The sequence below is a fragment of the Clostridium sp. AF28-12 genome, assembly GCF_003435225.1.
Classification (GTDB): domain Bacteria; phylum Bacillota; class Clostridia; order Lachnospirales; family Lachnospiraceae; genus Pilosibacter; species Pilosibacter fragilis.
Window position 1 is genome coordinate 1 of record NZ_QWGJ01000013.1, and the last position, 57671, is coordinate 57671.

The 57671-nt window shown below is 48.7% G+C and carries 54 protein-coding genes and 1 pseudogene (1 of these 55 running past the window's edge); 26 read left to right on the plus strand and 29 right to left on the minus strand.

All coding sequences use genetic code 11. The features are described 5' to 3' along the window. Together DWY93_RS17300 and DWY93_RS11345 are read right to left on the minus strand one after the other, a co-directional pair. Positions 1-239: hypothetical protein (locus DWY93_RS17300; protein WP_117472306.1), on the minus strand; the 239-nt coding region annotated here is incomplete at its 3' end. 76 nt (positions 240-315) lie between these two features. Beyond that, on the minus strand, positions 316-750 hold the full coding sequence (locus tag DWY93_RS11345) for an NUDIX domain-containing protein (RefSeq protein ID WP_008402203.1): 435 nt from the start codon (positions 748-750) through the stop codon (positions 316-318). A 314-nt stretch (positions 751-1064) separates the two neighbouring features. Between DWY93_RS11345 and DWY93_RS11350 the strand changes: the two genes are divergently transcribed. Further along, on the plus strand, positions 1065-1301 hold the full coding sequence (locus DWY93_RS11350) for a DUF6061 family protein (protein WP_002578301.1): 237 nt from the start codon (positions 1065-1067) through the stop codon (positions 1299-1301). Between the two features lie 133 nt (positions 1302-1434). Here DWY93_RS11350 and DWY93_RS11355 read toward each other — a convergent pair whose 3' ends face one another. From DWY93_RS11355 to DWY93_RS11385, 7 genes are all read right to left on the minus strand, one after another. Then, positions 1435-2754, minus strand: coding sequence for an MATE family efflux transporter (locus DWY93_RS11355; protein WP_002595210.1), 1320 nt, complete (start codon positions 2752-2754; stop codon positions 1435-1437). Next, a complete protein-coding gene (locus DWY93_RS11360) occupies positions 2744-3202 on the minus strand; it encodes a MarR family transcriptional regulator (RefSeq protein WP_117471157.1) in 459 nt (152 codons plus the stop codon). Before DWY93_RS11360 ends, DWY93_RS11355 begins: the two co-directional genes overlap by 11 nt. 155 nt (positions 3203-3357) lie before the next feature. Next, a complete protein-coding gene (locus DWY93_RS11365) occupies positions 3358-4107 on the minus strand; it encodes a DUF6040 family protein (protein WP_009243742.1) in 750 nt (249 codons plus the stop codon). Further along, entirely contained in the window at positions 4046-5767 is a 1722-nt protein-coding gene (locus DWY93_RS11370) for a MobA/MobL family protein (RefSeq protein WP_109214826.1), read from the minus strand. The genes DWY93_RS11365 and DWY93_RS11370 overlap by 62 nt, the downstream gene beginning before the upstream one ends. Continuing rightward, positions 5743-6096 (minus strand): hypothetical protein, encoded by a 354-nt coding sequence (locus DWY93_RS17870; RefSeq protein WP_058692446.1) that lies wholly within the window; start codon positions 6094-6096, stop codon positions 5743-5745. Before DWY93_RS17870 ends, DWY93_RS11370 begins: the two co-directional genes overlap by 25 nt. Then, positions 6096-6410, minus strand: coding sequence for a DUF3847 domain-containing protein (locus tag DWY93_RS11380; protein ID WP_002578306.1), 315 nt, complete (start codon positions 6408-6410; stop codon positions 6096-6098). The genes DWY93_RS17870 and DWY93_RS11380 overlap by 1 nt, the downstream gene beginning before the upstream one ends. A 144-nt stretch (positions 6411-6554) precedes the next feature. Continuing rightward, on the minus strand, positions 6555-6785 hold the full coding sequence (locus DWY93_RS11385) for a helix-turn-helix domain-containing protein (protein ID WP_002578307.1): 231 nt from the start codon (positions 6783-6785) through the stop codon (positions 6555-6557). A 175-nt stretch (positions 6786-6960) separates the two neighbouring features. Here DWY93_RS11385 and DWY93_RS11390 point away from each other — a divergent pair, with 175 nt between their 5' ends. Continuing rightward, complete coding sequence (locus DWY93_RS11390) at positions 6961-7590, plus strand: helix-turn-helix transcriptional regulator (protein WP_009243739.1); 630 nt, start codon at positions 6961-6963, stop codon at positions 7588-7590. Between the two features lie 160 nt (positions 7591-7750). Beyond that, positions 7751-9046, plus strand: a complete 1296-nt coding sequence (locus DWY93_RS11395; RefSeq protein WP_009321335.1) for a tyrosine-type recombinase/integrase — start codon at positions 7751-7753, stop codon at positions 9044-9046. A gap of 188 nt (positions 9047-9234) precedes the next feature. Here DWY93_RS11395 and DWY93_RS11400 read toward each other — a convergent pair whose 3' ends face one another. The 4 genes from DWY93_RS11400 to DWY93_RS11415 form a co-directional block, all read right to left on the minus strand. Further along, the gene (locus DWY93_RS11400) at positions 9235-9411 is read right to left on the minus strand and encodes a hypothetical protein (RefSeq protein ID WP_347466068.1); all 177 of its coding nucleotides are present in this window, start codon (positions 9409-9411) and stop codon (positions 9235-9237) included. A 379-nt stretch (positions 9412-9790) separates the two neighbouring features. Further along, positions 9791-11695: an ABC transporter ATP-binding protein gene (locus tag DWY93_RS11405; RefSeq protein WP_117469317.1), complete on the minus strand. Its 1905-nt coding sequence runs from the start codon at positions 11693-11695 to the stop codon at positions 9791-9793. Then, positions 11692-13425, minus strand: a complete 1734-nt coding sequence (locus DWY93_RS11410) for an ABC transporter ATP-binding protein (RefSeq protein ID WP_117469318.1) — start codon at positions 13423-13425, stop codon at positions 11692-11694. The genes DWY93_RS11405 and DWY93_RS11410 overlap by 4 nt, the downstream gene beginning before the upstream one ends. Positions 13426-13522: 97 nt before the next feature. Then, positions 13523-13945 carry a MarR family winged helix-turn-helix transcriptional regulator gene (locus DWY93_RS11415; protein WP_117469319.1) on the minus strand — a complete coding sequence of 141 codons (423 nt, stop codon included), beginning with the start codon at positions 13943-13945 and terminating at the stop codon, positions 13523-13525. Positions 13946-14454: 509 nt separating this feature from the next. On the opposite strand from DWY93_RS11415, the gene DWY93_RS11420 reads away from it, so the two are divergent. Beyond that, positions 14455-14937: a DUF2798 domain-containing protein gene (locus DWY93_RS11420; RefSeq protein ID WP_117469320.1), complete on the plus strand. Its 483-nt coding sequence runs from the start codon at positions 14455-14457 to the stop codon at positions 14935-14937. 310 nt (positions 14938-15247) lie between these two features. On the opposite strand, the gene DWY93_RS11425 is transcribed toward DWY93_RS11420, so the two are convergent. After that, on the minus strand, positions 15248-15934 hold the full coding sequence (locus DWY93_RS11425; RefSeq protein ID WP_117469321.1) for a DUF6198 family protein: 687 nt from the start codon (positions 15932-15934) through the stop codon (positions 15248-15250). Positions 15935-16414: 480 nt separating this feature from the next. Then, entirely contained in the window at positions 16415-16984 is a 570-nt protein-coding gene (locus tag DWY93_RS11435) for a GNAT family N-acetyltransferase (RefSeq protein ID WP_117469323.1), read from the minus strand. Between the two features lie 323 nt (positions 16985-17307). On the opposite strand from DWY93_RS11435, the gene DWY93_RS11440 reads away from it, so the two are divergent. Continuing rightward, positions 17308-18222, plus strand: a complete 915-nt coding sequence (locus DWY93_RS11440) for an AEC family transporter (protein WP_117469324.1) — start codon at positions 17308-17310, stop codon at positions 18220-18222. Here DWY93_RS11440 and DWY93_RS11445 read toward each other — a convergent pair. Then, on the minus strand, positions 18212-18886 hold the full coding sequence (locus DWY93_RS11445) for a TetR/AcrR family transcriptional regulator (protein ID WP_117469325.1): 675 nt from the start codon (positions 18884-18886) through the stop codon (positions 18212-18214). The two genes, DWY93_RS11440 and DWY93_RS11445, sit on opposite strands and share 11 nt — an antisense overlap. A gap of 321 nt (positions 18887-19207) precedes the next feature. Here DWY93_RS11445 and DWY93_RS11450 point away from each other — a divergent pair, with 321 nt between their 5' ends. Both DWY93_RS11450 and DWY93_RS11455 read left to right on the plus strand, forming a co-directional pair. Next, positions 19208-20317, plus strand: a complete 1110-nt coding sequence (locus DWY93_RS11450) for an aldo/keto reductase (protein ID WP_117469599.1) — start codon at positions 19208-19210, stop codon at positions 20315-20317. Between the two features lie 21 nt (positions 20318-20338). Continuing rightward, positions 20339-20869 carry a DUF3877 family protein gene (locus DWY93_RS11455; RefSeq protein ID WP_117469326.1) on the plus strand — a complete coding sequence of 177 codons (531 nt, stop codon included), beginning with the start codon at positions 20339-20341 and terminating at the stop codon, positions 20867-20869. 152 nt (positions 20870-21021) lie between these two features. On the opposite strand, the gene DWY93_RS11460 is transcribed toward DWY93_RS11455, so the two are convergent. The 3 genes from DWY93_RS11460 to DWY93_RS11470 all read right to left on the minus strand — a co-directional run bounded on the left by DWY93_RS11460 (position 21022) and on the right by DWY93_RS11470 (position 24621). After that, positions 21022-21990, minus strand: a complete 969-nt coding sequence (locus tag DWY93_RS11460) for an L-lactate dehydrogenase (RefSeq protein WP_117469327.1) — start codon at positions 21988-21990, stop codon at positions 21022-21024. A 286-nt stretch (positions 21991-22276) separates the two neighbouring features. After that, complete coding sequence (locus DWY93_RS11465) at positions 22277-23782, minus strand: hypothetical protein (protein ID WP_117469328.1); 1506 nt, start codon at positions 23780-23782, stop codon at positions 22277-22279. Next, positions 23779-24621: an RNA methyltransferase gene (locus tag DWY93_RS11470; RefSeq protein WP_117469329.1), complete on the minus strand. Its 843-nt coding sequence runs from the start codon at positions 24619-24621 to the stop codon at positions 23779-23781. Before DWY93_RS11470 ends, DWY93_RS11465 begins: the two co-directional genes overlap by 4 nt. A 182-nt stretch (positions 24622-24803) precedes the next feature. Between DWY93_RS11470 and DWY93_RS11475 the strand changes: the two genes are divergently transcribed. Then, entirely contained in the window at positions 24804-26174 is a 1371-nt protein-coding gene (locus DWY93_RS11475) for an MATE family efflux transporter (RefSeq protein WP_015554093.1), read from the plus strand. On the opposite strand, the gene DWY93_RS11480 is transcribed toward DWY93_RS11475, so the two are convergent. From DWY93_RS11480 to DWY93_RS11520, 8 genes are all read right to left on the minus strand, one after another. Beyond that, a complete protein-coding gene (locus DWY93_RS11480) occupies positions 26171-26527 on the minus strand; it encodes a cupin domain-containing protein (RefSeq protein ID WP_117469330.1) in 357 nt (118 codons plus the stop codon). The two genes, DWY93_RS11475 and DWY93_RS11480, sit on opposite strands and share 4 nt — an antisense overlap. Before the next feature lie 129 nt (positions 26528-26656). Beyond that, positions 26657-27667 (minus strand): 3-deoxy-7-phosphoheptulonate synthase, encoded by a 1011-nt coding sequence (aroF, locus tag DWY93_RS11485; RefSeq protein ID WP_117469331.1) that lies wholly within the window; start codon positions 27665-27667, stop codon positions 26657-26659. A 477-nt stretch (positions 27668-28144) separates the two neighbouring features. Continuing rightward, the gene (locus tag DWY93_RS11495; protein ID WP_117469333.1) at positions 28145-28747 is read right to left on the minus strand and encodes a cytidylate kinase-like family protein; all 603 of its coding nucleotides are present in this window, start codon (positions 28745-28747) and stop codon (positions 28145-28147) included. Positions 28748-29062: 315 nt separating this feature from the next. Further along, complete coding sequence (locus DWY93_RS11500) at positions 29063-29773, minus strand: ABC transporter ATP-binding protein (RefSeq protein WP_015554098.1); 711 nt, start codon at positions 29771-29773, stop codon at positions 29063-29065. A gap of 13 nt (positions 29774-29786) precedes the next feature. Continuing rightward, positions 29787-30548, minus strand: a complete 762-nt coding sequence (locus tag DWY93_RS11505; RefSeq protein WP_181968539.1) for an ABC transporter ATP-binding protein — start codon at positions 30546-30548, stop codon at positions 29787-29789. Position 30549: 1 nt separating this feature from the next. Then, entirely contained in the window at positions 30550-31626 is a 1077-nt protein-coding gene (locus tag DWY93_RS11510) for a branched-chain amino acid ABC transporter permease (protein WP_117469334.1), read from the minus strand. Between the two features lie 9 nt (positions 31627-31635). Continuing rightward, a complete protein-coding gene (locus DWY93_RS11515; protein WP_117469335.1) occupies positions 31636-32520 on the minus strand; it encodes a branched-chain amino acid ABC transporter permease in 885 nt (294 codons plus the stop codon). A gap of 148 nt (positions 32521-32668) precedes the next feature. Then, positions 32669-33886 carry an ABC transporter substrate-binding protein gene (locus DWY93_RS11520; protein WP_117469336.1) on the minus strand — a complete coding sequence of 406 codons (1218 nt, stop codon included), beginning with the start codon at positions 33884-33886 and terminating at the stop codon, positions 32669-32671. 308 nt (positions 33887-34194) lie between these two features. Here DWY93_RS11520 and DWY93_RS11525 point away from each other — a divergent pair, with 308 nt between their 5' ends. The 17 genes and pseudogenes from DWY93_RS11525 to DWY93_RS11600 all read left to right on the plus strand — a co-directional run bounded on the left by DWY93_RS11525 (position 34195) and on the right by DWY93_RS11600 (position 54922). Further along, positions 34195-35097 (plus strand): LysR family transcriptional regulator, encoded by a 903-nt coding sequence (locus tag DWY93_RS11525; protein WP_015554102.1) that lies wholly within the window; start codon positions 34195-34197, stop codon positions 35095-35097. Between the two features lie 306 nt (positions 35098-35403). After that, positions 35404-36045 (plus strand): vitamin B12 dependent-methionine synthase activation domain-containing protein, encoded by a 642-nt coding sequence (locus tag DWY93_RS11530; RefSeq protein WP_117469601.1) that lies wholly within the window; start codon positions 35404-35406, stop codon positions 36043-36045. Positions 36046-36068: 23 nt separating this feature from the next. Next, complete coding sequence (locus tag DWY93_RS11535) at positions 36069-38561, plus strand: homocysteine S-methyltransferase family protein (protein WP_117469337.1); 2493 nt, start codon at positions 36069-36071, stop codon at positions 38559-38561. 396 nt (positions 38562-38957) lie between these two features. Further along, positions 38958-40724, plus strand: a complete 1767-nt coding sequence (gene argS, locus DWY93_RS11540; RefSeq protein WP_117469338.1) for an arginine--tRNA ligase — start codon at positions 38958-38960, stop codon at positions 40722-40724. 366 nt (positions 40725-41090) lie between these two features. Further along, positions 41091-44297, plus strand: coding sequence for a DEAD/DEAH box helicase (locus DWY93_RS11545; RefSeq protein WP_117469339.1), 3207 nt, complete (start codon positions 41091-41093; stop codon positions 44295-44297). Positions 44298-44448: 151 nt separating this feature from the next. Beyond that, positions 44449-45828, plus strand: a complete 1380-nt coding sequence (locus DWY93_RS11550; protein WP_117469340.1) for a D-alanyl-D-alanine carboxypeptidase family protein — start codon at positions 44449-44451, stop codon at positions 45826-45828. Between the two features lie 21 nt (positions 45829-45849). Further along, a complete protein-coding gene (locus DWY93_RS11555; RefSeq protein ID WP_015554108.1) occupies positions 45850-46053 on the plus strand; it encodes a hypothetical protein in 204 nt (67 codons plus the stop codon). A gap of 6 nt (positions 46054-46059) precedes the next feature. Then, positions 46060-46947 carry a metallophosphoesterase gene (locus DWY93_RS11560; protein ID WP_347466077.1) on the plus strand — a complete coding sequence of 296 codons (888 nt, stop codon included), beginning with the start codon at positions 46060-46062 and terminating at the stop codon, positions 46945-46947. Between the two features lie 123 nt (positions 46948-47070). Continuing rightward, the gene (locus DWY93_RS11565; RefSeq protein WP_117469603.1) at positions 47071-47862 is read left to right on the plus strand and encodes a segregation/condensation protein A; all 792 of its coding nucleotides are present in this window, start codon (positions 47071-47073) and stop codon (positions 47860-47862) included. Between the two features lie 88 nt (positions 47863-47950). Further along, positions 47951-48637, plus strand: coding sequence for an SMC-Scp complex subunit ScpB (gene scpB, locus DWY93_RS11570; protein ID WP_117469341.1), 687 nt, complete (start codon positions 47951-47953; stop codon positions 48635-48637). A 70-nt stretch (positions 48638-48707) separates the two neighbouring features. Then, positions 48708-50840, plus strand: coding sequence for an anaerobic ribonucleoside-triphosphate reductase (nrdD, locus tag DWY93_RS11575; RefSeq protein WP_117472308.1), 2133 nt, complete (start codon positions 48708-48710; stop codon positions 50838-50840). 308 nt (positions 50841-51148) lie between these two features. Then, positions 51149-51643, plus strand: a pseudogene (gene nrdG / locus DWY93_RS11580) (anaerobic ribonucleoside-triphosphate reductase activating protein). A gap of 26 nt (positions 51644-51669) precedes the next feature. Next, positions 51670-51984: a hypothetical protein gene (locus DWY93_RS11585; RefSeq protein WP_015554113.1), complete on the plus strand. Its 315-nt coding sequence runs from the start codon at positions 51670-51672 to the stop codon at positions 51982-51984. Between the two features lie 208 nt (positions 51985-52192). After that, the gene (locus DWY93_RS17495) at positions 52193-52555 is read left to right on the plus strand and encodes an Rpn family recombination-promoting nuclease/putative transposase (protein WP_242990600.1); all 363 of its coding nucleotides are present in this window, start codon (positions 52193-52195) and stop codon (positions 52553-52555) included. Beyond that, complete coding sequence (locus tag DWY93_RS17500) at positions 52482-53009, plus strand: hypothetical protein (RefSeq protein WP_242990601.1); 528 nt, start codon at positions 52482-52484, stop codon at positions 53007-53009. The genes DWY93_RS17495 and DWY93_RS17500 overlap by 74 nt, the downstream gene beginning before the upstream one ends. Before the next feature lie 391 nt (positions 53010-53400). Beyond that, complete coding sequence (tnpA, locus tag DWY93_RS11595; protein WP_015554115.1) at positions 53401-53841, plus strand: IS200/IS605 family transposase; 441 nt, start codon at positions 53401-53403, stop codon at positions 53839-53841. Then, positions 53804-54922: an RNA-guided endonuclease TnpB family protein gene (locus DWY93_RS11600; protein WP_117469343.1), complete on the plus strand. Its 1119-nt coding sequence runs from the start codon at positions 53804-53806 to the stop codon at positions 54920-54922. Before tnpA ends, DWY93_RS11600 begins: the two co-directional genes overlap by 38 nt. Positions 54923-55068: 146 nt before the next feature. Here DWY93_RS11600 and DWY93_RS11605 read toward each other — a convergent pair whose 3' ends face one another. Together DWY93_RS11605 and DWY93_RS11610 are read right to left on the minus strand one after the other, a co-directional pair. After that, entirely contained in the window at positions 55069-55431 is a 363-nt protein-coding gene (locus tag DWY93_RS11605) for an Activator of 2-hydroxyglutaryl-CoA dehydratase (HSP70-class ATPase domain) (RefSeq protein ID WP_015554116.1), read from the minus strand. 576 nt (positions 55432-56007) lie between these two features. Next, entirely contained in the window at positions 56008-56514 is a 507-nt protein-coding gene (locus tag DWY93_RS11610) for a flavin reductase (RefSeq protein WP_117469344.1), read from the minus strand. A 262-nt stretch (positions 56515-56776) separates the two neighbouring features. Between DWY93_RS11610 and DWY93_RS11615 the strand changes: the two genes are divergently transcribed. Next, positions 56777-57671, plus strand: partial view of a 4Fe-4S dicluster domain-containing protein gene (locus DWY93_RS11615; RefSeq protein ID WP_117469604.1) — the 5' portion only. It continues 629 nt past the right edge of the window; only the first 895 of its 1524 coding nucleotides appear in the window; it begins with the start codon at positions 56777-56779; the stop codon falls past the right edge of the window.

Below are 57671 nucleotides of genomic sequence, written 5' to 3' on the forward strand. Positions count from 1 at the left end.
CTCTTAGCGGAATGCGTAGTCAGATGAGCCGGAATTTGCACCCTGAGCACAGCATATACAACAATCACGAAAAGCGAGGCAGCGCTATACAGTAATGCTTCTGTATACCAAGGCGTAGAATTCTGTTCGTATAGTTTCGGAAAGCGCTTGTACTCATAGAAATCCATACTCGTTTTAATCACAATCACATAAAAACTCGCATAGATCATACATTTTAAGAAATCGTAGAGTTTATTCATATCATCACCTCCGCGATACACTGCTCAATTCTTTTGACTTCAACAAACTGAAAGTTTCCGTTGCTTATCTTGATTTTTATATAAAGCCTCTTTTTTTTGCTTCTTCAATCAATATAGGTTGAATTAAAGGATATGTCCAATTATCAACTAACTTATCTGAAATCAATATTTTCTCAATCTCACAATGTAATTCCACGAATGAGCTAATGTCTGCAATAAATAACATTCCAAAAGTTTCATCATCAATATTTTCATTTACTCGTGTCTTTCCTTTAACAGAATACACACATATTGGTTCAATTTTAAAATCAATTGCCCCTGTTTCTTCTTGTAATTCTCTTTTGGCTGTTTCAAAAATACTTTCTCCAGGTTCTCTGTGACCGCCTGGCACTTCATAAGTTTCTCTTTCTTTGTGTTTACAGAATACCCACTTGTTGTCTGTTTTTGATATTATTACTGCAAACTTCAAAAGTTCATCTGCGACATTGTCATAAAATTTAACTTCTACCATTCTACCAATACCTCGTCAAATTCCGATTGAGATTTCACCTGTTTTAAGAAATTTAATAACTGTTATATTTTATTATTAAATTCTTCGCAACCCCTTGAAAACACTGGATTTGTCGCAGGTGAGCTTTCCCTTATTATTTCCCTTGTGTTATATCGTCCCATCAGTGTTTATGCACTCTGATAAGGGCAAATACAAGGGCAAGAAAAATCTATAAGACAGTATAACACAAAATAAAAGTGACATGGTGAACTGATTGAAATGCTTCTTAATTTTTGCTACTACTGATTGATTAAATGATAAGGAGATGGGATACGATGAGAACAATATTTGCAGAATACAATCCACAGTGCAACAGCATTGATGTATATACTAATACGGGCTATATACTCCGTATTGATTGTTGGGAAGCAGAAAAAAATTTAAGAACCACACCTGGATCTGATTGTGCTTTGACATCGCTTGCAATCGATGAGCCATTAGAATATGCAAGGTTATATCTTGATGGGAATTTACAGATGTGGGTAGATGCTGAAGATTCATTAGAGTTATGATTATTCCAATCAAAATCTACTAGAATTTATTAAAAATTAGCTTCATAATTTTAAAAGGACAGCCCTATTGCTATGAGGCTGTCCTTAAAAATACAATAGATAAACCTAGATTATTCTTGCTACTATCTGATTGTTAAATTTTCTGTATTCCATATTGCAAATCTCCCTTTTCGCAATATTTTATTAGTATGAATGCCAGAATCGCTGAAAAAACACGTGCCAATACCGTACTCCACCATATCATAATCTGTCCACCAAATAAAGGTGGTAAAACAAGCATAAATATCAGCATCAATACTGGTTCAATGAATGTAAGAATGTATGACAATCCACTTTTTTCAGTAGCATAAAATCCAGCTGTCGCTATTCTGGTAATCGCAACAAATGGTAATGACACTAAAAATATAGGTACAATTTTAGAAATCTCAATACTTACTTCATAAGAAGCTCCGAAAACCCCTCCAATATTTGCTCTGTTTACATACATGATAATTCCACCACAAACAGCAAGAATTATTGCAAAAATGTATGCCATTCTCTGAACTCCTCTCAGGCTTTCTTGATCCTTCTCACCATAAAAACGGCTCATTAAAGGTTGACTTCCATCACCTACGCCCTGCAATATGAGATATATGATACAGATAATATAGGATACACATGCATAAGTTGCAATAGCTTTTTCTCCCCCATAAGAAGCGGAGAATCGGTTTATAAACACCAATGAAATATTAGGAGTCAATGCTAGCCCAAATGGTGCAAGACCTACTCTGAATATAGCGCCACACATTTCTTTTACATTTTTTAAGGATACATACACATAAAACTTTTTATTATATAATGCGTATATGATTGCAATTGCTGCAGTCACACCCTGTCCGGCTATTGTAGCTGTGGCTGCACCTTTCATGCCCATTTCATATATCCATACAAAGATAAAATCCAGAACAATATTGGTTATGAATCCACCAACCATCGCAAACATTGACCAGAAAGAGTTTCCATAATTTCTAATGAATGGCATCATTCCAGTTCCAAGAATCTGCAATATTGCTCCAAGTGCTATAATTTTGATATAATCTGTCGCATTTGTTAATATAATTCCATCTGCTCCAAGCAATCCTAAAATTTTAGACGAAAAGGAGTAAATAATTATGGTACTGATAACACTTACTATTACAAGAAGCCACCAGCTTGTAGCAATAAATTCTTCTGCCCGTTTTCCTTTCTTTTCTGCTGCATTAATTGAGTAATAAACAGCTCCTCCCATACCAATTCCTGTTCCAAGAGCCTGAATCAAAGCCTCAATCGGATATGCAATATTAATAGCCGAAAGTCCAGCATCTCCTATGGTATTGCCTACAAAATATCCATCCACTATCGCATATATTCCTGATAATGCAAATGCTATAATAGATGGAATAACATATTTAAAAAATAATGATTTATGATTCATTTTTCTTACAATCTCCTTCCTTGAAAAGTCTGATAAACAGCTCTGTATTATCATTAAGACTTTCTATATTCTCTAATCCCATTTTTTCGATTACATATATTTCTTTTGAGTGCAGTTTTTCTATGATATCTTTCGTATATTCCATTCCTGATTCTGTGAGGCATATCAGCTTATTTCTCTTGTCTGAATCATCAGATACCATATTGATGTATCCTTTTTTCTGAAAATCTTTTAGTATCGTATTTACCGTTTGCTTAGGTATATTCCATTTTTCACTTATCATTTTCTGCGTGCATCTTCCATTACTTTCATAAAATGAATACAAAGCAAAAACTCCATTTGAAGACAGTCCCTGATCCTTTGCCCATTCCTCATACATTGCTGTACATTCTTTCCATAAATCATAATATCGTTGCAACTGTATTATCATATTATTATCTTTTCTCATCTTTTTCCTCCTTAAATTAGTACGAATCCGGACTTTTGTATTATAGTCCGAGTTCGTACTAATTGTCAAGATTTATTTATATACTTTTTCTTTATATAAACAATCAATAGTCCCTTACTAAGGACAGGAAGATTATGAAATTTCCCTGTCCTCTTTTAATAATATCCTCGTTCTTCCATCCAGTCTTTCACATAACATCTGATTCCAATATAAATAATATGCGACAGTAATAGCAATACAATAAGATTTATCGGATTAGCGTTTTTAATCCATTCTCCAAAGTAAATTACAACAGCTGTACTCGTTATCGCTACCACGATACTGATGATATCCCAACAATATTTCCGGTAGATTTTTCCTACCTGATAACCAATCCCGATTATCAGCCACCCGGTTATTACGAATAAAATTGCCATGACAGTACCGGCAATCAGCCAGTACACAATCCCGGAAAGAATACTGTTAGGTATTCCACTGCTTAACTGTCCGAAAGAGTCTGCACCTGTCACAAACTCCCGAAATAAACTTCCCATTCCTTTTCCTAACGCACCGAAAAAGACGATACAGTCGTTAAGGAAAACCGGCGAAAGAATCGCAGTAAACAGTGTTGTTGTTATGCTGTACCATGCCAGTAGAAACAAGATACTTTCATAACCAATCGTCATATTTTTATATTTCTTTTCTAACTGGCTTTTACGGCTATCGCATTTTTCTTTTGCTTTCCGGTAAGCAGTACGGTCACATTTTTCACATTTCTCATAAGGCACTTTTTTCTCAACAGCTACCTCTACCGTCTTTTGGTGTGTCTGTGCATAAAGTTTTTCCTGCTCTGCTTTTTCATACTTAAATTTCCATGCCACGGCTTCTGCGTCGGCTCTTTTCCTGCTGTCTGTCTCGCTGGTCAATCGTTCCTCTGTTTGCCTTAATCTTGTCCGCAATGCTTCGATATTCTCGGCTCTGTTTTCGCTGTTCAATTTCTCGTTCAAGGTCAGCGATTCGCTTAGCTGCCTGTTTAGTTCCTGGATTGTCTGGTCTTTCTGATCCAGTTCGTCCTGCATCTGTTCGGTCATCAGCAGAAGTTCTTCCACCTGCCCGACGTTCTCTAAGTTTCTGCATTCGCTCATCGATCTCCCTCGCTTTCTCTATCTGCTGTTTAAGGTCAGCAATTCGCTGTTCTGTTTCTGCAATAAGCTGTTCTCGTTGTTCAGCTTCTGCGTTAATTCCTGCCATTGCTGATTCTCGTTTTCCAACTGTTCGATTCTGGTTTTCTGTTGCTCGATCTGTGAGAGCAGTTCTTCTGTATCTGGCAAAAGATTTAGCAGCCTGGATAATTCGCTGTTTAAGCTTTTTAAACTCTGGTTCTGCTCCTGAAAAGACAGGAGCTGCCTGTCCCGTTCCTGCAATTCCTGTACCATCTCTGCCATAAGATTCTGCTGTTCCTCGATCTGGTTTATCATTGTCTCCATCATGGGAATGACTTCCCGGCTTTCTTCTAATGTCACGCAATCGCTCCTTCCATTGTGTTAATGCACTGGATACTTTTCCAAAAGAAATCTGTATTTTATCCAGCAGTGCATTTTGTCTTTTTATGATCTGGTTTTCCTCTACTTTCCATGAAGTAGAGGATGTCTGTCCGTTTTGAAATTTCTCGTCAATTTTTCTGGCATCTGCGCCCTCATGGATCGTCGGTATCTCTAATTTTCCCTGCCTTGCATAAGAACGATGGTCAATGTGATTTTCCGTTTTCAAATGTGCATTACAGACGTTTGCCCATTCGCTCCGCCATAGCTCACAATTTTTCGGATTGTTCCACCCGGTAGCATCGGTTAATACACGTTTCCACTGTTTGCGGTTCCTTGTCCCGACTTTCTGGACTCCATTTTCATCAAGTACGGGGATTCGGATTCCATGACGGTCAGGGTTCTTTTTATCCTGCCACCAGTCCGGATGGGATTCATCCACCACAATATTTCCATTTTCATCTCTGACAAACTCCCAATCCTTGATTTCTTTGTTACCCCATGAGTGGTCTGAATTGAATGGTCGCAACGTCACCAATAAATGCACATGGGGATTACCATCTCCTTTATCGTGGATACTCCAATCCGCACACATTCCCTTATCTACAAAGGTCTTTTGAATATATTCAGTTGTATAATCAATCTGTTCCTGTCGGCTCCATTCTTTCGGAAGTGAGAACTCAAATGACCTGCCGAGTTGTGCATCTGAACTTTTTTCTATCCTCAAGACTTCATTCCATAAACGCTGCTTCTGAAAAGTAAGTTTGAATTTTTCCAGTGCAGCATTTTGGTTATCTGCCCTTTTATATCGGACAGATTTCTGGAACCGTCTGATATTTTCAGCAGGTACATTCTGCCATTCCTGTGGTGCATTTTCACACATCAGCAGGCTGGTATAAACGACTTCTTTTTTTGAAGTATAGTAGCTGATCCTGCCTGTTTCTTCATTTTTCATCACATCGCCATTGAGATAAGCAGACGCCGATATGATGGATTTTCCTTTGCTGCGTCCAACAATCTTTACTGTATAATGAAAAATCGCCATGCTCCGTTTCCCCCATTCTGCCGTATCCGGCTTTGATTTCCGGCAGGTAACGTTTTTCCTAAAAGAAAATGGTATCTGCCGGAGCACCCTCTGCGTAAGAGTGCCCTGTGCATAACAGCCTGCATGGAATGTGCCCCTCTGGCGAAGAGTGCCTCCTGCGGCATGAGCAGGTCTGGCTGAAAGCCCCGCCGACGGAACGAGCCCGGCAAGCGTAAGCGCAGACCGGTTGCCACCTGTGGCAAACTTATACGGACGACCTCTGGTTGTCCATAAGTGCGCCCTTCATAAAAAAGCAATGAAGGGAATGGAAACTCCACTCCCTCCGGCATTACACTTCCTCCGTATTTGCAACTGGCTCTTTCTGCATTGCCTTTGAGAAGAATTTCCCATTTGCTTCCTGCCTTTTTAAGAAGCCGATCAGCTTTGGGATATCATCTTCCTCAATCGCAGAACCCAGTACCGATTCCACTGCACCGCCAATCTGGCAGAGCCTGTGTGTCCGTTTTTTGGTTTCCACATCTTTCTGACGTTTCTTCAGTTCCCGTTTCTGTGCTGCATACTGTTTTGCTTTCTCAAGGCTTTCCTGTTCTTTCTTTTCCAACTGGAGCATACGCTCCTCATAACTCTTTGTTGATCTTGCCATAAATATCATCGTCCTTTCTTTTTTTCCAAACATAAGTTTCCTGTTGTCTGTCAGACGAAGTACATGGTATAATCTGCTTGCGTGTAGGTATATCATGACTCCGGTCTGATAGAACCTTTGGCGGTTTCTTCGGGAACCGCTTTTTTAAGTTGAACCGTTTCTTGTGACTGCTTTCACATTTCCCTTATCCCTCAAGTCCCTGCCCTCGTTGGCTTCCATAAAAAGTTCCAGCATATCCGTTTTGATCAGGACTTTTCTCCCAACCTTCAATACCGGAAGTTTCTTCCACTCTACCAACTTTCGCAGGGTGTTCCTGCCAATTCCCGTATAATCAGCAGCTTCCTCAATAGATAAGGCAATCTTTCTTTGCGTCATATGACCACCTCCTTTCGAATTGCATTATGCAATTTCATTTGTGCTGTCAGTATAGCGTGTTTATATTGCTTTGTCAAGCATTATGAAATTTTTCTGCTTTTCTTAAAATTGCATATTGCAATATATTTTGTTGCGTGGTATAGTAATGACATACCGAAAAAGGAGGCACATCAGCATGAAAGATAAAGAACTACGCAAGCTGATTGGCAGCAGGGCAAAACAGCGCCGTCTGGAATTAAATCTGACACAGCCTTATGTCGCAGAGAAGATGGGAGTTACCGCTTCCACAATCCTGCGTTATGAGAATGGTTCGATTGACAATACCAAAAAGATGGTACTGGAAGGTCTTTCGGAAGCACTTCATGTATCGATTGAATGGCTCAAAGGGGAAACCGATGAATATGAAACTGATATTACGGATAAGAAAGAATTGCAGATTCGTGATGCGATGGGCGACATTCTCAAACAGTTTCCTCTTGACCTCAATAAAACAGAAGACGCTTTTTCTAAAGACTTACTGCTGTTAATGTTAAAGCAATATGAACTGTTTCTGGATTCGTTTCAGTTCGCCTGTAAAAATTACAAAGGCAGTACCAAAGATGCGGACATTGCCAAAGTAATGGGATTTGAATCGAAAGATGAATATAATGAGATTATGTTTCTCAGGGAGATCACACATACTGTCAACGCATTTAATGATATGGCAGATGTTGTAAGGCTCTATTCAAAGAAACCGGAAGCGGCAGAACAAAGGCTTGCAAATCTTTTATCCGAAGTTATGTATGACGATTCTGAATCGGTATAGTAAGATAATCGGAGTTATGATACAATGAGCGCAAGCGAGTCAAGCTGTTTACAGATTTGACGAGCGGCGAATTGGCTTATGGACTTGTCCATAAGATGCCTACACGCAAGAAGCATTTCAGCAGTTCCGATTGTCTGATATCGAAAGGAGACATACGATTATGGCAAAAGGATCTGTTAGAAAAAAAGGAAAAAAATGGTACTATCGTTTCTATGTAGAAGATGCAAGCGGTAAAATGGTTCAGAAAGAATACGCCGGAACCGAAAGTAAAAGTGAGACGGAAAAGCTTCTCCGCAAGGCACTGGAAGACTACGAAGATAAGAAGTTTGTTGCAAAGGCAGATAATCTTACCGTAGGGGAACTTCTGGATATGTGGGCAGAAGAAGAACTGAAAACTGGGACACTCAGCAACGGTACAGTGGAAAATTATCTTGGTGCAATCCGATGTATCAAAAAACACCCGATTGCAGACCGCAAACTGAAAACAGTTACTGCCGAACATTTACAGGCATTTCTTGATCTGCTTACATTCGGTGGTGAGTTTCCAGACGGGAAAGTAAAAAAGGGATACAGCAAAGATTATATCCATTCTTTTTCCGCAGTGTTACAGCAGTCATTCCGTTTTGCAGTATTTCCAAAACAGTTAATCAGTTTCAATCCGATGCAGTATATTAAGCTGAAAAAGCAGGCAGAGGAAGTTGACCTCTTTTCCGATGATGAAGTGGAAGAAGGTACACAGCCGATTTCACATGAGGATTATGAACGGCTTATCCAATATCTGGAAAAGAAAAATCCACCTGCTATTCTTCCGATTCAAATTGCGTATTATGCCGGGCTCCGTATCGGGGAAACCTGTGGTCTTACATGGCAGGACATTAACCTTGAGGAACAATGCCTGACCATAAAACGCAGTATCCGCTACGACGGCATGAAACACAAAAATATTATCGGACCAACGAAACGGAAAAAAGTAAGGATTGTTGATTTTGGAGATACGCTGACTGAAATACTGAAAGCTGCCAGAAAAGAACAGCTCAAAAACCGGATGCAGTATGGCGAATTATATCACCGCAATTACTACAAAGAAGTGCATGTGAAAAACAGGGTATATTATGAATACTATCATCTTGACGGGACACAGGAAGTCCCGACAGATTACAAAGAAATCTCCTTTGTCTGCCTGCGACCAGATGGCTCTTTGGAACTGCCGAGTACACTCAGCATTGTATGCAGATCAGTGGCAAAGAAGCTGGAAGGATTTGAAGATTTCCATTTTCACCAGTTGCGTCACACTTATACCAGCAATCTGCTTTCCAATGGAGCTGCACCGAAAGATGTACAGGAACTGTTAGGACACTCTGATGTCAGTACCACAATGAATATTTACGCTCACTCAACAAGAAAAGCAAAACGGGATTCCGCAAGACTTCTTGATAAAGTAGCGAGCAATGCTTAACTAAAAATTTCCCTTATTTCCCTTGCGGATTCCGCATAAGGGCAAAAATAAGGGAAAATACATATCATTTCACTATTTAATGGGCTGAAAAGCCTGTAAAATAAGGAAAGTTCAGGAAATCTCTCCACAAATTCCGATTTGTTACTCACATAATATCATGTTTTTTCTTCAATTACATCTACATAATTTTAATAAACTGCCATTCGGTTTGCTTCTGTAACCAGCGTCCGGTTAATCTTCTCCTGCATTGTTTCCCTTGCATCTTCGTTGAAATGATAACGGATGACAGAGACTGTCCAACTCATCGATACGCTCTTTGGGAATACAAGGCTGTTCGGATATATCCTCAATGTATTAGATATCATCCGCAAAATGGGATTCCAGTATTACTTCCCGCATCGTACATCCCATCCCGGCGCATTGCATTTGACGATTAAACTGCCGGACGAACAATCCTGCCCTCCGCCCTTAGCATTCTTCTGCAAGCTTAGAGGAACCCTCCCGGAATTCCTCAAGGCCCGGACCGGAGGGGTACCGGCGCGTCCCAGTGATGCCGCAGGCGGGCGCCCGCAACAATGAATCAACATACAGAACCTGCCACCGACATCTTCTCCCGGTTATATGGCCAACAAAAAAGGGCCTGCTGCACCAGCAATCCATTGCCAGTGCAGCAGGCCCTTTAAAATACGTTCTAAATTACATTCCAAGTCAACATCTAAGCTGAAATCTACAGGCCAAGAGCCATCACTCCAACTCAAATGCCCCAGTATACAACTGATAATACACACCCTTCTGCGCGATCAACGTCTCATGATCCCCGCGCTCAATGATATGCCCGTGATCTAAAACCATGATCGCCTTACTGTTGCGTACCGTAGAAAGTCTGTGGGCGATGACAAAGACGGTGCGTCCCATCATCAGGTTATCCATGCCCTCCTGAACCAGCGCCTCCGTTCTCGTATCGATCGAGCTCGTCGCCTCGTCTAAGATCATCACAGGTGGATCCGCGACAGCTGCTCTCGCGATGGAAATGAGCTGTCTCTGTCCCTGGGAAAGACTGGCGCCGTTGCCGGTCAGCATCGTATTATAACCTTCCGGAAGTCTCTGGATAAAATCATCCGCATTCGCAAGCCTTGCAGCCGCCATACATTCTTCATCGGTGGCATCCAGCCGTCCATAACGGATATTCTCCATAACCGTACCCGTAAAGAGATTCACATCCTGAAGAACAACGCCGAGAGACCGCCTGAGATCCGGTTTCCGGATCTTTGTGATATTGATCCCATCGTACCGGATCTTGCCGTCCGGAATATCATAAAACCGGTTGATCAGGTTCGTGATGGTCGTCTTACCGGCTCCGGTGGCACCGACGAAGGCGATCTTCTGGCCGGGCTTCGCATAGAGAGTGATGTCATGAAGAACCAGTTTTTCCGGTGTGTATCCAAAATCAACGTCCTCTAAGCGGATATCGCCCTTTAATGGAGTATAGGTGACGGTTCCATCCGCTTTGTGCGGATGCTTCCATGCCCAGATCCCGTTCTTGTCCGTTGTCTCCTTTAACGTGCCGTCAGCGCCCCATTCAGCGCGCACAAGAGTCACATAACCCTCATCTTCCTCCGGCGTCTCATCGATCAGCGCGAAGACACGGGAAGCTCCTGCAAGCCCCATGGCGATCATGGAAACCTGCATGGAAGCCTGACCGATGGTCTGGGAGAGCTGTCTTGCCATTCCAAGGAAGGAAACGATCACACCGATGGTGAGGACTGCCTGCCCACTGAGACTGATATTCGGAGCGGAAAGATATACGAGGAGTCCGCCGACGATGGCGAGGACCACATACATCAAGTTTCCCACGTTATTTAAGATCGGCATCAGGGAGTTGCCATAACGGTTTGCCATCTCACCGTCGGAGAATAGCTGTTCATTTAATTTGTCGAAATCTTTTTTACATTCTTCCTCGTGGCAGAAGACTTTTACGACCTTCTGTCCCTGGATCATCTCTTCGATAAAGCCCTCTTCTCTGGCAAGAGATTTCTGCTGTGCCATCATGTAGCGGGAGCTTGCGCCGCCGAATTTCTTCGTGACGGTCAGCATGAGAGCGGAGAAGAGGCACACAACGAGAGTCATCCACACACTGTAATAGATCATCATGAGAAGCATGACCGTGATCGTGAGAGAAGACTGGAAGACCATCGGAAGCGACTGGCCGATCAGCTGGCGGATCGCGTCCGTATCGTTTGTGTAGGTACTCATGATATAGCCGTGGGCGTGGGTGTCAAAATATTTGATCGGCAGGGACTGCATCTTATCGAACATGTCCACACGCAGGTGCTTTAATGTCCCCTGTGTCACGGTCGCCATGAGGTGGGTGTAGGTGAAGGCTGCCGCGACACCGAACACATACAGGGTGATCATTGAGAGGATCGTCTGCATGAACGGCTGCCGGATGCTCTCAAATCCGTTCTCCAGTCCCGGAAGAATGCAGGTATCGATGAGCCGCTGTAAAAATACGGTCTGGACCACGGAGGCAGCTGCGGCGATGATGATGCAGATGATCACGGTGATCATGTACACCCGGTAGTTCTTGTAAATGTAGCGGAGCAGGCGGCCGAAGGTGCCATTTTTCTTATTCTGTTTTTCCATGATCATGCCTCCTTGCTCTTTGTCTGGGAATCATTGACTTCTCTGTAAATACCGTTTAAGGCGAGAAGCTCTTCGTGGGTTCCGGATTCCACGATCCGCCCGCCATCCATGACGAGGATGCGGTCTGCATCCTGAACAGAGGAAACACGCTGGGCGATGATGATCTTTGTGGTGTCTGGAAGCTCATTTTTAAATGCCTGACGGATCAGGGCATCAGTCTTTGTATCGACTGCGGAAGTCGAGTCGTCCAGGATCAGGATCTTCGGCTTTTTTAAGATCGCTCTCGCGATGCAGAGACGCTGTTTCTGGCCGCCGGAGACGTTCGTTCCGCCCTGTTCGATGTAGGTGTCATATCCATCCGGGAATTGTGTGACGAACTCGTCCGCCTGCGCTAATCGGCACGCGTGGATCAGTTCCTCGTCTGTGGCGCTCTTATTGCCCCAGCGGAGGTTTTCCTTGATCGTTCCGGAGAAGAGGACGTTCTTCTGAAGAACGACAGCCACAGCGTCACGAAGGGACTGAAGATCGTACTCACGCACATCGCGTCCGCCGACCTTCACCGCGCCCTCCGTTATATCGTAGAGACGTGGGATCAGCTGGATCAAGGTTGTCTTTGCGGAGCCGGTACCGCCGATGATGCCGATGGTGGAACCGGACGGAATCTTAAGATCAATGTCAGTCAGGGCAAATTTCTTGTTCTTTCCGGAATAACGGAAGGAAACCTGATCGAACTCGACGCTGCCGTCCTTTACGTCCGTTGCTCCGTTTTCCGGGGATCGTAAAACGCTCTCATGATTCAGAACTTCGGCAATACGGTCGCCGGATTCCTGGGCCATGCTGCACATAACGAATACCATGGACAGCATCATCATGGACGTTAGGATCTGAACGCCGTAGCTGATCAGGGAAGAAAGTTCCCCGGTGGAAAGCTCGCTGCCTCCGGTGCCGATGATGAGCTTCGCACCGAAAAAGCTTACTAAAAGCATTGAAACATAGATGCAGAAGGTCATCACCGGGTTGTTTAAGGCGAGGATCTTTTCTGCCATCGTGAAGTCTTTTCGTACCTCCTCGGCAGCGTTTTCGAATTTCTCCTTCTCGTAACCTTCGCGGACGAAGGATTTTACGACACGGATGCCGCCGACGTTCTCCTGGACGGAGTTATTTAAGGCATCGTATTTCTTGAAGATCCGCTTAAAGATCGGGTGGACATAGAAGAAGATGCCAAACAGTGCCGCTGCAAGAACTGGGAGAAGTGCCAGAAAGATGAAGGACATCCGGACATTGATGCTCATGCTCATGATGACGGAAAAGACTGTCATAAGCGGGGCACGGACTGCCATACGGATCAGCATCTGGTAAGCGTTCTGAACGTTCGAGACATCTGTCGTCATCCTCGTCACGAGAGAGGAGGAGGAGAACTTGTCGATGTCTGCGAAGGCGAAGTCCTGGGTCTTAAAGTAGAGATCTCTTCTTAAGTTCTTTGCGAGTCCGCACCCGGCTGTAGCAGCCGCTCTCGCCGAGAGAACGCCGAAGAGCAGGGAAAGGGTCGCAAGGACCAGTAAGAGGGCACCGTATTTTAAGATCGGTGCCATGGAAGTTCCGGTCATGTCATCGATAAGCTTAGACATGATGAGAGGAATCGTACATTCCAGAATGACTTCCATGGTGACAAACAGCGGTGTCTCGATGGACACGCGTTTGTACTGGCGCACGCTTTTTAAAAGTGTTTTAACCATGAATGATTTACCTCGTTTCCATATAAAATTTGCGCTCCCGCACAAGCTCCTGAAGAGGAGGACATGCAGGTTCTGCAGGTGGGATCCGTCCGGATATTCAGGACATGTTTCGGATCATCTGGTTGATGACCCTGAAAAACACGGCGAGATCCTGAGAAGATATTCCGGAGGTCAGACGATCTTCGGTTTCTTCCAGACTCTGGTGGATCAGTTCCTGATACCGCATGGCCTTTTCAGTGGCAACAATGCGCTTTAGGCGGGCATCATAAGGAACTGCCTCCCGGTAGATCAGTCCGTTTTTTTCCATATCCTTTAAGAGCTTTGTGGCGGTCGGTGGTCTAAGGCTGTACTCCTCTTCGATATCTTTCTGGAAGACATCGCATTCCTGCCCGTGTGCCAGAATAAAATGAAGTGTTTTTCCCTGTGCGCCGCTTAAGGTATCATGAAAAGAAAAGGTACTGAAGTGTCTGCGGATCAGGTTGGAGAGCATTCCCACACTGCGTCCAACGGTTTCTTTCATAGATCAAATTCCCCCTTATACATTGGAAGCTGTAGAATAATCGTCTGCTAAATGCTTAGCAAACTAATTTATTAGCTTGCTAAGCATAATAAGACTTTTGTGGGGGAATGTCAATGAAAAAATTGTGAAGAAACTGTGATCAATGATGAAAAAGATGAAGTTTGCGATAGAAAGTGGGGGCAGCTTTAGAATCCCATGGATGTCATGGTGGGGGTAGGATGAATGTGAATAATGAAATGATAGAATTGGGCTAAAGTTTTGTGCAAGTATACAAAATTGGTGTTTTGTGGAAAAAAGTACTTACGAAGCGATATAAAAATATTGTATACTGCGTTCACATAGAGATTGAGAACGCAGTGAGATGTACACGAAAAGAGCAGTGGAGTCGCAACGAGTTTTATTGGCTTCGCTGTTTTTTTCTGTCATATGTCCGGAAGGAATGGTCAGAGACGGTTCTTATGTCCACGGCGTTTTCACAGGAATTTACAGGTTGAAAAAGGAGAAAATGTATGCCAAGAAATAAGAGAGAAAGTCTGATCTACACAGTATTAATGTGTTTTACCATGGTGCTCTGGATGAGCATCTACAACGTAACACTTCATATGGGAGCGTTAAACCTCACAACGATCCGTGAGGCCTGGATCGGATTCCCGATCGCCTATGTGTTTGCAATGTGCATGGACTGGTTCGTGGTCTCCGGACCGGCGAAGGGATTCGCGTTCCGTTTTCTTGTAAAGCCGGAGAGTCCGGTGCTCCACAAGGTGCTCGCAGTTTCCTGTTCCATGGTGGTTCCGATGGTTATCATCATGTCCCTCTACGGTGCCCTTGAGGGATGTGTAAAGGGCGGAAGTTTCGGTCCTCTGCTGATCATCTGGCTCACGAATATCCCGAAGAACTTCGTGATGGCGCTGCCGTTCCAGCTCATCATTGCGGGACCGCTTGTCCGCAAGGTGTTCCGTGGCGCATTTCCGGAAGGGACTGTGTTAGCGTAAAGAATTCAGAAAAGAAAGCTGCGGTACAAATTGCGGCGTAGATAAGAAAAGCCGTGTGGTCTTTCTCTGTGATAGGATTATGAACCTATGGGGGAAAAAGCTCAGGCGGCTTTTTATATAGAAAATTTAAATGTATTCACTGAAAAATTTCTTTAAAACGGACTGCTTCCTATTTTAGATTGGAGAGCTGCAAGAGTGGGCTGCTTTATGATTCTGCCTAAAATTATGAAGTTTAAATGCGAATTCGTAAGCATATGGAAAATTATAAGGTAGGAGGAGCAACATGAATACAGACAAAGTAATACAGGACCTAAATCGCAGATTTGCTGCGTTCTGTGAGGAATGACACAAACCGGAAGTGTCTATCCAGTATATTGCCTATCATGCCGATGACCTTACCCATCGTAAACGCGGCGAGGATCGTTCCGATTCCAAGCCCTTTGATATGACCGAGGAAACAGAAAGTCAGTCCCGCGGTCACGGCGAGACAGGTCACGTCGAAGGTGATCTTGACTCTGGAGTATGGAACCTTCAGAATATCGGCCATTTCTCGAGGAAAGAGGTCTGTCGGGATGATCGGAAGTCCGCAGCGGTTGGAGAGGGCAATTCCGAGGCAGATGACGAGATAGCTCACGATAAAATAGACGATCTGGTATCCGATCCCCATCGTGAGGCCCGCGAGGGCGGTCTTATATACATCTAACATCTTACTGAAGGCGAAGCCTACAACGAAGCTGAAGAGGTATGTAGGAACAAACTTTTTCCGTAAGATCATGAGGGCAGCTACGAGAATCCCCTGAAAGATATAAGTCCAGGTTCCGAGCGTCAGAGCCGGGAAGGATTCAGAAAAAGCGTACGGAACGCTGGAGATCGCCGAAATTCCGGCACCGGAGTCCAGCATTAAGACAACACCGAAACTGTTGATCAAAATCACAATAAGAAGAGCAAGTTCACCGCGCCAGACAGGGCGCTTGTCAGTTCGTTCATTCGTATTCATGTCACATCTCCTGTAAGCTTATATTATGTCAAAATCGAACGTTTACCATTGTAGCGTGCTAAAACAAGATGTGCAAGTCCTTTTTTCATCTAACCAGTATATAGTGCAGAGAAGACTCCAGATATAGATCACATGAATGAAAAGTGTTTGTAATTACGTTCTTTATCCAGTTAATTCTCAGTATGGAGAAAGCAATTAAGCACAGGACACAAAAGCAGAGAGAGTCAGTAATTTCTTTCTTAATTCAGCCAATACACAGCGCAGGGAAGACCTGGGGCACGGACCGCCTGGGTGAAGGGAGCTGGTTTCCTCTTGGCTCGCCGGAGAATGCGTTGGAGGACATGTGCCGCTTGTCTGAGCGAAGCGAGTTGTGGCACATGTCCTCCGTCCTTAGCATTCTTCGGCAAGCTTAGAGGAACCCTCCTGGAATCCCTCAAGTGTCCGCGCCCCAAGTCTTCCCTGCGCGTACCTTTCGCCATATTATTCGGTACAGGAATATGGCTTTACCGCCGCCTGATCCGCTGTATGTTCCCCAATGATCTTTTCCATCCAGATCATATCGTACCACCGGTTAAACTTATACCCGCAGTTCTCAAAAGTCCCGCAAAGCCGGAACCCAAGATGCTCATGGAACTGGGCACTGTTCTTATTTAAATACTCGTCCTCAATCTTCGGATATCCGATGCAGGCGTAAAGATTCAGAACTCCCATGTCTTTGAGCCGCTCAGCCAGTGCCTCATAGAGCTTCTTTCCAAGCCCGCATTTTTTCGCATTGTGATCCAGGTAGATTGTGAGCTCACTGGCCCAGTCGTAGGCGGCGCGGCCGACGAAAGGATGGGCGTAAGCGTAGCCTTCGATCCTGCCGTCACGTTCGATGACGAGATAAGGATATTTTTTCATGATATCGATCATGCGGTTCTCGAATTCTTCAAGGGAAGGGACATCGTATTCAAAGGTGATCACGGTGTTCTCTACATAATAGGTGTAGATCTCAAGGATTCTCGGAGCGTCGGATAATTTTGCGTTTCTTACTTTGATGTTGGTTTCCATGGTGGGACCTCCTTTGTGAGATGGTATAAATTGGGGTTATTGTACCACTGATAGGGAACGGTGACAAGAATTTATATCCAGACGGGCAGGCAGAAGGGAGATGGATTGGTTACTGTACACGGGTAGGAATTTTCTGAACTGAAAATTCCGTACAATACAGTGGTAGTAGTGGATTTTGCCGATTTGGAATGCGAAGCATCGGCAAAATCAGTTACTGTTTGCGCAAGGCGTGAACAGTAACATAGATTGGTGAAAGTGAAGAGATTGACAAGATCGGAGGGGAAGCAGTACAATAACGTCAGTTTGCAATAAAGGAGCACGTGATGGATTTTACAAGTTTGTTTAATATGCAGGGCATGATGTTCTGCATCCTTGCGCTGGGATGGTACCTCAGGAAGAGTGGGATGATCGATAGGAGTGGAAAGGCGCTGCTCAGCAGTCTCGTGATGAATGTGACGCTTCCCGCGAGTATCGTGAAGTCATTCCAGATGGAGTTCAGCATGGATATTCTGAAGCTGACACTGGAAGTGATCGTGATCTCGTTTCTGATCCAGATCTTTTCGAATCTTTTAAGCCGTGTGCTGTATCCGGGCTGGAGCGAGGAGAGCAAAAAGGTTTTGCAGTACGCGACGATCGTCTCAAATGCGGGTATCCTCGGAAACGCCATCGCTGAGGGAATCTTCGGAGATCTGGGAATCATGTATGCGGCGGTCTACACGATTCCGACGAGAATCTTTATGTGGTCGGTGGGACTCACTTATTTTACGGAGGCGCCGACGAAGAAAGAGCTTTTAAAGAAGGTCGTGACACATCCGTGTATCATCGGAATTTTTACCGGCATGGTACTTCTGGTATCTCAGTTCCAGCTTCCCGGATTTGTAAACCAGACAGTCCGGACGGTCGCTGGGGCGAACACGTTCTGCGCGATGCTTCTGATAGGATGTACGCTCGCGGAAATCCCGTTTAAAGAGGTGTTCACGAGAGAAGTTTATTACTACACGTTTATCAGGCTGTTCCTGATTCCTGTCATCGTTCTGGCGGGCTGCCGTCTGTTTCACATTGATCAGCTGATCACAGCGGTCTGTGTGATCCTGTCCGCGATGCCGGCAGCGAGCACGAGCGTCGTTCTCGCGGTCAAATATGGAAAAGACGACCGCCTTGCAACGAAGATCGTTGTCTTTTCGACGGTCGTCTCACTGATCACACTTCCGGTCTGGTGCTATATTCTTACGGTATGACGCAGGAATTTTCTCCGGCAGGACCGGAGAGATAGAACCAGAGGTTCATTCGGATAAATTCATACATGTTGAGCCGGAAATCACGTTTTTTATATGGGATTCCGGCTATTTTCATAGCCTCCAGCATAACCGGATTGGAGTGGCAGCTTCCACATAGACCGGCAGCATGGTACAGGACAGATAGGAAGACTTCACTGGCATCATGGGAGCTAAGGCCGAGACGGACTTCCATGAGCCTTACAAAGGCATCCCGGCGTGCATGGTAGCTTGTTTTGAAGCTGGCAAGGCGGCATGCAGTGACATGGACCTCGATGATCGTACAGAGGATATCGCTGTAGCGGAGATAGTCACGGTGCGCATTCAGGACATCTGCCCAGGCAGCAGCCCATTGATCCGGGGTAAATGGTTTCTCATCGGGAAATGCTGCGAACAGATCGTCAAAATAGGACTGCATTTTATCGGAGCAGATCTCAAGATAGATCTCTTCCTTCGTCGTTACATATTTATAGAGGTTTGCCCGCGTCCAGGACAGCCTTCCGGCAATGGTGGAGAGGGTGATCTCCTGATAGGGGACAGAGCAGAAGAGCTCGTCCGCCGCGGCCTTGATCTCGGCCATTCTGGCCTGTTTCTGTTCTTCACTTCGCGCTCGCACGAAATCTGTCATGGAATCACCTCCTGAGTGTCTGATGTAATTCTCGCTGATCGATAAGATCCGGTCGGCTTGTAGGAATCGGGAAGTTAGTTTAAACTGACCGAAGACATTATGTTATCATCATTATAATTGATTTTCATTCGCTTGACAAGGGAGTGGGCGTATGCTATCATCAAAATAAGTTACAAGATGTTACTTAACACAACGACGGGCGTTGCCGGACCGTGAAAAGTGGACGACGGATCAGCCGGAGAAAAGGCAGGAGTATGATTGGGACGCAGCGGTGAAGACCTTCACCGCCCGTGCCGGATCTATTCAGAAAAGGAGAGCAGCATGGATAAGATTAAAAAGAATTTTGGTTTCGGATGTATGCGTTTCCCTATGATCGGGGAAGAGATCGATGAGGCGCAGGTTTCCCAGATGGTGGATTATTTTCTGGATCAGGGCTTCAACTACTTTGATACGGCTCACGGCTACATCGGTGAGAGAAGTGAGCTTGCGGTCAAAAACTGCCTGACGAGCCGTTATCCGAGGGAGAGCTACATTCTTACAAATAAGCTGACGGCCGCTTATTTTGAGAAGGAAGAGGATATCCGCCCGTTTTTTGAGTCACAGCTGGAGCGCTGCGGTGTGGACTATTTTGATTTCTATCTGATGCATGCCCAGGGAATGGGAAACTATCCGAAGTTTAAGGAGTGCCATGCGTATGAGACGGCTTTAACCTTTAAGGAAGAGGGGAAGATCCGCCACTTTGGAATTTCTTTCCATGACCGCGCGGAGGTCCTTGAGCAGATCTTAACGGAGTATCCGCAGATCGAAGTCGTCCAGATCCAGTTTAACTATGCGGACTTCGATGATCCGGCAGTTCAGGCCGGGAAATGCTATGAGATCTGCAGAAAGCATGGAAAACAGGTGATCGTTATGGAACCGGTCCGCGGCGGAAGCCTTGCGAATCTTCCGGATGACGCGAAGGCAGTCTTTGAGGAGCTTCACGGCGGCAGTCCGGCTACCTATGCGATCCGCTACGCGGCGGGATTCCCGGGTATCATGATGGTCCTCTCCGGAATGAGCAGTCTGGAGCAGATGAAGGAAAATGTGAGTTTCATGAAGGACTTCAAACCCCTTGATGAGAGGGAGATGAAGGCGGTCGAGAAGGTGCGCGAGATCTTCCGCGGAAAGAACCTGATCCCGTGTACCGAATGCCGCTATTGTGTCGACGGATGTCCGAAGAAGATCTCGATCCCGGATCTGTTTGCGTGCATGAATGCGAAGAAGACCTACCAGAATACGAATTCCAATTTTTATTATGGAATCCACACACGGAACAACGGAAAAGCGTCGGATTGTATCAAGTGCGGAAAGTGCGAGAAGGTATGTCCGCAGCATCTTGAGATCCGCAAGCTGCTCTGTGATGTTGCTGATGTATTTGATGTGAAGGCGTAAAAAGAAGGAGAATTTGGCAGGATGGGATTTCGAAGACTGGAAGAGAATCTGATCGATCTGGTGAAGGAGCAGCAGGCGAAGCTGGGATTCCGGCCGGAAGTGATACGGCTTTATTATCCGGTGTCCACGCTGAACCACTTTTTCGGGAGTGAAGATACGGCGGAGGAGATGAAGGCGCGGCTGAATGGTCTTGAGGCGCGTATGAAGGGGACATTGGGAGAAGTCCGCGTGACGGCGAAGGGAGACCGGTTCTGTTTTCTGATTCCGGAGACCGGAAGTGTCTATGTGCATGAGCAGATGAAAGGGCGGGAATTTATTCAGGATCTGGTGGATCTCGTCGGGACGCATGGATGCAGTCTTGAGGAGATCAGAGAACTCTTCCGTCAGTGGTCCGCAAAGCCGGTGTTTGAGAAGATCGAAGATGGAGATTTCGACTGGGCTTTCCACTTTGCGGATGGGATTCCGGACCGGTATTATTACTGCTTTAAGGACGAGGGCTGTCATCTGATCTACCACCGGTTTTTGCCGGAGGATTACGCGGAATTACAGTAGTTGTAAAAAAGAATGTCGCGAACAACGAGCCAAAGTCCGCGCTTGCGCGAGACCTTGGCGACTGTCGCGATAACAAGGGGAAACTCGCGAGGCGTGTTTCCCCTTGTTAGGTTAAAAATCTGTCGTTGCTGTGTTCGGCAGATGATATAAGGTTAGCTGATGGCTGTGGAGAGATCAAGCTCTGCAGCTATTTTTTTCAGGGTCTCGGCGGATTCCCGGAGTTTTTCTGCTTCATCTGCGTCCAGTGAGATCGGAACGTGGGTCTCGATCCCGTTGAGTCCCACGATCGCCGGCATGCTGAGGGAGATGCCGCTGATCCCGTATTCTCCATGCATCATGGAGGAGATCGGGAGAATGGAGCGTTCGTTTCGGATGATGCATTCGCAGATCCGTTTGACGCTCATGGCGATCCCGTAGTAGGTGGCCTGTTTTTTGGAGATAATGTCGTAGGCGCTGTTTTTTACCTCTTCGGCGATGCGGTCCATGGCGGCATCATGGTTATAGTGGCCGCGCATCTCGCAGAAGGTGTTTAACGGGATTCCGGACACGTTGGTGCTGCTCCAGGCGGCGATCTCGCTGTCACCATGTTCACCTATGATGAAGGAGTGGACGCTGCGGCTGTCGACACCTAAATGTTCACTTAAGGCATATTTTAAGCGGGCGGTGTCTAAGACCGTGCCGGAACCGATGACACGGTTTTCCGGGAAGCCGGAGAGCTTCAGGGCCGTGTAGGTCAGGATGTCTACCGGGTTGGAGACGATGAGGAGAATGCCCTGAAAGTCCCGTCTGGAGATCTCCGGAATGATGCTTTTATAGATGGCTACGTTTTTATGGACGAGATCCAATCTTGTTTCGCCTGGTTTCTGATTGGCGCCGGCGGTGATGATAATGATGGCGGAGTCGGCGATGTCATCGTAGGTTCCGGCATAGATCTTCATCTGACCGGCGAAGGGGATCCCGTGGGCGATATCCTTTGCCTCGCCGTCGGCTTTCGCTTCGTTGGCGTCTAAAAGGACGAGCTCGGAGAAAAGGCGGCTCTGCATAAGAGTGAAGGCAGTGGCGGAGCCAACGAAGCCGCAGCCGATGATCGCTGCTTTTCTTGGGTTGATGGTCTGAGTCATATGGGGTACCTCCTGTATTTGCAAAATGGTGTTGGTTTGGTAGCTGTTCAGTAGGTCTGCGCACTCGCTGCGCTGACCGTAATAAAACACAGGCTTGAAGGCAAAAATCCCATCGGCGAAGCCGATTTGGAATGGATTTTTGCATGTAACTGTGAGGCACTGAACAGTTACTTGGTTTGCTATGCGATGGGCTTAGTATAGCATAACCAAAATATAATGTATGTTGTGTATACAACGAAAATGGAAGAAATTGTTAAAAAAATAACAGAAGGTCAAAGTTTAAAATTTACTCGTTGTAGGAACCGGTCGTGATCGTATATTTGCCAGTACCCTGCACAAATACAGTGCCGTCTGTGCCGGCGATCGTCACGCTTTTGCCGTCATCGCCTGTGATGGAGCCGTTACAGGTGAGGGAGGTGACGGTGCTGTTTCCGGTTACGGTCCAGGCGGAGAGGGCGTCGATCGTGACATTGCAGGTTCCGTTACTGCCGTCACCGGCGTTTGTCTCGTCCTGAAGGATGGAACCTGTCAAGATGGTGCCGTTTGTGAGCTTCAGATCCAGATTACTGATGCTGTCCCAGAGGATATCGCCGCTCATTTCCTGGGAATCTGCGGTAAAGGTGCAGTCGGCACCATTATTTCCAGACTGGCCCCAGCCGCGTTTGTTGGCATTTCCTGTGCATTTTAAGAAAAAGTTATTGGACGGGGAGTAGGTGATGTCCACATTCTTAAGATAGAAGGAACTCTCCGTGTTTGTCGTATAAAAGAGACCGCCGTTTAAGGAGGTCAGGCTGCCGCCGTCCATGGAAAATTTGCTTTCACCGACTTCTGAGTCACCGGACATGCTCTGATAGAGGATGACGGTCCAGTCGCAGTCATTCTGTTCATTTTCCGGAATGTTTCCGGAGAGAGAGCAGTTTGTGAGAGAAAGGGAGTTCAGACCCTCGATGCAGACAGCCTCAGAGTTTTCAGCAGTGAGCGCCGCGTTATTGACGGTAATGTCGGCAGTGCAGTAGACTGCTGGGGAGCCAGTTCCCCGGGAGGTGTAGGTTCCGCCATCGACGGTTATGGTACCGCCGCCGCGGTCGCTTCGGATCGCCGCGGAGGATTCACCGTTTGTCTCAACGGTGAGGTTGGAGGCTGTGAGTGTGCCGCCCCCTGCCACATGGATACCGCCGGAGGTATCCTGTTTTGTGGTGATGGTGGTGTCGGATACGGTGACATTGCCGTCGCCGTAGCTGAAGACACCTGCGCCGCCTTTTGCGTCGGTGGTGATGGTGCCGCCGGTCAGTGTCAGGTTGCCGTTGGTGGCAAGTGCCGCGGCACCGGTTCCGTAAAAGCTGGAGTTATCGCCTCCGGTGCTGTCAGCGGAGTTGAGGTCCATCGTGAAATTTTTTAAGGTGACCTTCGCACCGTCGGTGACGAGGACTGCGCTCTCATCAGCTCCTGTGGAAGTGTAGGTCTTCCCATCCTCCTCAGTATCGGTGGAGTAGCTTGAGACTGCCTTGTAGGATGTCGGAGCAGCACTCTGTCCGCCCGGGTCTCCGGGACCTCCGTTCCCGCCGTCCGGCGGTGCCTGCTTTCCGTCCATGCTTCCCGGAGCCCCGTCCGGCAGATTTCCGGGTTTATCGGAGTTATCGCCCGGAGCGCCGTCCGGTTTGTCAGCCGGAGCGGAGTCGGATGTTTCGGTCACCTGCGCGGTGACGGCGGTGGAATCAGCAGCTTTTTGATCACATCCTCCGACTATAAGAGTACCTGCAAGAACCATGCAGAATAATGCCTGTTTTTTCATGATATCAGATCCTTTCTATTTTTCGTCAACTCCCAGAATGCCACTGCGCTGGCGGCCGCCACATTCAGCGAATCTACCCCATGGGCCATCGGGATCATGACCGTATGATCGCACCCGCCGATGGTTGCGGAGGCGAGGCCGTCCCCTTCGGTGCCTAAGATCACGGCGAGTTTTTCAGCAGCCAGAAGCTTCGGATCATCAATGGAAACGGAATCTTCCTTCAGCGCCATGGCAGCCGTCTGAAACCCTAAAGATCTTAGGGTTTCAAGTCCGCCGCAGGAGAGATCTGCGTTTTTCGGAAAAAAGGTCCACGGGATCTGGAAGACGGTTCCCATACTGACTCTGGCGGCTCTCCGGTAGAGGGGATCGCTGCAGCCGGAGGTCAGGAGCACCGCGTCCATTCCAAGGGCCGCGGCGGAGCGGAAGATCGCTCCGATATTTGTGGGGTTCATGACATTCTCAAGGACAGCGATCCGGTGTTTTCCCTCACAGATCTCCGCCACAGACGGCATGAGCTTTCGCTTCATGGCACAGAGCAGGCCGCGGGTTAAGGCAAAGCCGGTGAGGTTTGTCAGAAGATCGAATTTTGCGGTGTACACAGGAAGCTCCGGGTAAGCAAAAAAGAGCTTCGGGATCAGATCATCGGCCTGTTTTTCCTCGATGAGGACAGCGAGCGGTTCATACCCGGCATTGAGGGCGCGTTCGATCACATTTGGGCTTTCTGCGATGAAGATCCCCGGTTTCGGTTCGTTGATATGGAAAAGCTGGGACTCGGAATATCTGGAAAAAAAATCGAGTTCCGGCGCTGTGAGATCAGTGATTTTTTTGATCTGCGGCATAAGAAAAATCTCCTTTGGTTTTCATAAGATCAGGGACCGTTCCGTCACTTGACATCCCTGGTCATACATGATACGATTATTTTAGTTACAATGTGTCACTTAAACGACAAAAGTCCGTACTATGCGGACAATACCTGAAGCATATGAAGGACGAATGGTCTGATACTGAGGGAGGAAATGGCATGGGATTAGTCCGGAAAAGGGCAGGAGCCGGTAGTGGGAAGAAGGATGGGAATCTGACAGAAGGTCCGATCGGACGAGGACTTTTCAGGTTTATGATCCCGATCTTTTTAGGACAGCTTTTACAGCAGCTTTACAATATGGCGGATGCCTGGGTCGTCGGAAATTTCGCGAGCAATGATGCCTTCGCGGCGGTGAGCTTATCATCGAATGTGAATATGTCGGTGATCACGTTTTTTGCCGGGATCGCTGTGGGCGGCGGTGTCGTGATCTCGAAATACTTCGGGGCACAGGATGAGGAAAAATTACGGTGCGCGGTGCACACAAACTTTCTTCTGGGAATCGTGTTCTCGGTTTTCGCGACGCTCATCGGTTTGTTTTTTGTTCCGATCCTTCTCGGCTGGCTCAACACGCCGGACAGCGTGATGGTGGAGGCGAGACTGTACTTCGGAATCTATTTTGCCGGTGTCTCCACCGTCATCATGTACAATATCTGCATGAACATCATGAGGGCAGTGGGGGACAGTGTCCATCCCCTGTATTATCTGATCTTTTCTTCTATAGTGAATATGATCCTGGATCTGATCTTTGTGGCGGGATTTCAGTGGAGTGCCGCAGGCGCTGCTGTTGCCACGGTGATCGCCCAGGGATTGAGTGTTTTATTATGCATGATCCGCATGGTGAAGGATGGAGGGGCTGCGACGATCCATTTTAAGGAGCTTCGCTTCAACGGCTCCATGATCCGTCAGGTGATCACACAGGGACTTCCGACGGGACTCCAGAATTCCGTGATCAGTGTCGGAAATCTTGTGGTCCAGTCAAATATCAATACCTTCGGAGCTTTTGCAATCTCCGGACAGGGGGCCTTCGCGAAACTTGAGGGGATTGCCTTTCTTCCGATCATGAGCATGTCCATGGCGCTGACAACCTTTGTGAGCCAGAATCTCGGTGCCGGGAAAGCGGACCGCGCGAAGAAAGGTTCCGTGATGGGTGTGGCGTTCGGAATGGCGATGGCGGAGCTTGTAGGGATCTGTCTTTTTATCTGGGTTCCGATCCTGCTTCGGATCTTTGTGGATGTGCCGGAAGCGATCGAATTCGGAACGATCCACGGAAGAACGGTTGCCTTATTTTTCTTTCTGCTGGCGTTTTCCAACTGCGCGACGGGAGTACTCCGCGGCGTGGGAAAATCCATTGTCCCGATGTTTACGATGCTGATCTGCTGGTGCGGTATCCGCGTGCTCTACGTGACGATCGCGATCCGGATCATTCCCGTCTTCCGGACGATCTCCTCAGCGTACCCGCTGACGTGGACGCTGAGTTCGATCATCTTTATCGTGTTCCTGCTTCGAATGGACTGGGACGCGCGGGTTTAGATCTCTTTTCCACGCTCATTGATCACAAGTGCCATGATCTCAAGCGGCTCATCAAAAGGATTTTTGATCGCGTGGCTCTGGCCAACCTCGATGACACAGACATCGCCCGGGTGGATCTCGGTCTCGGTGTGATCGTTGTCCTCAAAGATTCCCTTTCCCTTGAGAACGTAGTACGGCTCGGTGTTTTCCACATGCTGGTGGAATCCGATGCTGGCGTGGGCCGGGATGATCACGTGGGCGTACATGGATGCGTGTCCCATGAGTTCATCCTTGTTTAAAATATGACGGATCTCGATCGTTCCGTCGCCTCCGCGCAGATTTGGAACAAAAGCAGTTTCAGTGTTTCTGACCATCGTGTGAACCTCCATGAATCTTAATAGTCTGCAACCGTCCGGCAGGCCGGCGCATTTTCAGCGCCGACCTGCCGTTTCATTGCGGTGTGATTTAAATATTATACTGCATATTCAGGAAAAGAACAACGATTAACCGAGAGAGTGGAAGAAATCCGCAGCTTTATCGACTTTTTTCATCAGATGGTCGAACATTTCCGGCGTCAGGGACTGGGCACCGTCGCAGAGGGCTTTCTCAGGGTTATTGTGGACCTCGATCATGAGACCATCGGCTCCGGCTGCGATAGCTGCCATGGCAAGGGGCTCCACCATGAAGCGGATGCCTGCCGCATGGCTCGGGTCGACGATGACCGGAAGATGGGTCTTTTTCTTTAACATCGGGATCGCGGAGATATCCAGCGTATTTCTGTAGGAAGTCTCAAAGGTGCGGATGCCGCGTTCGCAGAGGATGACTTTTTCATTTCCACCTGCCATGATGTACTCCGCACTCATCAGAAGCTCGTCTAAGGTGTTTGCAAGACCGCGTTTTAAGAGGATCGGCTTGTCGATCTTTCCAAGGACCTTCAAAAGCTCGAAGTTCTGCATGTTTCTTGCGCCGACCTGTATGATGTCAACGTCGTCAAAGAGCGGAAGATGTTCCGCGCTCATGATCTCTGTGACTACCGGGAGACCGGTGGCTTTCTTTGCCTCTAAGAGAAGGTCAAGACCCTGCTCGTGAAGACCCTGGAACGCGTACGGGGAAGTTCTCGGTTTGAAAGCACCGCCGCGGAGGAAGGCTGCGCCGGAACGCTTTACGTCCTCAGCAACCTCTGTGATCTGTTCCTTTGTCTCGATGGAGCAGGGGCCTGCGATGACCTGAAAGCTGCCGCCGCCGATCTTTCTGCCGCAGACATCGATGACTGTGTCGTCCGGGTGCATGGAGCGGTTTGCCTTCTTATACGGCTCACGGATCCTGCGGACATCCTCAACGACGTCGTTGGCCTTTAACCAGTCTTCATGGATCCGGCTTGTGTCACCGATGAGACCGATGAGGGAGGCCTCGGTTCCTTCGGAGAGATGGAGCTTAAATCCCTGATTGACAAGCTCTGTCTTTAAATTCTCTACTTTCTCTTTGTTGGCATTTCTCTTTAAAATAATGATCATAATCTTATTCTCCTTTATATGACAGGTTCAGGTTTGGTTTGCTTTATAAAAACGCTCTGGAAAATGGACATTCCTGTATTCGGCTGGTACCGTAGCCGAAAAACAGGAACTGCTTTATGCATACGTTTGTGGGTATCCGGAAACAAAAAAGCCGGTGTCTGCTGCAATCGCAAACACCGGCTCCGCATTTTCTTTTACGTTTCCGAAGGATCTAAAGACCTTCGGTCGGAGAGGGTTGTTTTTTTGCAGCAGAAACAGTCCGCGCAGTAATAATAGCCCGGAAAATAATAAAAAGAATAGGATGCAAAAAGATTCATCATCTGGTTCTTCATATCTGCTGTTCTCCTCTCTGAAGATTACTGCCGGATCCATTCTCTCCGGCTGTTGAAGCTATCATAGCGCTGTCGGGCGGATTTGTCAACAGAAAAAATCAATAAGTTGAAGTTTTACGCTTTTATGCGATAAAGAGAATTCCTACTATCCCAAAGTGACTGAATTCGCAATGATCTCCACACACCGCTCGATCCCGAGTGTACCGCTGTTTAAGCAAAGGTCGTAATTCTTCGGTTTGCCCCACTCATTTCCGCTGTAATACTGGTAGTAATCCCGGCGCTTCGCATCCACGGCGCGGATGCGGCTTTCAAGCTTTTTAAGATCCTCCGGCTCCTTCTCAAGCCTCTGGATCCGCTCCACACGTTTTTTGAAGCTGGAGCAGATAAAGATGCGGAAAGCGTTCTCGACGATCACATCGGAGCATCTGCCAATGATCACGCAGGGACCGTTTGCGGCAAGCCGCTGGATGATCTTCGACTGGATCACGAAGAGCTGGTCGGAGACCGGGACTTCGTATACGGGTGAGAAAGGATCCACAGTTGCATAGTCATCGTAGTTGATCCGTTTCTGACCGGCGATCACTTCATCGTTCGCATGGAAAAGATCTTCCGAGATATTGCTGTCCTCGGCCGCCATGGCGATGAGTTCTTTATCGTAAAAAGGAATGCCGAGTTTTTTTGCGAGATGAAGACCGACCTCGCGGCCTCCGCTGCCGAGTTCGCGGCTGACTGTAATGACTTTGCTCATAATATCTTCCTCCCCTGTACATGATTTTTCTTCTTTTTTCTGCACAGTTTCAGTGCTGTCTGCTAAGAGTATACCATAAAATCCGTCAAAACGTTACATAATTTTCATGGATTCGCATATTTGTAAAAAAAATGTTACTTTTCATGGGTAGGAATTTTCTGAACTGAAAATTCCGTATGATACCGTTATGACCGCGGATTTTGCCGATGCGGAATGCGAAGCATCGGCAAAATCCTGTTACAGTGCGCGGGCATGGAGTGCCCGTGTACTGTAACAAGAATACGGTCCGTGCCAGGCACAGACCGTAACTTCTGATTATTCACTCAAATAAGCCTTTTTAACCTTATCATCATTCATGAGCTGCTTCGCGTCGCCGCTCAAAACGATCTTACCGGTCTCCAGTACATACGCCTGATTTGCGATGGAGAGCGCTTTTTTCGCGTTCTGCTCGACTAAGAGAACCGTCACGCCGTCGCGGTTGATGCTCTGGATGATGTCGAAGACTTCATTTACATAGATCGGGGACAGACCCATGGACGGCTCGTCGAGAACGATGAGCTTCGGATGGCTCATGAGGGCGCGTCCCATGGCGAGCATCTGCTGCTCACCGCCGGAGAGGGTACCGGCCGGCTGGTTCACACGCTCCTTTAAACGCGGGAAACGCTGATAGATCATATTGAGCGTCGCATCCATCTCTGCCTTATCTTTTCTTGTGTAGGCACCGAGCTTCAGATTCTGGAGAACGGTGAGCGTGGAGAATACACGGCGTCCCTCCGGAACATGGGCGATTCCCATGCTGACGAGCTTGTAGCCGGGGATCTTTGTGATATCGGTTCCTTCGTACATGATATGTCCGGAACGGGCGCTCAAAAGACCCGTCACGGTGTGCAGTGTTGTCGTCTTTCCGGCACCGTTGGCACCGATCAGAGCGACGATCTCTCCCTGATTTACATCGAAGGAGATTCCTTTTAACGCCTGGATCACGCCGTAGTAGACTTCCAGATCTCTTACTTCTAACATTGCCATGATTGTTCTCCTCCTATTCACCGAGATAAGCTTTGATAACTTCCGGATTGCTTAAGACTTCCTGAGTAGGACCTGTGCAGAGGACCTGACCAAAGTTTAAGACGGTAAGACGCTCACAGATACCGCTGACGAGCTTCATATCATGCTCGATTAGGAGGATCGTCATTCCGAAATGGTCGCGGACGAAGCGGATCGTGTCCATCAGCTCTGCGGTCTCGTTGGGGTTCATGCCGGCAGCCGGCTCATCGAGAAGAAGAAGCTTCGGCTCCGTCGCAAGGGCGCGGGCGATCTCGAGCTTTCTCTGTTTTCCGTAAGGAAGGTTGGAGGCCTTGAAATCACATTCTCCCTCAAGTCCGAATACCTTTAAGAGTTCCATGGCTTCCTCATCCATCTCTTTTTCCGCCTTGTAGTACCGCGGAAGGCGGAGGATTCCCTCAAGAGTGGAGTAGGTGTGGTGGTTGTGGAGTCCTGCCTTTACGTTGTCGAGAACGGAAAGATCCTTGAAAAGGCGGATGTTCTGGAACGTACGGGCAATACCGGCTTTGTTGATGTCGGTAGTGGACTTTCCTGTAAGGTTCTGGCCGTCTAAGAGGATCGTTCCTGTATCCGGCTTGTAAACGCCTGTCAGGAGGTTGAAGATCGTGGTCTTGCCGGCACCGTTCGGTCCGATGAGACCGTAGAGCTGGCCTTTTTCAATGTTGATGGCAAAATTATTGACAGCCTTTAAGCCTCCGAAGGAGATGCTTAATCCTTTTACACTTAACATGTCTGACATTTTAAGCTTCCTCCTTTCCGGAATGGGCAGCATGCTGCGGTTTTAAGCCGCCGAAGATCCGCTTACGGAGCGTGATGAACTGCGGAGCGGAGTTGAAGAGCATCGCGAGGATCAGGACGATGGCGTAGATCAGCATACGGTAGTTGTTTAAACCTCTTAAAAGCTCCGGGAGCAGGTAGAGGATAACGGTTGAGATCACGGATCCACGGATGCTTCCGATTCCGCCGAGAACCACGTATACAAGGATCATGATGGACATGTTGTAGCCGAAGTTCTTCGGGAGAGCAGTAAGTGTCGTAAGGTTGTGGGCATAGAGAACGCCTGCAACGCCTGCCAGAGCAGCGGAGATGCTGAACGCCAGCAGCTTGTATTTTGTGATGTTGATTCCGATGGACTCAGCGGCGATGCGGTTGTCACGGATGGACATGATCGCGCGGCCGGTTCTGGAATTTACAAGGTTCATGACGATGATCAGTGTGATCAGGACAAGAATGATGCCGATCGTGAAGGTGGCTGCCTGCGGGGTCCCTGTGATCCCCTGAGGACCCTTGATGAGGACCTCGCCGCCATCCTTTAAGCCTAAGGACATGGAGTCCTTGAAGGAGATGTGGAAGCCGTCAGCGTCGCGTCCGAGGAATACGGCGTTTACAAGGTTCTTGATGATCTCGCCGAAGGCAAGAGTCACGATGGCGAGATAGTCACCGCGCAGACGCAGGACCGGGATGCCGATCAGAATGCCGAAAACGGCAGCAACGGCAGCGCCGACAAAGATGGCGATCACAAGACTTACGGTCGGATCGATCACGCCCTTCATGCACTTGGAAAAGAGGGCACCGGAGAAGGCGCCGACACACATGAAGCCTGCGTGTCCGAGGCTCAGCTCACCGAGGATTCCGACGGTCAGGTTTAAGGAAACCGCCATGATCACGTAGATACAGAAAGGAACGAGGAGTCCCTTTAAAAGGCTGGATACATGTCCGGTGCCCATGAGCACTTCCATGATGATCCAGGCAGCAACGACCATGCCGAGCGTGATCATATTGTTGATAAAGAGTTTCTTTTTTGCTGTACTTTTCATGGGAATCACCTACACTTTCTCGTTCAGTTTTTTGCCCAGGATTCCGGTCGGACGTACTAAGAGGACGATGATCAGGACGGAGAATACGATCGCGTCGGAGAGCTGGGAAGAAATATATGCTTTTGACAGGATCTCGATGATTCCCAGAAGGATTCCGCCGATCAACGCGCCGGGGATGGAACCGATCCCACCGAATACGGCTGCCACGAAGGCCTTGATGCCGGGCATGGATCCTGTGTAAGGAGTCAGGGACGGATAGGCGGAGCAGAGTAAAACACCGGCCACGGCAGCGAGGGCGGAGCCGATCGCGAATGTGAGCGCGATGGTTCCGTTTACATTTACTCCCATCAGGGTGGCGGCACCGCGGTCTTCCGATACGGCGAGCATGGCCTGTCCGGCCTTCGTTTTGTTAATAAAGGTGGTAAGTCCGATCATGATCACGATACAGGAAACGATCGTCACGAGAGTCTCACCGGTCACCGTGATGGCGCCGTCCGCGAGCTTCAGAGCCGGGATCGTTACGACAGAGGTGAAGGACTTTGTGTCGGCTCCGAATAAGAGGAGAGCAACGTTCTGTAATAAGTAGCTGACGCCGATGGCCGTGATCAGGACGGACAGCGGAGAAGCGTCACGCAGCGGTTTGTAGGCGACACGCTCAATGACGATACCGAGCACGGTACACACGATGACAGAAAGGAGAACGCTTAAGAAGACCGGCATTCCCATACTGTGTGTCGTGATAAAGACCACGTAGCTTCCGACCATGATGATATCGCCATGGGCGAAGTTTAACATTTTCGCGATTCCATAGACCATGGTGTATCCAAGCGCGATGATCGCGTAGACACTGCCAAGGCTGATTCCATTGATTAAGTAGTTGATAAAACCCGTCATAAATTTTACACCTCGGTATGTTTTCAATAGCTTTGGGTCAGGTCTGCGGGGAACGGTCTGGACACATCACAACGCAGGACCGTGAAAGAAACAAGAGGATTGCCGAAGCGACAATCCTCTTAACATGATGCCATTCTTAAATGATCGATTACATCGCCTGATATGCGCCGTCTACGACTTTGACAGCCTTCGGTGCCTTGTGCGGTTCGCCATCCTCTGTCCATGTCATGTCTTCACCGGTAAGACCATTGACTTTGATCTTTAACATGGCCTCTTTCATCTTATCGCAGGTATCGCTTACAGATGTCTCCGGTGTGATGTCAGCCTCTTCCATGGCAGCTTTGATCGCGTAGATCGCGTCATATGCGTCAGCAGCGAACTGGATCGGAGTCTCGCCATAGTTCTCTTTGTAAGAAGTTACAAATTTCTGGGTAAGCTCATCCTGAGCGTCAGCAGCAAACGGAGTTAAGAGCATTAAACCTTCAGCAAGCTTTGTATCAAAGTTCTCAACCTGAAGGATACCGTCCATACCGTCGCAGCCGAAGAATTTCGGAGCGTAGCCCATGGTGTCAGCCTGCTTGAGGATCAGGGATGCCTCTGTGTAGTAGATCGGAAGGAATACGAGGTCAGCGCCTGCGTCCTTTGCCTTCTGGAGCTGTGTGGAGAAGTCCTTGTTGGAATCTGCTGTGAATGCCTCGGCGTCCACGATCTCAAGGCCCTGGTTTGCAGCCTCAGCAGCGAATTTCTCGTAGATACCGCTGGAGTATACATCAGAGCTGTCGTAGATCACTGCGATCTTTTCCGCAAGCTTGTTCTCAGCAATATAAGTTGCGGATGCAGCACCCTGATCCGGATCGGAGAAGCATACACGGAACACGTTCGGGTTCTGCGCACACTCAACAGAGGAGCCGGACGGTGTGATCTGGAACATATTGTCAGCATTCGTCTTATCTGCAACAGCTACACACGGAGCGGAGGTTACAGTTCCCATGAGGACCTGCATGCCCCAGTCTTTTAATGTGTTGTAGGCATTGACGGATTTCTCGGCGTCGTGCTCGTCATCCTGGAAATTAAACTCGATCTGGTATCCGTTGATACCGCCGTCAGCGTTGATCTCATCAACAGCGATCTGTGCGCCGTTCTTAACTGCGAGACCATATACAGCAGCCGCGCCTGTGACCGGGCCGATACCGCCGATCTTGAATCCTTTGTCGGAAGATGCTTCGCTGGAAGCGCCAGCAGCGGCTGTTGTCGCGTCAGCTGCTGCAGCGGCAGTTGTCTCGGTTGTGGAAGATGAGCTTCCGCAGGCAGTTAAAGAAGCAGCCATTGCAAGTGCAAGGCTTAAACTTAAAACTCTTTTTTTCATAATTGATTCCTCCTCTAGAACTTGTTATCATGATAACCGTTCAACGCTCTGTTGAGTTGCAGTGAAGCGGTTAAAGATTATTTTGAATTATAGGGAGTTTGTTTCAGAATGTCAAGCAAATTAATTTTTTAACAAAAAAATGTTGCAGTTTGGCCCAGCAGCGCATGGACCGCAACGACCAGAGCCGGTGTGCCTTTGCGGAATGGCGGTTCGGATTGACAAAATGACTCACAGTGGATAAAATTTGACATATCAGGAGCCGGGAAGGGAAAACAACAGGCCCGGATCCACCCGAAAGGAGACGTGTTATGACGCTGACGCAGTTAAAGTATGTGATCACCATCGCGGATACCGGTTCCATGAATGAAGCGGCGAAGCTTCTTTTCATATCCCAGCCCAGCCTTTCGTTGGCGCTCAAGGAGCTGGAAAATGAGATCGGGACAGAGCTTTTTAAAAGAAGCAACCGCGGCGTTGTCCTGACACCGGAAGGACAGGAGTTCTTAGGCTACGCGAGACAGGTAACGGAACAGTATAAGCTGATGGAATCCCGGTATATTGAGAAAAAGAACGTGAAGAAGAAATTCGGCGTTTCCATGCAGCATTACACCTTCGCGGTAAACGCGTTTATCGAGATGGTAAAGCAGTTTGGTATGGATGAGTACGAGTTTGCGGTCCGGGAGGAGAAGACCTATGAGGTCATTGAGGATGTGAAGACGTTCAGGAGTGAGATCGGGATTCTGTATCTGAACGATTTCAACCGGAAAGTGCTCACAAAGCTTTTCGATGAGTCCGACCTGGAATTCTGCCCGCTTATGGACTGCGGGATCTATGTATATCTCTGGAAAGGCCATCCGTTAGCGAACCAGAAGGAGATCACCATCGAGGAGCTTCAGGAGTATCCGTGCCTTTCCTTTGAACAGGGAAATTACAACTCCTTCTATTTTGCGGAGGAGGTGCTGAGCACCTACAGCTATAAACAGCTGATCAAGGCCAATGACCGGGCGACCTTGTTAAACCTGATGGTAGGTCTTAACGGATATACCCTCTGTTCCGGAATCCTCTGTGATAATTTAAACGGTTCCGATTACTGGGCGGTGAAATTAAAGTCCGACGAGGTCATGACTATCGGATACTTAAAGAGAAAAGGGATCGCCCTGAGCCCGTTGGGACAGAAATATCTGGAGGAGATCCGAAAGTTCGAGGGCATGTAAGGGGACTGATCGGCGATAGGTAAAACCTATAACCAGACACATAGCGCCTGTATTGGACAGCGGCAGGCGGAACGTGGTATGCTATTAAGATCAGACGAAATGGATGATGAAAAGCAGGTTATAATGGAAATACTCTTTTAACCTGAAGTTATACGTGAGTTAACTGCCGGTTATATGACCTATTATAATAAGGAAGAAACTCGTTCAGACAGAGAAAATATCCAGAAACCGGCGTGCAGAATACTGCGGAATGTGGAAAATGCAACAGCAGGAAATTCAGGAAAACTGAAAGGAAGCAATGGAGTAATGCAGACTGACAGAAAAGAAGCGCTCCGATATCTGGGGCTTGGAAAACATGAACCGGATCCGGAGACGGAACGGCTTTTGGAGGAATGCATCCGGGAAGCGGAACGCGCAGCGGAGTTCAGGCATCTCGTGCGGGAATATCCGCTCTCTGTGGAAGAGGACGGAACCATCGATGGCGGCTGCTTCCGGACAAAGAGCGCAAACTTAAAAAAGAACCTGTCCGGCTGTGATTCCGTGCTTGTGATGGCGGCCACCGTGGGGGCGGAGGTAGACAGACTTCTCGCCCGGTACGGAAAGCTTTCTGTCGCGAAAGCAGTGGTCATGCAGGCAGCTGCCGCCGCAATGGTGGAGGCGTACTGCAATGAACTGAATGCCGGGTGGAAAAAGGAGTATCTGGAAAACGGTCTTTATCTGAGACCAAGATTTTCACCGGGTTACGGAGATTTTCCGCTATCGGCCCAGAAACAGATCCTTGACGGACTGGAGGCAGGAAAACGGATCGGGATCACACTGACAGAGGGGTATCTGATGATGCCGTCGAAGTCGGTGACGGCGGTGATCGGGGTGAGCCGGACACCGGCAGCCTGTGTGATCGAGGGATGCGAGGCGTGCGGAAAGAAAGACTGCGCGTTCAGAAGATAAGTTGAAGAAGATAGGAGAGAGCCATGGGAATTCTGGAACTGATGAAGGAGAGACGAATTTATTTTGACGGAGGTATGGGAAGCCTTTTGCAGGCCCGGGGTCTGAAGCCCGGCGAACTTCCGGAGACATGGAATCTTTCCAGACCGGAGATCATAACGGAGATCCACAGGGAGTACCTCGATGCGGGATCTGACGTGGTGACGACGAATACCTTCGGCGCAAACCATTTTAAATTTAAAGCGGAAGATGGATATTCCGTAAAAGAGATCGTGACGGCAGCGGTTCGAAATGCAAAAAAAGCCATCGCGGCGGCCGGACATGGTTACGCGGCTCTGGACATGGGACCGACGGGAAAACTCTTAAAGCCATACGGTGATCTGGAGTTTGAGGACGCCTATGAGGCCTATAAAGAGGTGGTCCTCATCGGAAAAGCGGCTGGCGCGGATCTTGTGATCATCGAGACCATGGGCGACGGATATGAGCTTAAAGCAGCAGTCCTGGCGGCGAAGGAGAACAGTGATCTGCCGGTATTTGCGACCGTCACGTTGGATGAAAAGGGAAAAATGCTGACCGGGGGCAACGTGGAGTCTGTGACGGCACTCTTAGAGGGACTGGGAGCCGATGTGATCGGTTTAAACTGTGGTCTCGGGCCGATCCAGCTGCTGCCGTTTATGAAAGATATGGCGAAGGTGTCCTCCTCCCCGATCCTCGTCAACCCAAATGCGGGACTGCCGAGAAGCGAGGGTGGAAAGACCGTTTACGATATCGATGCCGATGAGTTTGCCGCGGCGATGCAGGAGATGGCGAGAAACGGGGCAACGGTACTCGGCGGCTGCTGCGGAACGACACCGGAACACATCCTTAAGACAAAACTTGCCTGCGATGATATTCCTGTCTGTGAAATTACGGACAAAAACCGCACGGTGATCTCCTCCTACTCCCACGCGGTGACATTCGGCGGCAGACCGATCCTGATCGGGGAGCGGATCAACCCGACGGGAAAGCCGAAATTCAAGCAGGCGTTGAAGGATAAGGATCTGACCTATATTTTATCCATGGGTGTTGCCCAGCAGGAGAGCCGCGCCGATGTTCTGGATGTCAATGTGGGACTTCCGGGGATCGATGAACCTCAGATGATGGTGGACGTGGTAAAGGAACTTCAGGGTGTTCTGGATCTGCCTCTTCAGATCGACACCTCCGACCCGGTGGCCATGGAGCGGGCGCTCAGGATCTATAACGGGAAACCGCTGATCAACTCGGTAAACGGAAAGAAAGATGTCATGGAGCAGATCTTCCCCCTGGTAAAGCATTATGGCGGCGTGGTGGTTGCTCTGGCTCTCGATGGGAACGGAATTCCGGAGACGGCGGACGGACGACTTGCTGTTGCGAGAAAGATCTACGAGACAGCGGCGTCCTACGGGATCCCGAAAAAGGATATTCTCGTGGACTGTCTCTGCATGGCGGTGAGCTCCGATAAGAACGGGGCGCTCACAACACTGGAGACCGTGAGAAGAGTGCGGGATGAGCTTGGAGGAAAGACAGTCCTCGGTGTCTCCAACGTGTCCTTCGGACTTCCGATGCGTGAGAATATCAATGCCTCCTTCTTCCTTCTCGCGATGCAGAACGGACTTTCCGCGGGGATCGTGAATCCGAATCTGGAAGCCATGATGCAGGCCTATGACAGCTTCCTTGTGCTGTCAGCTCAGGATGAGAACTGCGCGGGATATGTGGGAATCTATGGTCCGAAGGAAGCGGAGAAGAAGAGACAGAAAGAGATCTTAAAGGCGGCGGCGGTGAACCAGGCAGCCGGGGTGAGTGGAGCGGCAGGCGCAGGAAACAGCAATGGAGCCGGAAATACGTCCGGCACAGGCACAGGAGCGGCAGATACCGGATCTGCGTTAAAAAAGAGCATTGTAAAGGGAATGTCTCAGGCGGCAGCCGATGCAGCGAAACTCGCCTTGAAGGACACGGATGCCTTAGAGCTCATCAATACGGATATGATCCCGGCCCTCGACGAGGTAGGAAAAGGCTTTGAAGCCGGAACCGTGTTCCTCCCGCAGCTTTTGATGAGCGCGGAGGCGGCGAAGGCAGCGTTCGCCGTCGTGAAAGAGTCCATGGAGGCCAGCGGTGAGGTACAGGAGAAGAAGGGAAAAGTGATCCTCGCCACGGTAAAGGGTGATATCCACGATATCGGAAAGAATATCGTGAAGGTCCTTCTGGAGAACTACAGTTTTGACGTGATGGATCTCGGACGCGATGTGCCGCCAGAGACCATCGTGGAAGCGGCAGTGAAGGAGCACGTGCCGGTGGTGGGACTCAGTGCCCTCATGACGACAACGGTTCCGGCAATGGAGGACACCATCAAGGCGCTCCGGAAGGATACACCATGGGTGAAGGTCATGGTTGGCGGTGCAGTCCTGACACAGGAGTATGCAGATGCCATCGGGGCGGATGCCTATTGTAAGGACGCTATGGCTTCGGTGAATTTCGCGACGAGCGTGATCGGGGAAGCGTAAAAGATAAGATGATATTTTCAACTGCCAGGTCTTTCATTGAAACCTGGCAGTTCGCTGTTCCTCCCCAATATGCCTGCCCATGACGTGTTCAGACCATAACCGAAAACAGCTCCTATTTCTTTCTGCACACGAGCAGGAGGTTTCTGGAGTGAAAATGCCGTACAATCCAGTGACAGTCGTGGGTTTTGTCGCGTTGAAATTCGAACTATCGGCAGGATCGGTTCCTGTTTATGTCATGCGTGGACGATAACAAAAATATCAACAGAACTATGGATTTTTCTACCGCGATACGGTATAATGATAGTTACTGTATAAGTCTGTGTCTGCAATTGCCATGTTTTTGGTATGGCGCGGGAAAATGATGCAGACTGGCACGCTAAAAAAGGAGAAAATCAGATGAAAAAAATTCTGGATATCATCACGGATGAGATGAAAAAAGCTTTTGCGGCGAACGGTTACGATGAGAACTTTGCAAAAGTGACTCTGTCCAACCGCCCGGATCTCTGCGAATACCAGTGCAACGGCGCGATGGCAGCCGCAAAGACATATAAAAAGAAACCGATCGATATCGCGAACGGTGTAGTAGAACAGTTAAAAGACAGCGAAGTATTTGAAGAAGTGAATGCCGTTATGCCGGGATTCATCAACTTGAAATTAGACCCGGCTTTCCTTTCCGGCTACATGAACGGAATGAAGGGTGCAAAGAAGCTCGGAATGGACGAGGTCGAGAAGCCGGAGACAATTGTTATCGACTACGGCGGAGCAAACGTCGCAAAGCCGCTCCACGTCGGACATCTCCGTTCTGCGGTGATCGGTGAGGCGTTAAAGCGTATGGGACGATTTGTGGGCCACAAGGTCATCGGAGACGTTCATCTCGGTGACTGGGGACTCCAGATGGGCCTTATCATCGAGGAATTAAAGGACAGAAAGCCGGAACTTCCGTACTTTGACGAGAGCTTTACCGGAGAGTATCCGGAGGAAGCGCCGTTTACGATCTCTGAGCTTGAGGAGATCTACCCGGCAGCCAGCGGAAAATCCAAGGTTGACGAGGCATTCAAGGAGCGCGCCCAGGAGGCGACCTTCAAGCTTCAGAGCGGATACGCGCCGTACCGCGCGATCTGGAAGCATATCATGAATGTTTCCTTAAAAGATTTAAAGAGAAACTACGCAAACCTTGACGTGGATTTCGACCTGTGGAAAGGTGAGAGCGACGCGCAGCCGTATATCCCGGGCCTGATCAAGGACCTCCAGGATAAAGGACTTGCATATGAGAGCCAGGGTGCCCTCGTTGTTGATATCGCCGAGCCGACCGATACCAAGGAGCTTCCGCCGTGTATCGTGAGAAAATCTGACGGCGCGGCCCTCTACGCGACTTCCGACCTTGCGACCATCGTTGAGAGAGAAGAAGATTTCAAGCCGGATCACTATATCTACGTAGTGGACAAGCGTCAGGAACTCCACTTTACACAGGTCTTCCGTGTCGCAAAGAAGGCAGGGATCGTTCCAGCAGACCGGAAGATGGATTTTGTCGGCTTCGGTACTATGAATGGAAAGGACGGAAAGCCGTTTAAGACGAGAGAAGGCGGCGTTATGCGTCTTGAGAACCTGATCGCAGATATCGACGAGGCGGCTTACAACCGTATCATGGAGAACCGTACCGTTTCTGAGGATGAGGCGAAAAAAACGGCTGAGATCGTAGGTCTCGCTGCTTTAAAATATGGTGATCTCTCTAACCAGGCGACAAAGGATTATGTCTTCGATATCGACAGATTTACTTCCTTCGAGGGAAATACAGGTCCGTATGTTCTCTACACGATCGCGAGAATCAACTCCATCTTAAAGAAATACAGTGATACCTGTGAAAATACAGAGAGCGGCGAGATCCTTCCATCGTCTGCTGAGCCGGAGAAGACCTTGATGCTCGCCCTTTCCCGGTACAGCGATGTGATGCTTACCTGCTTCGAGGAGCTTGCGCCGCATAAGATCTGCGCTTACATTTACGAACTCTCAAATGCGTTAAATCACTTCTATCATGAGACGAAGATCATCGCTGAGGAAGACAAGAAGAAACAGGCGGGGTACATCAGCCTTGTTACGTTAACACGTGATGTGTTAATGACATGCATTAACGTTCTGGGATTCAGCGCACCGGAACGGATGTGATGAAACAGCCTGTCATGCGGCTATGCAGAAGGGCAGGCTTGCCTGCACAGATGCATAGACATATGACAGGCAAAACTTCATGAGCAAGTAGGCCGTCAGGCTGGATTGCGAATGAAGTCAGGATCGTGGGAGCACGAAGTGCGGAACGATCCGTTTCAGGGCTGGAAAGCAATAAAACAAACAGCGGCTATGCAGAAGGGCAGGCTTGCCTGCACAGATGCATAGACATATGACAGGCAAAACTTCATGAGCAAGTAAGCCGTCAGGCTGGATTGCGAATGAAGTTAGGATCGTGGGAGCACGAAGTGCAAAGCGATCCGTTTCAGGGCTGGAAAGCAATAAAACAAACCGGGGGGACGGAATGATATGGAAGTAACGGAACTTACTGCCGAAACCTTCTGGAAAGGCGAGACAGAGATCAGGGGAACCGTCATGGACGGGGAAGATGAATACCGTGTCCGTATCCTGCGCAAGGGTAGTCAGAATTTTGACTACTCTTGTTCGCATATCAGTAAAACGGGAAGAAATCTCGGCTTTTGCGGAGTATCCTGCACACAGGGACCCGACGGGATCCCCATGTGCCCGCATGCCCATGCCCTGCTTGCGGAATGGCTCCGGAGAGAGAGCAGGGAGTCGAAACATCCGGTTTCCACATCCCAGAAAGTCCGGTTTATGGTCCGGGAGTACACGAACCGCGAGGTGAGCCGGATCATGGGGGCCTCCGAGGAGGGACATTACCGTCTGATCCCTATCGTTACGATCTCAAGAGACCAGGTGCGGGTCCGCTTCACGGTGGGCCGTGAAAAACAGTACCCGGTGAAGGATCTGACAGCCTTTGCGAAGGCGATGGAAACCATGAGCCTTGTCCAGTACGGAAAAGGGCTGGCGTTCCATCACAGTCTTCAGGCTTTTGATGAGGAGAGCCGGGCGTTGGCGCTTCTCATCATGGAACGTGTCGGCTTTTTTAGGGAACAGTACCGCGGAAACGGCCGGTTTTCCATGGAAGCGGAACCGGCGTTAAAAGAACTGATCCTGGGAAAAGCCGGACGAGAGCGGTTCTTTGCCATCATGGACGGTCAGACCATCGAGTGTGAGGATTACCGGAAAAAAAAGAGAATGCTGACGGTAAAACGGGAAAATCCTACATTTACCGCTGTTGTAAAGAAAGAGGGACGGGACGGGATCAAGGTCATTGTTGACAAGGACATTATGGCCTTTTCCGGCGAAAAGTCCTTATTTATCGCGGACCAGGAATCGATCTGCCGCTGCGATCCAGACTACACGGAGTGCCTGACCGTATTCATGGAATACATGGTCATGGGGCTTGATGCGGAGAATGAAGTCTCCGTCAATGACCGGGACATGCCGCTCTTTTATGAGAGAGTTTTGAGAAAGCTGGAGTCTTTCGGACTGATCCGCTCCGAGGGCGTGGATCTCGAGAGCTACCGCCCGAAGGAATTGAAGGCCTCCTTCTATTTTGACAGCGATGCCGCTGGAACCGTCACCCTGCGTCCGGAGCTCGCCTACGGCGATTTCTCCTTTCACCCGCTGGCGGACGAGAATTTCCCGAAAGAGATCTGCCGGGATGTCCCGGGAGAATTCAAGGTGAGCCAGCTGATCACCACCTACTTTAAGTATACGGAAGACGGATCCGGAAACCTCGTGATCAAGAATGACGACGAGGCGGTATATCGTCTGATCTCCGAGGGCATGAAGAAATTCATGGATACCGGGGATGTGTTCGTGTCCGAGTCCTTCAAGAAGATCCGCGTCCTGCCGCCGGTGAGCACATCGGTCCAGGTACGGACGCTGGGAAGATGGCTGGAACTTGAGGTAGACACTGGGGCGCTTCCGCGGGAAGAACTCGCTGCGGTGCTGGCGGCTTACGGAAAGAAAAAGAGCTTTTACCGGATGAAGAACGGCGATTTCCTGACTCTGGGGGATGGCGGACTTCTCACGGTCGCAAAGATCGCGGAACAGCTCGGTGTCGCGAAGGAACTTGTGGGTTCCGACACGATAAAGCTCCCTGCATACCGCGCTATGTTCCTGGACGCGGCGTTAAAAGAGGATAAGAGCGTCAGCGTGTACCGCGACCAGCTGTTCAAGGCTGTGGTCCGTGGCATGAAGGACGTGGAGGACAGCGATTATGAGATACCGAAACGCCTTGCATCGACGCTTCGAAGCTACCAGAAGGTGGGCTACCGATGGTTAAAGAGCCTGGATGCCTACGGCTTCGGCGGAATCCTTGCGGACGAGATGGGTCTGGGAAAGACGATCCAGGTCATCGCCCTTTTGCTGGATGAAAAGGCAGAGAACGGCGGCACGTCTCTCGTGGTGTGTCCGGCATCCCTGGTATACAACTGGGAGAACGAGTTTGCCCAGTTCGCCCCGGAGCTTAAGATCATGACGGCAGCGGGGAACCAGGCAGAGCGCGAGGAGATGTTCGCAGCTTATGAGAAGGAGCACCCGGATGTGATCATTACGTCCTACGACCTCTTAAAGCGCGATATTCTCTGGTACCATGAAAAGGAATTCCGCTTCGAGATCATTGACGAGGCCCAGTACATCAAGAATTCCTCCACACAGGCAGCGAAATCCGTGAAGGCTGTTCCGGCAAAGACGAGATTTGCCCTGACAGGAACACCCATCGAGAACCATCTTGGGGAACTCTGGAGTATCTTTGACTTCCTGATGCCGGGATTTTTATTCACGTCACAGAAGTTTAAGCGTGCGTTTGAGATGCCGATCGTGAGGGATCAGGATCCCAATGCCCTGGTTCAGTTAAAAAAGCTTACGGGACCGTTTATTTTGAGGCGTTTAAAGAAAGATGTCTTAAAGGAACTTCCGGATAAATTAGAGACGGTTCTCTACTCCAACATGGAGGGCGAGCAGAAAGACCTCTACACGGCGGCGGCAGCTTCCTTAAAGGAACAGCTCATGGAGGGAACTGACGGAGATTACGGAAAAGAGCGGATGCAGATCCTCGCGGAGCTCATGCGTCTGCGCCAGATCTGCTGCGAGCCGTCTCTATGCTTTGATGGCTACAAAGGTGGATCCGCGAAGCTCGATACCTGTATGGAGCTTCTCTTAAACGGAACATCTGCGGGACATAAGATCCTCCTGTTCTCCCAGTTTACATCGATGCTTGAGATCATCGCGAAGCGCTTAAAGAAGGAGAAGATCCCGTTCTACCTGCTCACCGGCTCCACGCCGAAGCGGGACCGCGTGCAGATGGCGTCTTCGTTCCAGAAGGACGATGTGATGGTGTTCTTAATCTCACTGAAGGCCGGCGGAACCGGATTAAACCTCACTGCGGCGGATGTGGTGATCCACTACGATCCGTGGTGGAACGTGGCGGCACAGAACCAGGCCACAGACCGCGCCCACAGGATCGGGCAGGAGAACCAGGTCTCCGTATTCAAACTCATCACGAAGCACACCATCGAGGAGAATATCCTGAAGCTTCAGGAGATGAAGCGGGATCTGGCGGATACCGTGGTGACGGAAGGAACAGGAGCGCTCAGCAGTATCACGAGAGAAGACCTCATTCGTATGCTGGACGAAGATATATAAGCGATATGCCCGTATCAGACGGACATACGGTTCCTGTCAGCGCGAGACGTAGACGGGAACGCTTGAAGCGACATAAGAAAATCGACAGAAAATTGCAAAGCTTTTTCGGTGGGTCTATGGTAGCATAGAGAAGGAAAATGAGGAAAGAAAAATGAGAAAAATGAACAGATTTATCCCGGTCGCACTTGCGTGTGCCATTTTTGCGGCACAGCCGGTGCAGGCGGCTACGATCATCCGGGACAGCGATAATCAGGCCACCAGCCAGAACAAACAGACGACAAACACGACCCAGAATCCCCAGGCTGGAAACGAGGGCGGTCCGGGATATGAGGACAGCAAGCCCAATACATCAAATAATACAACAAACACAGCCGGTCAGAGCCAGGTGAGCGCAGAGGCAAAAGCGGCAGCGGATGCCATCGCAAAGCCGACGATCTCCGCGGAGGCCGGAATCCTCTACGATGTGACGAACGGAAGAGTTCTCTTCGAGAAGAATGCCGATGAGAAGCTTGCTCCAGCCAGCACCACAAAGCTTATGACAGCGCTTCTCGTGCTGGAAAAAGCAAACCTGGACGACAAGGTGACATTCTCAAAGACAGCAGTCACAAACCTGGAGTCCGGAGCAGTGAAGATCGGACTCGTGGAGGGCGACCAGGTCTCCGTGAAGGACAGCCTCTATGCCCTGCTTTTAAAATCTGCCAATGAGGTCGCAAACGGACTCGCGGAGCATGTCTCCGGCAGTATTTCCGCCTTCGCGGAGCTCATGAACGCGAGAGCGGCGGAGCTCGGCTGTACGAACACACATTTCGTGAATCCAAACGGCTTAAACTCCGATCAGCAGTATACTACATGCCGCGATATGGCTAAGATCGCAGCTGCGGCCTTCGCAAATAAGACGCTCTGCGAGATCGACTCCACACTGAGCTACAAGTTCCCGGCGACAAAGGCAGCTGCGGCAAGAACCATCACTCCGGGCCACAAGATGCTCTACCCGAACGATTCCAGATATTATGCGGGAATCGTCGGCGGAAAGACGGGATATACTTCCAAGGCAGGAAATACTCTTGTGACCTGCGTGGAGAAAAACGGCGTCCGTATGGTTGCGGTGATCTTAAAATCCAAGAGCACCCACTATGAGGATACAAAGAAGATGCTGGACTATGGCTATCTGTATGTCAATACAGAGAAGTCCGGAAGCACATCCGCAGGAAAGCAGACAACTGCCGGACACTGGGTACAGGATAACGGCAGCTGGAGATACGAGTTTGCCGACGGAACAAAGGCAGTCGGAACGATCTACACGATCGATGCCGCTGATTTCGGTTTTGATACGGACGGAAAGATGGTAACCGGATGGAAGATGTTCGGCACCGAGTGGCACTATTTTGAGACAAACGGAAAGATGGTAAAGAGCGCATGGAGACAGGATTCCGGTAAGTGGTTCTATCTCGACGCGGAGGGAAAGATCGCGAAAAATACCACGATCGATAACAAGTATGTAGTCGGCGCAGACGGCGCATGGGTACAGTAAAAATAAAAAGGAGTATTGATCATGAAAGAAAGAGTAAAAGTAATGCAGGACGTGTACGAGAACCGTTCCACAAATAAGAAGGCAGCAGGATGCACCGTCATCATCAGCGGAGAGATGAAGGAAGTTATGGATAAGATCATCGCAAAGCATCCGGAGTACAAGAGCTATGCACAGGCATTCGCAGGCGTTGTTGAGCGCGGGATCCGCGTATTTGAGGAGGAGTAATCCGATTTGGGAACAGCAGTGTTTCTGGCAGCCAGTGTCATGGCTTTTGGGGCCGGCTGCCTGGCACGTTCCCGGTATGAGAGGGACTGCCTTGTAACGGAAGAGTACCGGATCGCCTCGGAGAAGATCCACGGACAGGGAAAGACCATCGTCTTCCTGACTGATCTCCACAATAAAGAATTCGGGGAAGAGAACAGCCGTCTGCTTGAGACCGTGCGGAAGGTGAAACCGGATGCCGTACTTTTTGGCGGGGACGGAATGGTTGCAAAGAGGGGAAATTCTGATGTCAGGATCCCGCTGGCGCTTCTGATAGAGCTTGCGAAGGAGTTTCCGGTGTACTGCGGAAACGGAAATCATGAGAGCCGGATGGTCTGGAAGACAGATGTTTACGGGGAAACTTATGAACATTACCGGATGGCCCTGGAAGATGCAGGGATCCGTTATCTCTCCAACGAGGCGGCGGATCTCGACAGCGATATCAGGATCTATGGCCTCGATCTTCCGAAGAGCGCCTATCTGCCGCGGTCGGGAGAGATCCCTGAGGGTCTTTTGAAGGAGACCCTGGGAGAGCCGGACCCTGAAAAGTTCTGTCTTCTTCTGGCCCATTCTCCGCTGTTTTTTGAGGAGTATGCGGCGTGGGGAGCGGATCTCACACTTTCCGGACATTTTCATGGCGGAACCATCCGGCTTCCGCTTGTGGGCGGAGTCATGACACCCCAGTACCAGTTCTTTTATCCGCGCTGTGCGGGATATTTTGAACTTCCGGGAAAAGGAAGAGAAAAGAGCCGGATGATCGTCGGGCGGGGACTTGGGACCCACTCGATCAATATCAGGCTGAATGATAAACCACAGGTGGTTGTTGTGAGGCTCTGCGGGGCTGATACGCAGCAGTAGGGACAAAATGTGAACGGCGTGATGAAGAGTGTGCATACGCACATTCTTTTTTGCGGTTATATATCGAATTGTTGGACATGGGCTTTCTGAATGGAAGACTGTGAAAACATACTTGAGGTGCATATGGAATTATCGTACAAACTGGAAAAGTTTGAAGGTCCGCTGGATCTTCTTCTCCATCTGATTGAAAAAAACAAAGTGAATATCTACGATATCCCGATCGCCGAGATCACGGACCAGTATATGGAGTACGTGCGGCAGATGGATGAGGAAAATCTGGATGTGGTCAGCGAATTCCTTGTGATGGCGGCGACGCTTCTCGACATCAAGGCGCGGATGCTGCTGCCGAAAGAAGTGAATGAGGAGGGCGAGGAGGAAGATCCGAGAGCGGAACTTGTGATGCGTCTCCTGGAATATAAGAAATACCGGCTGATGTCGGAGGAACTTAAGGACATGGAGTCCGGGGCGGACCGGGTGTTCTACAAGGATCCGACGATCCCGCCGGAGGTCAAGGAATATGCAGAGCCGGTGGATCTCGATAAGCTCCTGGACGGAGTGACGCTCACGAAGCTTCAGAAGATCTTCGAGTCGGTGATGAAGCGGCAGCAGGATAAGATCGACCCGGTCCGCAGCACCTTCGGAACCATCAAAAAAGATCCGGTGAGTCTGGAGGACAAGATCACCTCTGTTCTGGGATATGCCAGAAAGCACCGGAAATTCAGCTTCCGGCAGATGCTGGAAAAGCAGAACGACAAGACAGAGGTCGTCGTGACGTTCCTGGCACTTTTAGAGCTCATGAAGGTGGGGAAGATCCATCTGACCCAGGAACATCTCTTTGACGACATGTGCATAGAATCTCTTGAGCCGGAAGGCGAAGAAGAGGATATTGCTATCGATGTCACAACTGCTCAGTAGGTTTGCGCATTTACTGCGCGGGACTGTAAAAAATCGGACAGTTCCGTTACCAGTATGAGTAGGAGAATACCACTGTGGAGGAAAATGAATGAGGGTGGAAAATCTGAAAAAGCAGGAGTCCGTTGTGGAGTCCGTGCTGTTTACCATGGGGCAGTCTGTGGAGATCCGACAGCTTGCGGCAGCGTTGGAATCGGATGAGGAGACGGCCATCCAGGCCGTGGAGCGCCTGAAGGAGAAATATGACAAGAGAAAGGCGGGCATGCAGATCATGCGTCTCGATGACAGCTACCAGATGTGCAGCCGCGCCGACTATTATGAACATCTGATCCGCGTGGCGGCGACACCAAAGAAGCAGGTGCTGTCGGACGTGGTGATGGAGACGCTGGCGATCATCGCCTACAAGCAGCCGGTGACGAAGGCAGATATCGAGAAGATCCGGGGAGTAAAGTCGGATCACGCGGTGAACCGCCTTGTGGAGTATGACCTGGTGTATGAGGCGGGCCGTCTCGATGCGCCTGGAAGACCGGCACTTTTTGCCACGACGGAGGAATTTCTGCGCCGCTTCGGAGTCGGATCTACGGAACAGCTCCCGGAGATGAATGTGGAGCAGCGGGAGGAAATCCGGAGCGAGGTCGAGGAGGAGCTGAACCTTAAAATCGACGAGGAAGGTCATCTGATCGATGAGCCGGAAAAGGATGCGGGGACGGCAGAAGAACCGGTAGATTCGGAAACTGGAATGGAAAAAAAGAAGAGAATGAAAGTGGCACAATCATAAGCAATACAGAGATAGAGAAAGAAATAGAAAGCGAAGACAACAGCGAAACCGATGAGGAGGATTCCATATCATGAAATGCAGTGAGATCAAAGTGATCAAGAAAGACGGGACAAAAGAAGAATTCAATGTCCAGAAAGTCCTGGCGGCGGTGAACAAGTCCGCAAACCGTGCGATGATAATCTTCTCAAAGGCTGAGAGCAAATTTATCTGTGAGTTCGTGGAGGAGAAGGCGGAGGAACTGGACCAGTCAGAGGTGCCGATCGCCCAGATGCACAATATCGTCGAGGGCGCCCTGGAGCGCGTCAATCCGGTGGTCGCAAAGAGTTACCGCGATTATCGCAACTACAAGCAGGATTTCGTCCAGATGTTGGACGAGGTCTACAAAAAGAGCCAGTCCATCATGTATATTGGCGACAAGGAAAACAGCAACACCGACAGCGCCCTGGTCTCCACGAAGCGGAGCCTGATCTTCAACGAGTTAAATAAATCCTTATACCAGAAGTTCTTTATGACCGTTGAAGAACTTCAGGCATGCCGCGACGGCTATATCTATATTCACGACATGTCCGCGCGCCGTGATACGATGAACTGCTGCCTCTTTGATGTCAATGAGGTCTTAAGCGGCGGATTTGAGATGGGAAATATCTGGTACAACGAGCCGAAGACCCTGGATGTGGCCTTTGACGTTATCGGCGATATTGTCCTGAGTGCTGCAAGCCAGCAGTATGGCGGTTTTACGGTGCCGAACGTGGAGAATATCCTGGCGCCTTACGCGGAGAAATCTTACGGAAAGTATATCACAAAGTATATTGACCTTGGTCTCGATGAGGAGAAGGCAAAAGAAGTGGCATGGAACGACGTTCAGCGCGAGATGGAACAGGGATTCCAGGGATGGGAGTACAAGTTTAACTCTGTTTCCTCCAGCCGCGGTGACTACCCGTTTATCACCATGACAGCGGGAACCGGAACAAGCCGCTTCGCGAAGATGGCCACTATCACGATGCTGAACGTCAGAAAGAAAGGTCAGGGAAAAGAAGGCCACAAGAAGCCGGTACTGTTCCCGAAGCTTGTATTTTTATATGATGAGAACCTCCACGGACCGGGGAAGGAGCTGGAGGACGTCTTCGAGGCGGGAATCGAGTGTTCCTCAAAGACCATGTATCCAGACTGGCTGTCCCTGACCGGTGAAGGCTATATTGCCAGCATGTACAAGAAATACGGAAAGATCATCAGCCCCATGGGATGCCGCGCGTTCCTGTCCCCGTGGTATGAGCGGGGCGGCATGGAACCGGCGGATGAGAAGGATGTTCCGGTGTTCGTGGGACGTTTCAATGTGGGCGTTGTGAGCCTGCATCTTCCGATGATCCTCGCGAAGGCGAGACAGGAGAGCAGGGATTTTTATGAGGTCCTTGACTACTACCTGGAGCTGATCCGGAAGATCCATATCCGGACCTATGCATATCTGGGAGAGATGCGTGCCTCCACGAATCCGCTTGCCTACTGTGAGGGCGGATTCTATGGCGGTCATTTAGGGCTTCACGATAAGATCAAGCCGCTGTTAAAGACGGCGACGGCGTCCTTTGGAATCACGGCGTTCAATGAGCTTCAGAGACTTTATAACGGAAAGTCCCTGGTGGAGGACGGTACCTTCGCCATCGAGGTGTTAAAACATATCAACGAGAAGGTGGAACAGTTCAAGCATCAGGACGGAAACCTCTACGCGATTTACGCAACACCGGCGGAGAATCTCTGCGGACTTCAGGTAAAACAGTTCCGGAAGAAATACGGGATCGTGGAGAACGTCTCCGACCGCGAGTATGTCAGCAACGGCTTCCACTGCCATGTGACTGAGGACATTACCCCGATCGAGAAGCAGAACCTGGAACACCGGTTCTGGGAGCTCTCCAACGGCGGAAAGATCCAGTATGTGAAGTACCCGATCGACTACAACAAAGAGGCGATCCGTTCTTTGGTGCGCCGTGCCATGAAGATGGGATTCTACGAGGGCGTAAACCTGTCCCTGTCCTACTGCGATGACTGCGGGCACGAGGAACTGAACATGGATGTGTGTCCGGTCTGCGGAAGCAAAAATCTCACGAAGATCGACCGGATGAATGGATATCTGAGCTATTCCCGCGTAAAAGGCGATACGAGACTGAATGATGCGAAGATGGCCGAGATCGCGGAGAGAAAGAGCATGTGATAAAACCAGTTTGCAGTGCACGGATTCAGGCATAAAAATGTGTTGCAAGCTTGCTTGCATAAGCATTTTTCTGCCTGAATCCGTATAGGGCGAACGCCCGAGAGATTCTTGTTTTCATGTAAATGAAAACAAGAATATGAGCACTGCAAACGAGCGAGACAGAACTCATAAAAATGTGTTGCAAGCTTGCTTGCATAAGCATTTTTCTGCCTAAAGACGTATAGGGCGGACTTCCGAGAGATTCTTGTTTTTATGCCAATAAAAACAAGAATATGAACACTGAAGAATACAGATAAAGGATAAAGAAAATGCGATACCACAACATAACAAAAGAGGACATGTTAAACGGTGATGGCCTGCGCACAGTCTTATGGCTGGCAGGCTGCAGCCATGCTTGTCCGGGCTGCCAGAATCCGGTGACATGGGATGTGAAGGGCGGACTTCCGTTCGATGAGGCAGCGAAAGAGGAGCTTTTTGAGGCACTTTCCCCAGCCTGGATCTCCGGGGTGACCTTTTCCGGCGGTGACCCGCTCCACTGGCAGAACCGGAAGGAGACAGGAAATCTCATCGAGGAGATCCACAAAAAATTCCCGGAAAAGACCATCTGGCTGTATACAGGATTTCTCTGGGAAGACATCAAAGACCTCCCGTTCTTAAAATAGGTGGATGTTCTCGTCGACGGCCCGTTCGTTGAAGCGGAAAAAGATGTGACCCTGCACTGGAAAGGCAGCGCGAACCAGAGAGTGATCGACGTGAAAAAGAGCCTGGCACAGGGAAGTGTAGTTCTTTACGAGTCAAAATAGAATAATGGAGTGAAGGAGGAAGGCACATGTTCACAAAGTATATACTCTGTATTTTAACGATTGAATGGGCCGTGATTGGTACCTGGCTGTTAAAGGGAAAAGGAAAGTCCTACGAGCGGATTCAGAAGAACGATAAGATCCATGAAAAAGACCGTTTCATCCGCTTTCAGGGAATGAACCTTTTGTATCTTGCCCTGACTTCTTTCCTCGCCCTGCTCACAACATTCGCAGGCTCCGACCGCCTCACACTCCTCTTTTTCGCCGCCGTCTGCCTGTGTCTGTTCGGCCGGCTTCTCTACGGAAACTGGAAATTCGGCGGAAAGATCTGGATCCGGTGGTAAAATAGAATAAAAAACTTATTTTTGGGGCTGTCGCATTAGCATATCAGTTAGTACGGCAGTCCCATTATTGATATCAGAGTCGTTTTTACACGAAATTAAAGTTTATATAAACTTTATAATTTTAAACGTTTGATAACTTGAGACTGGTCCGCAGCTGGTTTATAATGAAGAAAATCATACAAAAGGTTCCTGAAAAAGAAAGGAAAACATGAGAAAAACATATCAGGAACTTGAATTTAAGGATGCGTTTATGTTTGCGGCGGTCATGTCCGATGCGGAAAGCTGCAGGGGAGTGCTGGAGCGGATTCTGGGAATCCCGATAAGAAAAGTAATGGTTCATGCGGAACATGTTCTCTTTGTAAATCCGGAAACAAGAGGTGTCCGTCTTGATGTGTATGCGGATGATGAACATGGAACGGTCTATAATGTGGAGATGCAGACAACGGACAATAAAAAATCTGCCGAAAAGAAGCAGGTATTATCAAGGACAGATGGATATGGATGCTTTGAAGACAGGGGAAGATTTTGCAAGGCTGCCGCAGAGTATCGTGATCTTTATCTGCACATTTGATCCATTCGGAAGAGAGCGATACAGGTATACATTTGTGGAAACCTGCAGAGAAGATGGGGAACTTCTGGAGGATGGAACCTGCAAGATTTTTCTGAACACGAAAGGGAAAATTGAGACAGGGATAGGACAGGAACTTGTACGTTTCTTAAAGTGGATCGGTGAGCCTGATGCCGGGAAGGAAAAGGAAGAAAATGATCTGCTTATCACGAAACTTCGGACACAGATCACAGATTTAAAGAAAAATCGGGGAATGGAGGAAAATTATATGTTGTTTGGTGAAATGTTGGATGAAGAAAGGCGGCAAGGGCAGAAAGAAGGACTGCAGCAGGGGAAAATGGATATACTTTTAAAACTGCTGCAGGAGCATAAGATCGACGTCAAGACAGCAGCATCAATTATGGGAATGAATGAGGATGAGTTTGCAAAAGCGGTAAAAGAATGCCAGGAAGTCTAAAACAATATTTAAACAAGTCATAAAATCTAGAGACAAATCTAACTATTTTTAATCTATCGTATCTGAAAACAAATCGATAAAGAATCAAAGAATGAATATCAGGAATCTATGTATGATTTAAAACAGGGCAGGATTCCAGAGGAATCCTACCCTAAATGTGATTGTAAACGATATTTAACAACACTTTGCAAGAATTCTCCCATCCTCTTTAGGTGGTGAGATGAATTGCCTTTTGGGAAAATCATGCAATATCTGGCATCTTAAAACTGCACATATCTGTGCACATAAATGAAAACAAGCATAGAAGAACAAATGTTCTGAAAGACATAGACAAACAAGCGTTCCTGTGCTATGATATAATCAGTCGAAAGTAAAAGGAAAGGCTGATTTTATGAGAAAATTGGACAGTAATGCGCATTCAGTATTTCTACTCTATTATCATTTGATTCTGGTTATAAAATACCGAAAAAAGATACTGACGGATCCTGTTTCTGATCGGGCCCGGGAGATTTTTGAATATATCGCTCCGAAGTATCATGTTACATTAGAGGAATGGAATCATGATCGGGATCATGTTCATATCATGTTCCGGGCCCATCCGAAATCGGAACTCAGCAAATTTATTAATGCGTATAAAAGCGCAAGCAGCCGATTGATAAAAAAAGAGTATCCGGAGATTCGGCAGAAGCTTTGGAAAGAAATGTTCTGGAGCCAGAGTTTTTGTCTGTTAAGTGCTGGTGGTGCACCCATTGAGGTTATCCGCCAGTACATAGAAACACAGGGAGAAAAGAAGAGTGAACATCGTGTACCGTTTTCGGATCTACCCGAATAAATCTCAAAAAGAACTATTTGCAAGGACATTTGGCTGTGTGCGTTTCGTGTATAACCGGATGCTGGCAGAAAAGAACGAATATTATGAGAAAACCGGAAAAGTATTAAAGGTTACGCCTGCAAAATATAAGGCAGAGTTTCCGTGGCTGAAGGAGGTAGACAGTCTGGCATTGTGCAATGCACAGCTGCATCTGCAGACAGCCTACAAGAACTTCTTTCGGGATTCTTCGGCTGGTTTTCCGAAGTTCAAGTCAAAAAAGAATCCGGTGAGAAGTTATACGACAAACTGCGTAAATGGAAATATTACTTTGCAGAATGCGAAACTGAAACTTCCGAAAGCAGGTTGGATCCGCATAAAACAGCATCGGAGTATCGATGATCGTTACATATTGAAGGGTGCCACCGTCAGCCAGGAAGCAGATGACAAGTATTATGTATCATTACTGTATGCGGCAGAAGAACCGGGACATGAAATCAGGCCAGTAAAAACCGCAATCGGACTTGATTTTTCCATGAGCGAATTGTATGTAGATTCCCATGGAGCTCATGCAGATTATCCCCACTTTTTCCGAAAATCCCAGGAAAAACTTGCAAGGGAGCAGCGCAGGCTGAGTCATTGCGAAAAGGGGAGCGGCCGTTACATGAAACAGAAAAAGAAAATAGCCAGACTCCATGCTCATATCGCACGTCAGCGGAAAGACTATCTACACAAGGAATCCAGAAAGATAACCAATTTTTATGATCTTGTGTGCATAGAATCTTTGAATATGAAAGAAATGAGCCAGGATTCAAGGTTCGGAACGAGTGTTCATGATAATGGATGGGGTATGTTTACTGATTTTCTTTCCTACAAATTAGAACGTGCCGGTAAGAAACTGGTTCGTATTGATAAGTGGTATCCCAGTTCAAAAATCTGCAGCTGTTGCGGAAAACTCAAAAAGGAGTTGAAACTGGAAGACCGTATCTATAGCTGCACCTGTGGAAATCAGATGAACCGTGATGAGAATGCAGCTATCAATATTTGCAGGGAAGGATTGAGAATATCGGGAGTTGAACTTGAAACAGAAAGAAAAATTTCCTGATCTCCGCCCAAAACGTAGATTTTGTTCGGGACTGCGTAGATACGAAACAGCCCCGCTCGTAATAACAGAACCGTGGGACACACGGGGATAGCTCGCCTATGCTTTGCCCAATAGGGCAATCGAACGAGAAGCCCCCACTTCAAGCGTTAGCTAAGTGGGGGGAGTATGTCACAGAAAATGATCTTCGCATCCTGTCCGCCGAGCTCGATGGCGGTTCCCACAGTCTCGTAGGTCTTCTTTAAGGCGATGGAGTTAGCGACGACCTCCTGGATATAGGGGGTGCCAGCCGCCTCGGCCACAGGCTTTGCACCGGAACCGGTGAGAATGATCCTGGCGTCACAGTCAGGAAAACGCTCTGCCGCTTCCCGGATTGCGAAGAGGACGCTGGCGAGCTGGTCCGCGTGGTGGCGGCGGTAGTCGGAGTATAAAAGTGTTTCGGTCCCGGCATCCAGGACCGTGATCTTTGTTGTGGTGGAACCGACATCGATTCCGATCAGTAACTTTTTCATAATCGTATTCTTTCATATTGATAACAGTCCGATTGCTTTGAAGGTGACGGTTATCTTTTTCTCTGTTAGTCCTTATCTGTATAGTTTAGAAAGAAAAAAGGCATAAAACCGTTTTGCATCTAAAATCATGCCGATTTCTGCCAATTCATTCAGTATTTTAGTGCCTGAATTTTTAAAAGTCAAGAATTGCGTGGGATGGAAAAGGGAAAACAGTGCTAAAATTTCGCTAAGATAGTGCAAAAATGGCGGAAAATACGGGAAGTCAGGGAAAAAGAGGAGACTTGAAAAAAGAAAGAAAAAAGTCGAAAACAGCAATTGCGGCGGTGCGCCGGATACAGGTAAAAATCAGATTAAAGCTGGAAAAATAACTATTTGAAGAAAAGGCATGTAAAAATCAGAGAAATCTGATCCACATGCCTTTTATAGTAAGTTCTATCGTAACTGTTCAGTAGGTCTGCGCACTTGCTGCGCTGACCGTAAGAAAACATAGGCTGGAAGGCAAAAATCCCATCAGCGAAGCTGATCTGGAATGGATTTTTGCACGTAACTATGAAGGCACTGAATAGTTACGTTCTATCATTCTTTTACGAGAACTTTTGTGATTTCTGCAATATAAACAGTGTGATAATCTTTCTCCGGATACCATTTTCCATCGTTCTCTTTTGCGATAAAGTTCTCCGGCTTGATCTCATCCTCGTAGAGCTTCCTGCACACGAAGACCATGCTGGCCTCCTCGAAAGCAGCTGTTCCGTCTGTGAAATACGGGGTAAGTCCAGCTTCTTTGACCTTATCGCAGTCACGGCCGGATTTGGAACCGCAGATGGAGAGTGCCTGTTTGTGCTCCGGTCCGTAGAAGGACAGGGTAAAGGTATCGTTCGCGTCGACGAATTTCTTTGTGTAGCGCTGCGGGCGGATATAGCAGGTGGCAACATTTTTGCCCCAGAGAACGCCGAGACCGCCCCAGCTTGCGGTCATGGTGTTGTATCCGGACTGATCGCCGGCAGTGATCAGCATCCACTCAGAACCGATCTTTGTGAAGGGATTAAAATTCAGACTTTTGATATCAACTTCTTTGAATGCCATGGAAAAATCTCCTTTCAATGATAAAACTGCAGTAACTGTTCCGTAGATCTTCGCAGTTACAAACTACTTTTATTATAGAATGAGATAAAATAAAATGCAAATGCTTTGTATCCTGAGGGCTGGTTTATGAAAAAAACTGTGCAGGGTGCGGAAAAATTCATGAATAGAAGAGAAAATTATGCTTGAATGAACGTAATATAAGTGTTATATTTTTAACAAGACAGGGAAACCCATGAGGACGATCATGATTGGAGGAAAGCTTATGAGAGGCGTAGAGACAAGAATCCAGGAGATCCGCCATCGGATCTTCAGGGAAGTGGCAAGAATGGCGTATCACACGGAATGGCCGGTGGACAAACGGATTGAGGAGCTTCCGTATAAGATCATTCCGGGAGAAGTCGGAAATTTCAGAAACGATGTTTTTTTGGAGAGGGCGATCGTGAGCGAGCGGCTCCGTCTTGCCATGGGACTTACGTACCGCGGGGCATCGGACCCAGCACCGGTATCCCAGGGAATCGAGGAGGCGGACAAACCGGAGACATATTACACGCCGCCGCTCATCAATGTGATCAAATTCGCCTGTAACGCGTGTCCGGAAAAGCGGGTCTATGTGACAGACGGCTGTCAGGGCTGCCTTGCCCACCCATGTGTGGAGGTGTGTCCGAAGGACGCAGTGAGTCTGGACCGCACAAACGGAAGATCCAGGATCGACCCGGATAAGTGCATCAAGTGCGGACAGTGCGCGAATGTCTGTGCCTACCATGCCATCATCATCCAGGAGCGCCCCTGCGCGGCGGCCTGCGGCATGGATGCTATCCACTCGGACGAGAACGGAAAGGCGGATATCAACTACGACAAATGCGTCTCATGCGGACAGTGCCTCGTGAATTGCCCGTTCGGGGCCATTGCGGACAAATCCCAGATCTTCCAGGTCATCCGCGCGATCCAGACAGGTGAGAGAGTGTACGCCGCTGTGGCACCGGCATTTGTCGGTCAGTTTGGCCCGAAGGTAACACCTGGAAAGCTGAGGGCGGCCATGAAAGCCCTGGGCTTTGCGGACGTCTTTGAGGTCGCCATCGGCGCGGATCTCTGTGCGGTGCAGGAGGCGGAGGACTTTGTGAAGGAAGTTCCGGAACAGCTGCCGTTTATGGCGACAT

Bases quoted from the DNA above. Each gene is read 5' to 3' on its own strand.
- DWY93_RS11470 (WP_117469329.1), bottom strand. From the start codon at position 24,621: ATGCCGCAGATCAAAAAAATCACTGATCTCACAGCGCCGGAACTCGAT.
- DWY93_RS11450 (WP_117469599.1), top strand. From the start codon at position 19,208: ATGGATAAGATTAAAAAGAATTTTGGTTTCGGATGTATGCGTTTCCCT.
- DWY93_RS17500 (WP_242990601.1), top strand. From the start codon at position 52,482: ATGGATGCTTTGAAGACAGGGGAAGATTTTGCAAGGCTGCCGCAGAGT.
- DWY93_RS11370 (WP_109214826.1), bottom strand. From the start codon at position 5,767: ATGGCGATTTTTCATTATACAGTAAAGATTGTTGGACGCAGCAAAGGA.
- DWY93_RS11425 (WP_117469321.1), bottom strand. From the start codon at position 15,934: ATGAATACGAATGAACGAACTGACAAGCGCCCTGTCTGGCGCGGTGAA.
- DWY93_RS11395 (WP_009321335.1), top strand. From the start codon at position 7,751: ATGGCAAAAGGATCTGTTAGAAAAAAAGGAAAAAAATGGTACTATCGT.
- DWY93_RS11385 (WP_002578307.1), bottom strand. From the start codon at position 6,785: ATGACGCAAAGAAAGATTGCCTTATCTATTGAGGAAGCTGCTGATTAT.
- aroF (WP_117469331.1), bottom strand. From the start codon at position 27,667: ATGATCATTATTTTAAAGAGAAATGCCAACAAAGAGAAAGTAGAGAAT.
- DWY93_RS11390 (WP_009243739.1), top strand. From the start codon at position 6,961: ATGAAAGATAAAGAACTACGCAAGCTGATTGGCAGCAGGGCAAAACAG.
- DWY93_RS11435 (WP_117469323.1), bottom strand. From the start codon at position 16,984: ATGGAAACCAACATCAAAGTAAGAAACGCAAAATTATCCGACGCTCCG.
- scpB (WP_117469341.1), top strand. From the start codon at position 47,951: ATGAGGGTGGAAAATCTGAAAAAGCAGGAGTCCGTTGTGGAGTCCGTG.
- DWY93_RS11360 (WP_117471157.1), bottom strand. From the start codon at position 3,202: ATGAGAAAAGATAATAATATGATAATACAGTTGCAACGATATTATGAT.
- DWY93_RS11610 (WP_117469344.1), bottom strand. From the start codon at position 56,514: ATGGCATTCAAAGAAGTTGATATCAAAAGTCTGAATTTTAATCCCTTC.
- DWY93_RS11565 (WP_117469603.1), top strand. From the start codon at position 47,071: ATGGAATTATCGTACAAACTGGAAAAGTTTGAAGGTCCGCTGGATCTT.
- DWY93_RS11605 (WP_015554116.1), bottom strand. From the start codon at position 55,431: ATGAAAAAGTTACTGATCGGAATCGATGTCGGTTCCACCACAACAAAG.
- DWY93_RS11475 (WP_015554093.1), top strand. From the start codon at position 24,804: ATGGGATTAGTCCGGAAAAGGGCAGGAGCCGGTAGTGGGAAGAAGGAT.
- DWY93_RS11530 (WP_117469601.1), top strand. From the start codon at position 35,404: ATGCAGACTGACAGAAAAGAAGCGCTCCGATATCTGGGGCTTGGAAAA.
- DWY93_RS11555 (WP_015554108.1), top strand. From the start codon at position 45,850: ATGAAAGAAAGAGTAAAAGTAATGCAGGACGTGTACGAGAACCGTTCC.
- DWY93_RS11410 (WP_117469318.1), bottom strand. From the start codon at position 13,425: ATGGTTAAAACACTTTTAAAAAGCGTGCGCCAGTACAAACGCGTGTCC.
- DWY93_RS17870 (WP_058692446.1), bottom strand. From the start codon at position 6,096: ATGCCGGAGGGAGTGGAGTTTCCATTCCCTTCATTGCTTTTTTATGAA.
- DWY93_RS11345 (WP_008402203.1), bottom strand. From the start codon at position 750: ATGGTAGAAGTTAAATTTTATGACAATGTCGCAGATGAACTTTTGAAG.
- DWY93_RS11400 (WP_347466068.1), bottom strand. From the start codon at position 9,411: ATGATATCTAATACATTGAGGATATATCCGAACAGCCTTGTATTCCCA.
- DWY93_RS11445 (WP_117469325.1), bottom strand. From the start codon at position 18,886: ATGACAGATTTCGTGCGAGCGCGAAGTGAAGAACAGAAACAGGCCAGA.
- DWY93_RS11420 (WP_117469320.1), top strand. From the start codon at position 14,455: ATGCCAAGAAATAAGAGAGAAAGTCTGATCTACACAGTATTAATGTGT.
- DWY93_RS11525 (WP_015554102.1), top strand. From the start codon at position 34,195: ATGACGCTGACGCAGTTAAAGTATGTGATCACCATCGCGGATACCGGT.
- DWY93_RS11465 (WP_117469328.1), bottom strand. From the start codon at position 23,782: ATGAAAAAACAGGCATTATTCTGCATGGTTCTTGCAGGTACTCTTATA.
- DWY93_RS17495 (WP_242990600.1), top strand. From the start codon at position 52,193: ATGAGAAAAACATATCAGGAACTTGAATTTAAGGATGCGTTTATGTTT.
- DWY93_RS11550 (WP_117469340.1), top strand. From the start codon at position 44,449: ATGAGAAAAATGAACAGATTTATCCCGGTCGCACTTGCGTGTGCCATT.
- DWY93_RS11585 (WP_015554113.1), top strand. From the start codon at position 51,670: ATGTTCACAAAGTATATACTCTGTATTTTAACGATTGAATGGGCCGTG.
- DWY93_RS11355 (WP_002595210.1), bottom strand. From the start codon at position 2,754: ATGAATCATAAATCATTATTTTTTAAATATGTTATTCCATCTATTATA.
- DWY93_RS11415 (WP_117469319.1), bottom strand. From the start codon at position 13,945: ATGAAAGAAACCGTTGGACGCAGTGTGGGAATGCTCTCCAACCTGATC.
- DWY93_RS11545 (WP_117469339.1), top strand. From the start codon at position 41,091: ATGGAAGTAACGGAACTTACTGCCGAAACCTTCTGGAAAGGCGAGACA.
- DWY93_RS11510 (WP_117469334.1), bottom strand. From the start codon at position 31,626: ATGAAAAGTACAGCAAAAAAGAAACTCTTTATCAACAATATGATCACG.
- DWY93_RS11440 (WP_117469324.1), top strand. From the start codon at position 17,308: ATGGATTTTACAAGTTTGTTTAATATGCAGGGCATGATGTTCTGCATC.
- DWY93_RS11495 (WP_117469333.1), bottom strand. From the start codon at position 28,747: ATGAGCAAAGTCATTACAGTCAGCCGCGAACTCGGCAGCGGAGGCCGC.
- DWY93_RS11405 (WP_117469317.1), bottom strand. From the start codon at position 11,695: ATGATCATGGAAAAACAGAATAAGAAAAATGGCACCTTCGGCCGCCTG.
- DWY93_RS11460 (WP_117469327.1), bottom strand. From the start codon at position 21,990: ATGACTCAGACCATCAACCCAAGAAAAGCAGCGATCATCGGCTGCGGC.
- DWY93_RS11500 (WP_015554098.1), bottom strand. From the start codon at position 29,773: ATGGCAATGTTAGAAGTAAGAGATCTGGAAGTCTACTACGGCGTGATC.
- tnpA (WP_015554115.1), top strand. From the start codon at position 53,401: ATGAGAAAATTGGACAGTAATGCGCATTCAGTATTTCTACTCTATTAT.
- DWY93_RS11350 (WP_002578301.1), top strand. From the start codon at position 1,065: ATGAGAACAATATTTGCAGAATACAATCCACAGTGCAACAGCATTGAT.
- DWY93_RS11380 (WP_002578306.1), bottom strand. From the start codon at position 6,410: ATGGCAAGATCAACAAAGAGTTATGAGGAGCGTATGCTCCAGTTGGAA.
- DWY93_RS11455 (WP_117469326.1), top strand. From the start codon at position 20,339: ATGGGATTTCGAAGACTGGAAGAGAATCTGATCGATCTGGTGAAGGAG.
- nrdD (WP_117472308.1), top strand. From the start codon at position 48,708: ATGAAATGCAGTGAGATCAAAGTGATCAAGAAAGACGGGACAAAAGAA.
- DWY93_RS11515 (WP_117469335.1), bottom strand. From the start codon at position 32,520: ATGACGGGTTTTATCAACTACTTAATCAATGGAATCAGCCTTGGCAGT.
- DWY93_RS11480 (WP_117469330.1), bottom strand. From the start codon at position 26,527: ATGGTCAGAAACACTGAAACTGCTTTTGTTCCAAATCTGCGCGGAGGC.
- argS (WP_117469338.1), top strand. From the start codon at position 38,958: ATGAAAAAAATTCTGGATATCATCACGGATGAGATGAAAAAAGCTTTT.
- DWY93_RS11505 (WP_181968539.1), bottom strand. From the start codon at position 30,548: ATGTCAGACATGTTAAGTGTAAAAGGATTAAGCATCTCCTTCGGAGGC.
- DWY93_RS11535 (WP_117469337.1), top strand. From the start codon at position 36,069: ATGGGAATTCTGGAACTGATGAAGGAGAGACGAATTTATTTTGACGGA.
- DWY93_RS11520 (WP_117469336.1), bottom strand. From the start codon at position 33,886: ATGAAAAAAAGAGTTTTAAGTTTAAGCCTTGCACTTGCAATGGCTGCT.